This is a genomic window from Planctomyces sp. SH-PL62, assembly GCF_001610895.1.
GTDB lineage: Bacteria > Planctomycetota > Planctomycetia > Isosphaerales > Isosphaeraceae > Paludisphaera.
Genome location: NZ_CP011273.1, coordinates 2,017,635 through 2,075,305, shown reverse-complemented (window position 1 = coordinate 2,075,305; position 57,671 = coordinate 2,017,635). Strand labels below are relative to the sequence as shown.

Here is a 57,671-nt window from a genome sequence, read left to right as displayed (position 1 = left end):
TGAGCAGGTCGTGCTCGGGATGGTTCGGATCATCGGAGAGGTCTTGCAGGCGAACGTAGTGGTAAGGGTCCATCGTGTCCCAGTACAGGGCCTTGGGGATCGCGCCCCGGGGGACTTTCGCGGCGATGACGTAGGTGAGGTACGGGGCCTGCTTGGTGTGTATGGCGTAGCGATCGTTGATGGGCGAGTTGGTCGCCACAACGACGGCCGAGGCGCTGACGGTGTGGCCGTTCTGGGTCTGGACGTTGGCCGGCGAGCCCCCCTCGACCCCGTTGACGTGCGTGCCGTTGAAGATCCGACCGCCGTGCTTCTCGAAGGCTTTCGCCAACCCGTCCAGGTATTTCAGCGGGTGGAACTGGCCCTGGTCGGGGAACCGCAGGCAGGGTCCGGAATCGAACGGAGCGGAGGGGACGTCGGGGAGCCGCTCGACGCGCGTGAGACCGGCCCGGTGCGCCGCGGCCTCTTCACGGGCCAGCAAATCGCCGGGGTCGTCGGGGCCGAGCATCAGGTAGCCGTCGAGCCGCGCGAACTCGCAGTCGACGGCCTCGTCGCGGACGATCTCGGCGATCTTCTCGATGGCCGCGGTGTGGCTCTCGGCGGCCAGCCGGGCGCCCTCGACGCCGTGGATACGCTCGATCTCGATGTAGCGGTCGTCGAGGGCGTTGGAGAGGTGCGCCGTGGTCCGCTTGGTCTCCCCGCCGCCGATCGGGCCGTCGTCCAGCACGATGACGGACTTCCCCTCGCGAGCCAGCAGGTAGGCCGTCGACAGCCCCGCGATCCCCGCACCGACCACGCAGACGTCGATCACCAGATCCTCGCCCAGCGGCTTCCGATCGGCGATCGCCTCGTCGGCCGTCCAACTCGTCAGGTTCCGCCCCTCTTCGTCGCGCTTCATGGCCCGCCCCCTCCCCCTCCAATTCCGATTCCCAGACCGATTGAGCCCGGCTCGCCGCCAGCCGCACGCATTCCTACCATGCATCTCGCGGGCCGAACGCTTACGCGGTCCCTCCTGGCGCGGGGCGTGTTAGGATGGCGGGAGCCCGACGATCCGAGGGGCGAGCTTCCTGGAATGGGGAGGATGCGGAGCGATGGAGATCTACGTCAGCACGGACGTCGAGACCGACGGGCCGATCCCGGGGCCGCATTCGATGCTCTCGTTCGGGTCGGCGGCCTACACTGCGGACAAGCGGCTGATCGCCACGTTCGAGGCAAACCTGGAGACCCTGCCGGGCGCCGAGGCCCACCCCGAGACCCAACTCTGGTGGGACGCCCAACCCGAAGCCTGGGCCGAACACCGCCGCGACCCCCGACCCCCCGCCGAGGCGATGCCCGAATACGCCGCCTGGGTGAAGGCCCTGCCCGGCAAGCCGGTCTTCGTCGGCTATCCGGCGGGATTCGACTTCATGTTCATAACATGGTATCTGTATCGCTTCACAGGCGCGTCGCCGTTCTCGTTCGCGGCCCTGGACGTGAAGACGTTCGCCATGGCCACCCTGGGGACCGACTTCCGCGCCACCGCCAAGCGCACCATGCCGAAGTCCTGGTTCGACCCCCTGCCCCACACCCACAAGGCGCTTGACGACGCCGTCGAGCAGGGGGCGCTGTTCTGCAACATGCTGGCCGAAAACCGGGCGATCCCCCGCCCGTCCCCTCGCGATCGGCGGCCGTGACGACTTCCGCGCGCGAAGCGAGCCGGGGGAGAGAAGGCTCTCCTCCGGCTCGTTCGTCGATCAGGCTTCAGATCGAACGATCAGGATGTCAGTGTCAATAGCTGTCGGACGAGATGACCTCGCCGCCGTTGCCGGAGCCGAGACCCATCCAGGTCTGCTGATTGATGGAGTCCTTGATGAACCGGACGGAGCCGTCGGCCAGCAGGGCGTTGACGCCCCCCGAGTGGTTGCTGCTGTTGACGAACAGGTGGCCGAAGTCGGACCCGCAGCCGTTGCAGCTGTCCCACCGGCAGTACGAGAAGGTGTACTGGCTCGAGTTCGGGGTCAGGACGGTGTTGGTCAGGGTGAAGCCGGGGGCGCCCAGCGCCCACATCTCGCCCCGGTTGGGGGTCGAGGCGTTCGGGTTGCTCTTGTAGTTCTGCTGGCAGGTCTGCGCGCCGGTCATGACCAGCGGGAGGTTCTGCCGGACGTCGAAGAAGTTGCTCGTGGTGTCCAGGCCGCCGCCGGCGAAGCCGCCGCGGAACCGCGCGGCCCGCTGGTTCGAGTCGCCGACGAGCGACTCGACGTGCGAGATCGTGTTCGAGCTGCCGTCGACCAGATCGGCGATCGTGGTGCCGGCGCCCTGGGTGTTGAACACGCCGGGGCTGGTCGCGCCCCAGGGATTCGTGGTCGGGCCCATCGAGCCGTGGTAGCTGTTGATGTTGGCCCGGCCGGCGGTGCCGTCGGAGGGGCACAGCAGCACGTTGATCCGGGTCTGCGCGGCCGTGCTGTTGACGTCCTGACCGCCGCCCATCACCCAGACCGTCCAGTTGAAATTGCAGGCGTTGTACACGGCCGTCTGCTCCATGTACGGCAGAAGCAGCGCCAGGTGGCCGAAGGTGCCCCACGTATAAACGTCGGTCAGGTTGCCGTGGGCCTTGGAGTTGCCGATCGGGAACGAGCCGATCGCCTGGTGGTAGTTGTGCATGCCCAGCCCGATCTGCTTCAGGTTGTTCACGCACTGCGACCGCCGGGCGGCCTCGCGTGCGGCCTGAACCGCCGGGAGCAGAAGAGCGATCAGGACCGCGATGATGGCGATGACGACGAGAAGTTCGATCAGCGTGAAGCCGCGCTTCCGCGAATGAGTCATAGGATTACCTCGTCAAATGAGAATGAGGACGATCGACCGAACGTCGGCCTCGTCGGGAACGATCCCCGCGTCGGGGCGTCAGGACTTCTTCTTCTTGGCCGACTTGCTCTGCATGTATTCGATCGACTTGTTACGCGCCTCTTCCTGCTCCTTCTTGACCTCCGGAGCCGGGCCGGACCCCGCATCCTCGCAGCCGGAGACAGCCGCCGCCAGACCGCAGGCCGCCGCCGCCGCCAAGGCCGATCCGAAATTTCTGCGGTTGATCATGTCAGATCCTTTCGATGTTCGGGCCCGGGACGCCGCTCGCTGGGCCTCGCCTGGGGCGAACCCGTGCGGACGACGAAGGCCCGGCGCGACGAGGCCGCACGCGGCCCGAACTGCGATGACATTCGGGCGAAGTCCCGCTCCTCGACGCCGTCGCGTCATCGGGGCGAGAGGCCGTCACGCCCGGTTGGGGTGGGTTGATCGAGCCGTTTCGATCCGCACGACCGCCTCAGCCTCTCCGTCGGGGACCGAGGAGCAAGCGAGCATAAACTGACTCTCTACCTTTCTAACTTACTCCGAAGGCGCGCGGAGTCAAGCAATCGCCCCTAAGAAATACGGAGTTCTGCCTCCGCCGTTCGGCCGGTCAGCGATCGGCGGGGATGATCGAAATGTCGCCGTTGCGCTCGAGGATCGCGTACTTGACCTGGGCGAGCGACTCGAGTCCCTGCGAGCGTCGGGCCGCCTCCAGCACGTCTTCCAGGTCGACGCGCGCCCAGGCCAGGCGATCCTCCAGCGGCCTGCCCGATTCGATGAGGATCGTGGGGAGCCCGTCGACGACCCGATCGAGCGGCTTCCACCGCCGCTTCGCCGCCGCCAGGGAAAGGTCGAGTCCGAGGAGCGTCAGGATGACCAGCGCGGCGCTCGTCAGCGAGAAATCGTCGCCGATCATGGCATTCTGGGTCGCCTCGCTCATGATCAGGAGGAGCACGAAGTCGAACGTCCGCATTTCGCCGAGCGTGCGACGCCCCGCCGCGCGCACCACGAAGAGGAGGAACACATAGACCGCGACGGCGCGAAGAATCGAATTCATTTCATGGGTTCACATGAGAGACGGGAGTTCTCGGCCACTCAACGGTTTTCAGGGATAGACGAACTGCCGGAGCGAGAGCATCTGCCCCCCTTCGAGTCCGATCTCGATCCGCGCCGGGCCCGGAGACCTGGGGCGGACCTCCAGGGCGACGACGACCTCCCCGACGCCCGGCCTCGCCGGGATCGAGAAGGTCACCCCTTCGCCGTCGAAGACGGCCGCGGCGGAATACGATTCCAGTCCCTCCACCGCGAAGTCCTCCAGGAAGTGCGAGCCCAGGCGGAGCCCGAGCCGCCCGTCGGCGCCGGGCTCGACCCTGACTTCGACCGTGGTCGGCGAATCCAATCGGCCGAACCGCTCGTAGGAGACGCGGAGGCTCCGCGTCGCGTCGAAAGCCTCGGTGGAGGAGAGCGGGCCGTCGCCGAAGCCGCCGAGGGCCGCGAACGCGAGGACGGCCGCGATGGCCCCCCATGCCCGGCGCTGCCAGCTCCACATGCGCTGCTGAAACTCGATCTCCTCGTCGATCTGCAAACCGTCCGCCGCCATCCTCGCCGTCCCCCCGTCTTCGGGATCTCCCGGGCTCACCTTATCCACGCCTCCAACGGCCGTCCCGGCCCGACGACGACTTCGGACGGGAGCGTCAGGTCGATCATCCCCGGTGTCGCGGCCGGTCGCGCAACGACCCCCGCGATCGGTGCGACGCCGAGGCTCGCCTCGACGCGAACCGCATCCGCCGGTCGGGTCGACGCCAGGCCGAGGGTCGCCAGCGCGAGCCTTCCGTGACGGACGTCGACCGTTGCGACGAGCGCCTCGCCTTCGCGACGCTGCGCGAACGTCCCCCAGCCCTCGGCGGCGGTGAAGGCCGCTCGGAAGTCGTCCGGGGAGAGCCGGGGGGCGAAGGCGAGGCGACGACCCGGGCCGTGGTACTCGAACCCGCAGGCCGCCAGGTACACGCCGTAGCTCGCCATCGACCGCGCGTAGTGGTCGCCGCACTCCACCTCGTTCCACGGGTTGCGACGGCCGGCGTCGTAGCGGTCGTGCACCGCCCGCGCGACCGCCAGGCCCTGCTCGACCATCCCTTCCCAGATCATGTGGCCGGCGACCTGGTATTCAAACCCGTTCATGCACTCATTGAAATACATGGCCGACCATCCCCCCGAGGGGTCGTCGATCGGCGGCCGGGGGCTCTTCGGGAACGTGACCATCAGGAGCCCGGCCTCGCCCGGCATGGCGTACCAGCGGCCCGCCTTGTAGGCCTCGCGGTACGGGCCCACGTCGGGCGTGAAGTTGTAGGTCCAGAGCGAGCCGAGCGCCTTTTTCACCCGAGACTCGTCGAGGATGCGGCCCAGGCTGACCTGGAAGGCCCAGTGCTGGCCGAAGACCTGATCGATCTCGCAGCCGTCGTATGAGCCGACGGCCCTGGCGTGCGCCGGGTCGGGACGCTGGATGAAGTAGCCGAAGTCCTCGTGCCAGAGGAGCTTCGCGAGGTTCGCGGCCCCCTTCTCGGCGAGCCCGCGGCAGCGAGCCGCGAATTCGTCGTCGCCTCGCTCGCGGGCCATCGCCTCGCCCGCCTTGAGCGCGGCGAGGTAGAGCGACGAGAGCCAAGGCACCTCGCCGAACCACGAGGCGTCGAGCGTGTTGTGCTGACCGCCGTCGAGCAGGCCGTCACCGTCGGAATCGTGGCGGATCAGGAATTCGAGCGACGCCTTGACCCTGGGCCAGAGTCGGGCCAGGAACGCGCCGTCGGCCGAGGTCTGGTGCTCGCGATAGGTCCGCAGGATGCTCCCCGCCTGACCGTCGACGGCGGGGCCGACGGGTTCCTCGGCGCGGTGGCTGATCGCTCCGGTCGTGGGGTCGAAGCCGACGCCCTCGGCGTAGTCGACGCGCTCGCGGAGGATCCGCTCCAGCTCGGGGAAGAGTCGACTGACGGCCTGCGCGTAATGCCAGACGTGGGTGCAGGTCCCCGCGCAGCAGCCGACGCCTTCCCAGCCGTAGAAGCGGCCGTCGCCGAAGCGGTGACACGTGGAACTGGCCAGGATCGACGTGTTCGCGAACGTCCGATCGAGGAACCAGTAGGGGAGCGTCGAATCGTACCAGACGTCGCGCCAGAGCCTCGTCTCGCGGTCCAACCGCTCCCAGTCCGCCGCGACGTACCGCGCCACGGCGTGAGCATCCGAGAACCTGTTCGCATAATGCCGCCCCAGGTCTTTCGGCAGGTTGACGCCGGGGAGCGACAGATTGGGGAAGCGCCAGGCGACGACGAACGTGGCCGACCGCTCCTCGCCCGGCTGCAAGGTCATCGGTCGGATGATCGCCCCGACGAGCTTCGATCCGAACGGAGCGTGCGGCTCCGGCGGGGCGTCGAAGAGGCCGTCGGCGGGGCTGCCGGAGCGAGTCGCGGCCAGGGCCCGGTCCTCGTCCGTGGGGGCGAGCAGCGTCAGGGCCATGGTGCCGAAGTCGCGGCGGCGTTCGACCGGTCCCTGCCCGGCGCGAGGCTCATCCTCCTGGACGAACTGGTCGGCGTCGATATGTCCCCAGTCGCCGGAGTGGGCGTCGACGATCTCGATGCGGGCGGTCTCGCCGACGTGGCGGCGGACGTCGAACGACCGCCAGGTCATCGCATCCGAGCGTTCTCCGACGGCCGAATGCACGACGCGCCCGCTCACCGTCAGGTTGACGCAGGTTCGATCACGGTGGTCTCCGCCGCCGATCAGGAAGTTTACGTAATCGCGGTCGATCACGAATGGCGGAGAGGTCAGCCGGCCGGTCAGGGCGTCGGTCCCGGTCCAGGTGTTGACGAGGCCCTTCCCCTGATAGCCCCTGAGCGTCTGACCGGGCCCCTGCCCCGCGCTCGGACGATCGCCGAACGCTTCGCCCTCGGCGATCCAGCCGCCGTAGTCCTCGCCTTCGAAGTCGGCGATCGGGATCGGCGGGCGCGACGGCTTCGAAGTCTTCGGAGCGGGCTCGGCGCGGCAGGCGACGGCCAGCAGGCCGGGCTCGCGGACGGCCTCGTTGACGAGCGTCCCCTCGCCGGCTTCCCCGGTCACATGGCAGACGGCGTTCTGGAGCCACCCCCCCAACTCGATCTCGACGGCCGCGTCCGACGTGTTGCGGATCGTGTAGGTCAGTGTGGTCGCGGGCAAGCTGGAGGCGTCCACGTCCAGCGGGACGAACGGCGAGAAGGCTTCGAGCGTCACGCGCAAGGGGACGCCGGGATCTTCATAAGTGACGACGCCAATGGGATACTCGCCCCGGAAGCGGACCTCGGCGAACCCCTTGCGGTCCAGCGTGCGGACCTCGCCCGCCTCGCCCTTTTTCACGCGGATCGCGAAGCCCTGGTCCACCGGCGACGCCGGCCGCAAGGGGTTCGCATAGTGGGCCTCGTTGGTGCGGATCGTCTCGTTGAAGACGTCCCAGTGCCAGAGCGTACCGTCTCCCCCCAGGTAGAGCTGCCCCGCGCAGAGGCCGCCGATCGGCATGCCGATCAGGTCGAGATCCGACCCTTGATGAACGGTCGGCCGCCCGCGTTCGAAGAGCGAGCGGACCCAGGCGGGATCGAGCTTCTTGTCGGCGGGGACGAGTCGTTCGAAGTCCTTCGCGTCGAAGGGACCGGCCATCGCCCCGTTGGGTCGGCCCCCCGCGAGCACCGCCCCCGCGCCGAGGCCTATGACCTGGATGAACCGCCTGCGGTTCGGCCCGCAGCAGCCGGAATCCGGCGTGCACGACTCGTTCGACATGGCCTCGCCCCCGTTTCGACCCCGATCGACTCCGAAGCGCTCCGTTCGCACCTCGCCGAGCTTATCCCGACCGGCGACGGCCCGCCAGGCTGCGCCGGGCGGGCTAGGGGAACATCTTGACTCCGGTGGATATGTTCAGGTCGAGCATGTCCTGTCGCAGCTCGATCAGGGCGTTGCGATACTGCTGGACGACCTCGTCGAAGTCCTGCTGCTCTCCCAGGAAGTCGCCGGCTCGAGAGGGATCGGCCTGGAAGGCCCGGAACGCCGCGTCGCGGCTTTTGCGGGCGGCGGTGAGGCCGTCCCGCTCCAGTTCCTCGACGGAGGCCAGGGTGTCGCGGAGGTCCTGGGCCTGATCCTCGACCTCGCGGATGATCTCGTATTCGAGGGCCTGCGCCTCGGCCTGCGTCTGGGCGACGTTCGCCTCGGCGCGGCGGATGTTGCCCTGGTTGCGGTTGAACATCGGCAGTGCGATGTTGACGCCGAAGCCGTACGACCGCGCGCTCTTCACGCCCTGATACTGGCCGTCCTGGAAGGTGTAGGGCTGATAGACCGCGTAGACGTCCGAATAGCGGTTGGCGCGCGCGAGCCGGACGTCGGCCCCGGCGCGAAGGAGCCCCAGGCGATAGGCGGCCAGATCCGGCCGGTGCTCCAGGGCCGTGCGGACGAGGCTGGCGTCGTCGGGGATCGGGACATCCTCGCGGAGCCGCCCGCGGAGCCGGAGCGACCGGATCTCGTTGCCAGGCATGAAGAGGAGCTGCCCGATCGTTCGATGGGTCCGGGTCGACGCCCGCTCCGCCTGCTTGAGCTGGAACGCCGCCTGGCTGGCGCGGCTGCGCAACTCGGCGACGGCCTCGTCGAGGTCCTCGCGATCTTGGCCCTCGGCCTGGTCCCGGCGGCGTTCGGTGGCGTCCAGGATCGTGGTGATCCCGTCGCGGTAGGCCTGGCTGTAGCGGACCGTCTCACGCGCGGCGAGGGCGTTGACGTAGGCCGTATAGAGCTGCTCGGTCATCCTGCGCAGCTCGTCCAGCAGCTGGGCCTCGGTGACCTTCCTGGCCTTCGCGGCGACCTCCATCCTGGCCTTGCGCTTCCGGCTGACGTCCAGTGGTACGGAGATGTTCACGTCGTATTGCGGCAGTCCCCCGCCGCCGGGGCGTTCCTCGGTGTATCGCCCGTAGGGGGCTCCCTGCACGTCGGCGTAGAGGATGGGATTGCTCCGCAGGCCGGCGGTCAGCAGGTCGGCGTCGGCCTTGGGGATCTCATAGCGGAGGGCCACGATGTTGAGGTTGCATTGCAGCATCCGATCCAGGGCCGCATCAAGGGTCAGGCCCTCTGCGGGGCCTGGATCGTCGGGCGTCGAGGGGAGTTCGAGCCTCGGACGTTTGGCGAGAGTGCCCGCGTCGAAGTCCAGGGGCTCGACATCGGTCCGTTCCTTCTGGATCCGCCCTGCCAGCGGCGAGGCCCGGCCCTGTTGCGATCCGCCGCCGGGCCGGATGTTGGGGATCGCGGCACGGCCGAGGCGGCCCCCCAGCAGGCCCGGCCCAGAGGCACCCGGCGAGCCGTCGCCGAGATTCGCGCCCGACGATCCGATCGGCGGCGGGAGGAGCGACTCGTCCGGGTCGCCGGGGCTCCCTTGCGTCAGGCTCCGTCCCGACGATCCGGTCGTCCCCCCGGAGCGTCCCGCGCCCCCTTGCAGGCCGCCGAACCGCTCCGGGTCGCCCGGCTCGCCGCCGTCGAGCGGCCCGAGGGCCGACCCGCGTGCGCCCTCCTCGGCCTCTCCCGTCGAAGGCGTCCCACCCGAACTCATCCCCTGGGCGGCGGCGGAATCGACCAGGACGCAAAGGCCCAGCAGGACGACGATCGCCGCTCCCATGAGCCGTCGGACGGTCGTTCCGTCGATCCTCCGCTCAGGGGCCGTCCGTCCCGCCATCGCACATTGCCCCTCGGAAGACTGGGTGGTCCTCTCGGGTTATCGGTCGTCGGGGTCGGGCGGGTCGAGAGGATTTCCGGGGCGGTCGGATTCGTCGCCGGGGTAGGGCCGATTTACTCGGCGTCCGCGCTGATGATCTCGGAGCCCTTGCGCGAGAGGAAGGCTGAGAAGACCCTGAGGTCCATCGACTCTTTGAGGAACCGGACCGAGCCGTCGACCATCAGGAAGTTCGCCCCGCCGACGTGGTACGAATGGAACTCCTGACCGAAGTCGCAGCCGAGCTGGCCCTTTCGCTTGTCGGTGTTCATGACCTGGCACGATGCGAAGGTGCCGGTTGGGGACGAGCTGTAGCGGGCGTTGAGCGGCGCGCTCTGGTCGAAGAAGTTTTTGTGGCCCATCCAGAGGCCGTGCAAGGCGTTGGGGGCCTCGCCCAGGACGGCCGTATAGGTCGTGCCGTCGGGGATATCCATCAGGGTGATGTTGGGCTCGTCGCGATGCATGATGACTCCCCGACCCTCGCCGGCGGACGTCCCATAATTATTCTGGCAATTGGACGCGGGATAGCAGCGCAAGGCGCGCTCGCCCCAGTTGCCGCCGTAATCGTTGCGGCCCATCACCGGCGAGGTCGGGTCGTCGCCGTTGGGCTTGCCCACGTCTCCAGCCGGGTTCGACGGGCAAAGGAAGGTCGACAGCCGGGCCTGGCTGGCCGTCAGGTTCTCGTCCTGCACGTACCACCGGGTCTGGTTGATGGCGTTGTAGATCGGGGCCTGGTCCATGTACGGGAGCATGGCCGATCCCCAGCTCAGCACGCGAAGCTCGTGGCCGGCGGGCGAGGCGAGGACGCTGGGGGAGACGATGCCCCCGGGGCCTCCCTTGGGGAGCACGTTGTAAACGCTGAGATATTGATGCATCGCAAGCCCCAATTGCTTGAGGTTGTTGCGACACTGGATGCGCCGGGCGGCCTCGCGGGCGGATTGCACGGCGGGGAGCAGCAAGGCGATCAGGACGGCGATGATCGCGATGACCACCAGGAGTTCGATCAGCGTGAACCCCCGGCGCAAGGGGCGCGGGGCGGGGAAGGGAGGCATCGGGGAGGGCCTTTCGATTCGATCGAGCCGGGTCGGGCTGGGTGGGTCGGCGCGGGGGCCGCATCCGGCGGGCTCGATCGAGGCGGGCGTGGGCCTGCCGTCGGGGCTCGCGCGGACGCTCGCGGCCGGGGCGTCTCGACATCGATTCGACGGGCAGGTCTTCTGGCTCTCGGCTCGTAGCGGCTCTCGGACGACCTTCCCGCCTTTCGGCAGTGGTCGCAGCGTCCGAAGCCTGGCCGATTACAGCGGCGGCCCCGCGCCGGATTCCCACCGGCTTCCCTATTCTCCCCCCCGCGGCGCGAAGCCGGGGCGGGCACCCGTCGATTTTCTCCAATCTAACGAAATCCGGCCGATCAGACAACCCGCGCCGCGACGCCCGGCCGCTTCATGAGCCGAAAACGTTCACGCCGTACAAGGAGTAGTTTTTGGTCGCGTTATAGCGAGTCATGTAAATGCGGACATAACGTCCGCGCGCCTTGAGATTCGTCTGCTCGACGACGCCACCGGAGGTCGCGCCGACGACCGAGCGGACGGTCGTCCAGGAGTCGCCGTCGTCGCTCGTCTGGATCTCGTAATCGACGGCGAACGCGGCCTCCCAGGTCAGCCGGACGCGGTCGAAGTCGCGGATCGCGCCCAGGTCGATCACGAACCAGGCGACGGAGGAGGGGCGCATCCACTGGCCGCTCGACCATCGCGACGCGGCTGAGCCGTCGAGGGCCGCCGCCGCCGCGTGGCCGGGGCTCTCGTCGCTGGAAGAGGTCGCGGTCTTGCCCCGGGCCAGGTCGAAGGCGGGCGCGACGATCTCGATGCCGGAGACCTTGGCGTAATCGGGCTGGCCGTCGCCGTTGAAGGCCACGACGATGCTCCCCGCGGCGTCTGCCGTCGCCGTAAACTCGCGGACGATCGCCCGGTTCCCGGCCCCGGCCGCGGCCAGGATGTCGAACCGCTCCAGGACCTTCGTCCCGTTGAGGAAAACGTCGAACGTCCGCCGGCCGATCTCCGACCAGTAGATCTCCGCGAAATGCAGGCGTACCGTATAGATCCCGCCGGGCGTCAATCCCGGGATCGTATACGTGAAATTCCCGTATCGCTCGGCCTGGTATACCGATTGCGACGCGGGAGAAGCGACGCCGCTCACGTCGATCGCGTGCGTCGTGCTCGACGTCATCCCGCCGGTGAAGTAGGCGTCCGACCCGAACGGAGCCGTGGAGGGGGGCGGGGACGAGGACGTCGACCCTCCCGAGGCGACGGCGACGACCCGATGGGTCTGGAGAGTGATCTCGCCGATCTGGATGATCGGGTCGCCGTTGCTGACGATGGCGTCGAGCCGGTAGAAGTGGAACGCCGTTGAATTGGCGATCGTATAGGTCCGGCTGGTGAGGTTCGTGATGATCGCCTCATCATTGCGGACGTCGAGGGTCGTCCAGGTGACGCCGTCGTTGGAGCCCTTGAGGACCCAGCTTTTGGGGGCGCGGCCTGGGAAGGTCGCGGTGTCGTTGGCGCTGGTGATCGTGTATTGGGTGACGACCTGGGTGACGCCCCCGGCGAATTCGTATTGAATCCAGCTCGTGCGGGAGAAGTCCAGCCATTTCGTGCGGGGGTCGCCGTCGAAGGCGTGCATTCGAGACTCCCCCGCCGTCGCGTTGTCGCCCCTCGCGGTGATCGCGGCCGTCGCGGCCTTGTTCGAGACGTTCACCGGCATGGGCAGCTTGGCCGAGGCGTACAGGCTGTTCATCATCGCCCGGGAGGAAGTGCCGTCCGTATAGTAGATGTCAACGACGAGCGACCGGCCGGATTCGTCTTGATACGGTTGAATATATAGGTCGGCCTTCACGCCGTTGCGAACCAGGACCGCCCGATCGGTTCCCGGTGCGCCCTGGTATCGCCATTCGCCCCCGCCGGAGCCGGTGACGACGACCCTGGCGATCGTCTTCCCGGCCGGGAGTCCGGCCAGCACGATGTGGACGTCCTGGAAGCCGTCGGGGCCTGTCGAGTTCGGCCCCGAACCGATGAAGTCGCGCCCGTCCTGGCCGTGCGACGCGGCCGAGACGATCGAGGCGGTCGGCAGGCTCAACAGTCGGTCGTCGGCCGTCGCGCCGTCGAGGATCGCGGCCAGCACGCGCATCGTCGCCGGGGCGCCCGTCGCGGGGGCGCGTCCCCAGTTGCCGCGCGTGGTCAGGACGATCTCGACGGGCGTCATCCAGGGGTTGTTGGAGAGAGTGTAGGGAAGCTCGCCCCGGCCCGGATCGCCCATTGCGCCAATGGTCACGGCGGGCCGGGAAGGGTTAGACCAGAGGATGACGTTGTCCGAGAAATCGCCGGCGAGGTAGGTCCGCCCCGCGCTCGCCTTGCTCGCCCATCGGTCGTGGGAGACCCGGATCGTCGCGGCCGAGTCGACGAAGGTGTTCCCCTTGATTTTCAGCCCGAGCACCGGCAGCCGCGACCATCCCCAGGGTGCGGGGTGAGGGCCCTCGAAGGCCCCCTCGCTGGAGCCCGCCTCGATCCGCAGCGAGGAGCCGCCGAGGAACGTGTTGCCTTCAATACGCTGGTTCCAGTGGTTGCCGCTGATGACCACCGCCACGTTATTCGCGCTCATGCCCCGGAGGTCGATCGTATTATCGCGATACGTCTGGTCGACGAACCCCCGGCCGACGGCGATGACGAAATCGCCCTGGGGGAGCGGCTCGTCGAGCAGATACCTCGTGGGGCCGAGCGTCTGGGCGATCATCCGCCACTGGCCCGCGAAGGGACCGGTCAAGATCGAGACGACGTCGCCGGTTCGTGGAACCGGGCCGCGCAGGTGGGGGATCTGCACGATGAAGCCGTCCGGCGAGACGGCCGACGGGACGCCCTCGAACCTCGGCTGATAGGTCTCCGTGAGGATGATCTCGGGATTGTTCGTGTAGCCGTCCGGCGCGCCCGAGGCGGGGGTGCCGATGCCTCCGTCGATCGTGTTCCTTTCGATCAGGTTGCCAATCCCCTGCCCCGAGTCGGCGTTGCCCAGGACGAGGAAGCGCTGAGTGATACCCCTTGGCGCCATGACGTGGGCGTGATTGCCCCGGATCACCAGGTCGAAGCTCCGGTGCGCGTTCAGAAATGTGGGGGAGATGGTGTCGGCGAGGGCGCCGCGATAGTCGTTGTCGACGACCCGCCAGGGGGCCGCACCGAGCTGGATCCAGCCCCCTTGCAGGACGTTTTCGGCGATCAGGCCGGTGTCGCCGTCCTCGAAGTTCATGAGCGCCACGGCCTGCTCGTAAACCCCCGCGACGGCCGCCGCCGGAGCCGTGATATTCAGCCTCGTGAACGCCAGGTCGACGTCCACGGTCCCCATCCCGGCCTGGATCACGTTGCGGGCGGAGGATTTCCAGAGGGCCGTCGAGCCGAGGAATCGGATCGCGAAGCCGTCGAGCGCGACGTGGCTGGCGCGGATCTGGATCGCGCCCGTCGCCGAGGCCCAGGGGGAGCCCGCCGCGTCCGAGAGGACGAACTCCAGCACGGCCCCGGCCGCAGCCGTGATCCGGACGGGACGGTTGAAGTTCAGAGGTTGATGAAGCGCGTAGACGCCGGGTTGGAGGTGGATCGACGGGGCTCCGGCGTCGATCGCGGCGAGGAGCCCGGCGGCGTCGGCCACGATCCGGGTCGTCGCCCCGACGCGGGGGTCGACGGCCAGGCGGCCGAGGTCGGCGGTGGCGGCGGCGAACCGGGAGACGGCCTCGGAACCGTCGTCGAACGTCAGCCGAAGCGTGAGCGTCGATCCGCTCTCGTCGCGGACGGGGGGGAAGTCGAGGACTCCCGAGGCCGCGTCGAGCCGCATCGCCGTCGGGCTCGGGAAGCCGGTGTACGGGGCCGGTGCGCCCGGCTTGAGGAAGAGCCAGGCCGCGCCCCGGCGATCGCTCAGGACGGCCGATCGGATGGTGGCGAACGACTGCGGCGACGGCAGCGCGGCGAGGCTTGCGGCGTCGATCGCGGCGTGGGAGAATCCCGGATACTGGGCGTCCTGGGGACGGCTCGACGCGACGAACCCGGACAGGTTCGCCTCGGCGACCGCCGGCGTCGCCAGGCCGGGGGACGTCGCGCCGGCCGTGACGACGACGACGTCGCTCTTGCCGCTGCGATTGGTGTAAGATCGGTAGTCGGGATTCCAATGGTCGTAGAAGACCTGGATCGTCAACGGCACATTGGCGAGGTTTACGTCCGAGGAGAAGAAGAGGTCGGCCGTCGTCCCCAGCGTGGCGCTCGTCCCGGCCCGGTCGAGCATTTCGGCGTTCCAGCGGCCGTCGGGATTGACGCCGGCCTCCCAGGAACGCGGCGGGGTGGTCGCGGCGGTGATCCGGACGTAGCCCGCGGCGCCGGCCGAGAGGTTGGCGATGGCGACGTGGACGTCCTGATGGCCGTCCGGACCGACGGCGATCGAGGCCCCGGTCCAGTCCTGCCCGTCCTGGCCGAGAAAGCTCGCTTCGAGACCCTTGCCGGGCGTGCGGAGGTTGGGATCGACGGCCGTGGTGGAGCGCACGTCGGCCTGGGCGACGGAACCGTCGGCGTAGATCACCCGAACGGCCTGGTAGAGCGTCCCGGCCGGGTCGGCGAAGTAGGGCTCCAGATAGAGGTCGCCGAGGGTCGGATTCGAGGGGTCGGGCCGGAAGAAGGCATTTTTGCCCCCCAGGGGGCTCCAGCTCCAACCGCCGCCGCCGTAACGCTCGACCTCGACCCGCGCCACCGTTTCCCCGGTGAGGCCGGTCAGCCGGAAGTGGACGTCTTGATAGTCGTTGGGCGCCTGCTGGACGAGCGTCCCTTCGGTGCCGACGTAATCGCCGCCGTCCTGGCCCAGCCAGAGCGCGGAGAGGGTCAGGAGCCTTCGTTGTTCCAGAACGCCCGCCACGGGAATGAACGAGCGACGACGCCTTCGGATGCCCATCAAAACCGGACCCTCTTTCTGCTCTCGACGAGGCCAATCAGGAGGAACGCGATCGAGCCGCCCGCCCGATGATAAGTTTAGGACGCGATCCGCCATCAGGCCCAGGGACATCCTGGATCCGGGAGGGTCTGGTCGAGCGGATTTGACGTGCGGGATTGTGGCGGAAGGGGATCTGGCCGGTGGCGTGCGAGCGGAGACTGTGACAAAGTGGAAGGGAGCCCCGGCGCGGGGCCGCGGTGTTTCGGCGGGGGCCGTGAGTATGTCCGAGTGGATCGATCGCGAGGTTGAGGTGCTCGTGGTGGGTGCGGGGCCTTCGGGCCTGAGCCTCGCCTGCGAACTGCGGCGCCGGGGCGTCCCCTGTCTGCTCATCGACGAGGGGGACGGTCCATCCCCAGAGCGCGAATCCCGCGCCCTGGCGATCCACGCCGGCACGATGGAAGTTTTCCACCGGCTGGGGGTCGCCGACCGGATGCGCGCGGAGGGGCGGGCGGTCCACGGGATCAGCGTCTATCGCGGGACCAAGCGGATCGTGGACCTGCGCCTCACCCTCTCCCCGGACGAGACCCGGTTTCCTTACATCCTGATCCTCCCCCAGGCCCGCACCGAGCGGATCCTGCTGGAACGCCTGGAGGAACTGGGGGGCGAAGTCGAGTGGCGGACGCGCCTCTCCTCGTTCAAGGCCGACCTCGACGGCGCGACCGCGGTCCTGAAGGACGGAGCAAACCGGGAGACCCACGTCCGGGCCAAATGGCTGATCGGCTGCGACGGAGCCCGAAGCGCGGTCCGGCACGGCCTGGGGCTCTCGTTCGAGGGGGGCGAGTACCCCGAGCGGTTCCTGCTGGCCGACGTGGCGGTGGATTGGGGGATGTCGGCCGACGAGGTGGCGGTCGTGCTCACGAACGAGGGGCCGATGGTCGCCGTCCCACTCCCCCAGGATGGCCGTTGGCGACTGATCGACGGAACCGGCAAGGCCGACGTCGACGCCCCCGAGGCGATCGTGGCCCGACTCCGCGAACTGGCCGGGCCGATCTCCGGCCTCGGAGGCAAGGTGGGAGGGGCGTCCTGGACCTCCCCCTTCGTGATCCACCGCCGCGTAGTCGACCGCTACCGCGCCGGGCGATGCTTCGTCGTCGGCGACGCGGCCCACCTGCACAGCCCGGCCGGGGGCCAGGGGATGAACACGGGAGTCCAGGACGCGGCCAACCTCGCCTGGAAGCTCGCCATGACGATCCGGGGCCAAGGCCCGGAATCGCTCCTGGAATCCTACGACGCCGAACGCCGGCCGGTCGGCGAAGGAGTCTTGAAGGGGACCGACTGGGTGATGCGGCTGATCGCCGCGCGGAACCCCCTGACCCGCGCCCTGCGCGACGCGACGGTCGCCTCGCTGGGCCGGCTCGAGGCCGTCCGGCGTCGGCTCTCGCGTGAGCTTTCGGAGCTGGCCGTCTCCTACCGCCGGAGCCCGATCGTCGCCGAGGACCGGCCCGGCCGGCTCGTCGCGACCGTGGAGGAAGGGGCGACCGGCTATAACGCGAGCCGGGCGTTCCTCCAGGGCCCCCAGGCCGGCGACCGCCTGCCGGACGTCCTGCTGGCCCAGTCCGACCCGGTCACCGGGCTACCCCTGCGGCTCTCGGACCTCGTCTTCCGCAACACTGACGCGGAATCCCAGCCCGGGGCCGGTACCGACGACGCCGGCCGCCACGTCCTGCTCGTCTTCCAGGGGACCAAGCCCGAATCGGGAGCCTTCCGCGTGGACTTCCTTGTGGAAGAGTTCATCCCCCCCCACCTGGCGAACCGACTCCGCGCGATCCTCATCGAGCCGAAGTCCCCGATCGAGGCCTCCCCCGCCTGGCGTGGAGAACGCCTGGCCGACCCCGCCAACGCCCTCCACCGCCGGTTCGGCGCCGAGGGAGCGTGCCTCTACCTCGTCCGGCCCGACGCCTACATTGGGTTCCGCGCCCGACCGCTGGACCCCATGGCCTTCCGCGATTACGTCAAACGCATCTTCCTCTGAGTTCGAGTCGAACTATCAGGAGCCCAGACATGGCCGGAATCGGGAAATTCAAGCTCAGCGACGCCATCGGCAAGCCCGCCGGCTCGCCCTCGAAGTCGGTGAAAAAGGCCGCCAAGGGCCAGGCCCAGGCCACGGCCGCCGAGCAGGCCCGCGAGGCCCTCGAAGCCGCCCAGGCCAAGAACGCCGAGGCGTCCATCCGGGGCCACATGGTCGAGATCGGCCGGGGCAACCAGCAGGCGGGACGCCAGCAAGGGGGCGGCCGCCGAGGCAAGTGACCGCTCACCCGCCGACCCCAACCGATCGGGCTTGGAGTCGGCGAAGAAGAAACGAGGGCGGCGCCGCCGTCGGTGTCATTACCCAGCCGCTCCTGTCGCGGTCGAGTCCGTTGGGATCGAGGTCCAGCCGTCCAGGCGTGCCAGACCCTCTTCCTCCCGATACACCGGGCGGACGCCGCCGCCCGCCTCGTTGTGCTGTCGCAATTCGCTGCGCCGACTCAATCGGCGCAGCTTGCTGAACCTGCGTAGTTTGAAGTCAAGAGCCAAGATATCTCAGCGGAAGTCGCGGATCAAGACTCCGTGTCGTCGACTTTCAAATTTTGTTTGATATTTCGGCTTGCCGAGAGCCGTGTCAGGCCAGCCCTTCGATCCGGTGACGGAGCGCGGAGAGGAAGGGATGGAGCTTCCGAAGGCCGAGGCGATCGATCTCCCTTTCCAACTCGGCGACCTCGTCGCGGATGGATCGAAGCGTCTCCGGGGGCGTCGCGGCGTCTTTCAGGGCGTAATGGGCGCGAAGCGTGGATTGCCGCAGGGCATCGGCGATCTCCTCGGCCGACGGCGACGTCACGGACTCGAAGTCCACCGTGGGGGCTTCGCGACCAGTGGCCGGACCTTGGGCGACGACGTGATGCGGCCCGTGATCGGCGATCCGCTTCAAGCGTTTGGTCGGGACTGGCGTCAACATGAGGACGTCCTTGCGTTGAGAATGCGTGCTCGCGTTCGAAGTCGTTTTGGGGCGTCTTCGCAGGTAGCAGTCGTCGCAACGGGGGGGCCGGCGACTCCAAACCCTTCGTCGATCCCGATCCAGGACCCGTCGACCATCTCTCCTGGATCTATCTAGGCCACGAAATCCGATTCGTCCATCCGGGCGCGGTTCGATCCTGGCGACAAGACGCTCCCCGAGCGCCGAATGTTCACGCGGATATTCGCCGAACCGGTCGAATCCTTGTCGAAATCCAACGTCTCGGGTCGAAATCCCGCCGCACGTCCCCCCTTAAGGTCTGGAAACGGCGAGCATCGGTTCGGATGTACAGTCTATCGTCGCCTGTCGCGGTGTCCATGATAATTTGTACAGTTTGGTGGGTCGGGTAGTTTTCCGGGACGCGCGGATATGGTAAGTTCGGCGTTCGTCGCGTTCCCGAACGTGTCGGGACGTGGGATGGATGCCGCCTGGAAGGAGCGATTCGCTTGAAGACCGCCGACAAGTTGGCCCGGGTGTTGCTTTCCGCGGCGCTGGCCGGGTTCATGGCGCTGGGCTTCTCGGCCGCGGCGACGGCCCAGGACGAGAACAAGGCCGCCAAGGAGAAGAAGATGACGAAGACCGAGAGCGGGCTGGAATATCGCGACACCAAGGAAGGCGACGGCGCGACGCCCAAGAAGGGCCAGACCTGCGAGATGCACTACACCGGATGGCTCTGGCAGGATGGCAAGAAAGGCAAGAAGTTCGACAGCTCCGTCGACCGGGGCGAGTCGTTCGAGTTCACCCTCGGCGTCGGCCAGGTCATCAAGGGCTGGGACGAGGGGGTCTCGACGATGAAGGTCGGAGGCAAGCGCGAGCTGCTCATCCCCCCGGCGCTCGGCTATGGCGCCCGCGGCGCCGGCGGGGACATCCCCCCCAACGCCACGCTGCTGTTCGAGGTCGAGCTGCTCGGCGCCCGCTGAGTCGAGCCGCTCGGACCTCCACGCGAACCTTCGTCGCGCCCGCGTGGAGCGGGATGCGGCGAAGGCACGCGCCGCCGCCGCATCCGGATCAGCAGGGCTCGGGCGGTCGGGTGAGGCGGACGAGCGTCCCGTACCCGAGCGGGGCCGCGATCGAGAAGGCGCCCCGGTGCCGTCGCCAGATGCTCCGCGCCAGGGGGAGGCCCAGGCCGTAATGATCGGGCTTTCCGGAGACGAAGGGCTCCAGGGCCCGTTCGAGGATGCTGGCCTCCATACCTGGCCCGTCGTCGCGGACGTCGAGTTCGAGCCAGCCTCGGGGATCGAGCCGGGTCGAGACGGTGACCACGCCCCCCGTCCGGCGTCGTCCAGGGCCTCGAACGCGTTGTCGATCAGGCAGTCCAGCATCACGAGCAGCTTCGAGGCGTCGGCCGGAAAGACCGCGTGGGCCTTAAGGTCGGCGACGAGTTCGACCCCTTCCGGCGCGTCGTCGATTCGCTCGTCGACGTGGTCGGCGATCAGGGCGTCGAGGTCCAGGAGGCTCTGCGCCGAGACGTTCGTGCGTTGGCTGTATTCCGAGAGCCGGCGCGCCAGGGCCGCCCCGCCGAGGGCGGCGGTGAGGATCGAGTCGGCACGCCTCGCGACCTCCGACTGAGATCCCTTCTGGCTCTTGAGCATCTCCGCCTGGCTGACGATCGCGCTCAGGTAGTTGATGACGCTGTGCACGACGGACGAGGCCACGTCGGGCAGGATGTTGGGCGGCTCGGCCTGGTCGCGCCTCGGGCCGCGATGATCCTTGGGAGAGGGTTCAGCCATTCTGGAACGTGCTCGAATCTCGTCTTAATGGGCGGGTTCGGTCGACGGGAGGGCGTTCAAGGGCGGCGGAGGATGCGAGCCTCGGCCCAATCGGCCAGGTCGCGGACGTCTCCGCGCTCTCCGAACTCGGTCGCCAGGATCAGGAGCTTCGCCCCTTCCAGATCGACGTCGACCGCGACCGGAGCGTCGCGGTACGTCAACGAGGGGCTGGCGAATCGAACCTCGCCGTCGGTCAGGACGCGGAAGACCACGCTCCCCAGCGGGCCGGCGCGCTCATCGACGCCCACGATCGCCTGAAATTTTAAATCACCGGGCTGGATTTTATAAGCCAGTAGCGTCCGACTCTGAGTTCCCAGTCCCCGTTCATAGGTCCGCCCGCCCAGGAGCAGCGGTCGGCCTTCGGCGTTGGCGTCCGCCTGGAACGGCCGAACCAGGTCGAAATAGGGGACGTAGCTCTTGCCGTCGACCGGCCGCTCCGAGAGGTAGACGACGGCCGACGTCCGGGGGGTGATCCGCGTCACGTCGGACAGCGGCGCGTCGAACCGCGAGCCGAAGCGGGAGGCGCCCGAGACCCGGCCTCGTTCCAGCTTCACGTCGGCCAGGCCCAGGCGAGAGCCGTCGATCAGGCCGACTTCCAGGTAGGGGCCTTCCGGCTTCGGATAGGAGACCAGGGCGGGATCGAAGCCGAGGGCCAGGATCCCCTCGCGCGCCAGCTCGCGCGCGGCTCCGCCGACCGAGAGCTTGACGACGCGGTCGTCCATGCCCAGGAACGAGCCGGACAGCCGATCGCCATTGGCGAGCCAGACGACCTCGCTGGTCCGGGGCTCGGTCCGCACCCGGCGGACGAGCTGGTCGAAGGCGTCCGGGTCGGTGGGAGCGGAGAGGACCAGGCCGAGGATGGCGTCGAGCGGGACCGACGCCTTGCCGATCGCCGTCGCCTGAACCTCGACCGCCGCGTCGGTCGCCGCACCGATCAGGGCGCCGGTGATCCGGTCGCCGTCCGGGAGGACCACGTAAGCCCCCTCTCCGATCGTCGTCGCGGCCTCTCGCCAGACGCGGATCAGCTCGGACGTCGACCGCTCCGCGGCGGCCTCTCCGGCCGGCGTCACGGCGATTCGATCGACGCCGAGCGAACTGATCCGGCCGGTCGGGCCGGGGCCGGTCGTCGTGAGCGTCTCGAAGCTCGGCTCGTCGCCGTCGACCTCGGACGTGAAGCCGGCGGCGAGGGCGCGGGGGCCGGCGAGGGCCGCCAGCACGACGAGGATCGCGCCGAGGCGCCCGATCTGGGAATCGTGTCGATGCATGTTCATTTCCGTCCCGGTCGGCGTCGGCCCGCCCGCTAGCGCTGGAAGATCGGCAGGAAGTTGTTGGGCATCTGGAGGATGATGAGGGCCATGGCGGTGCCGTACTCGTTGCAGATGCTGTCGTTCCAGAAGCCGGCGGCCGACTGGCGGTGGACCAGCTCGTTGCGGATGGCGGGGAACCAGTCGTTCCAGTCGTCGCCGCCGCGGATCCACATGGCCTGGGCGGCGTAGTAGTGGCCGTAGAAATAATGGCTGTAGCGGCTGCCCAGCTTGATTTCGCGCATGAACTGCTTGAGATAGGCGATCCCCTCGGCGACCTCCTTGTCGTCGTAGACGCCGGCGCTTTGCAGCGCGACGACGCCGGCGGCCGATCTCGGGAAGGCGCTGGCGCCCCCCTGGAGCATGTACCGGAATCCGCCGTCGGGGTTCTGGGCCTGCTTCACGTACTTGATGCAGGCTTCGACGGTCTCCTTGGGGATGAACAGCCCGGCGTTCCTCGCGGCGCGGAGGGCGTTGATCTCGCAGATGGTGACGGAGACGTCGGCGTCGTTGCGGACCGGCTGATACCGCCAGCCCCCCTCGTGGTTCTGGGTGTCGATGATGAGGCGGACGGCCTTTTGGAGCTTCTCGCGGATCTCCGGGCGGCGGGTCATGCCGTAGGCTTCGGCCAGGAAGAGCGAGCCGAAGCCGTGGGAGTACATCGGGCCGTGGGTCGACGCTGCGGCGACGGCGATGAACCCGGCGGGCGAGGTGTTCTCCATCACGTATGCCAGCGCCTTGTCCACCTGTTCTCCGTAGGGACCTCGGCCGGGGCTCGACCCGCCGGCCATGAACGCCAGGCCCGCCAGGCTGGTCACGGCGATGTTGCCGCGATAGGTTCCGCTGCCGAATGAGCCGTCGGCCTGTTGCGAGCGGGCCAGCCACGCCAGTCCGTTCTGAATGGCGCGGTCGGCCTCGGGCGTGAGCATCTCGCTCGTCCCGTCGGGGACGTCGCCGCGCACGGCCTCGCCGAAGACGCCCACCGACTTGGCCTTCTCGGGCTTGGGGGCGTCAGACGGGGCGGCTTCGGCCTTGGGGGCCTCGGCCTTGGGAGGCTCCTGGCTGGCCAGGGCGGTCGCGGCGAGGGTCGAGGCGGTCGCGACGAGGCCCAGGATGCGGCGACGCTGGATCATCGGTTCAATCCCCCCGGTTGAGCTTGCCGCGCGAGACGGATAGGTAATAGCGGCGGATCAGCTCCTCACTGCTGGGGAGCGAGTCCTCCTTGGCGACGTTCTCCATCTCCTGCCGAAGCTCGGGCGGGAGGTGGCCCCAGGCGTCCTTGCCGCCGGCCAGCGAGCGCCGGTCGGTGGGGGTCTTGGGGCGTTGGTTGGGAGCGCCGCCGGGGTTGTTCCCGGCCTGATCTCCCGGCTGGTCGCCCGGTTTGCCCCCCTGCTGCTCGGTCTGTCGCTGCGTCATCCGAGATTGCTGTTGGCTTTCCTGGCGGATCTTCTCGATGAGCGTTTCGAGCCGCTTGACGAGCTGCTGTTGCTTGCCGCGGGTCTCCTCGCCGGTGTCGGGCTCGCCGAGCCGTTTCTCGACGTCGCGCATCTCCTTGATGAGTTCACCCATCGGGCCGGAGCCTTCCCCCTGGCCGTCGTCGCGGTTGCGCTTGCGACGCCGGCCGGAAAGCTCCTCCAGTTCCTCGTCGAGCGCCTTGTCCTTGTCGGTCAGCCGGGGCTGCCGGTCGCGGCCTTCGCCGGGATCTTGCTTCCGGTCCTTGTCGTCCTCGCCCGGTCCCTGGCCCTCGTCCTTGTCCTGGTCCTCGCCGCCAGGGCCGCCGGGGGGCTTGCGTTCGTCGCGGGCGGCGGGCTCGTCCCGGGTCTCGCCGAGCGATTCGAGGAGGGCGTCCAGGTCCTTGTCCTTGCCGGAAAGCTCGTCGGGCTTGGGCTGACCCTGGGGCTTGGCGGCGGGCTGGTCGTCGGCCTTCGGCTTTTCGACCTCGCCGGGCTTGGGCTTGGGTGAGTCGCTCGGTCGGGGTTCGGGACGGGGGGCGTCTTCCTTACCGGCGTCATCGACCTCCTTGATCAGGGCGTCGAGCGCGGCGTCGTCGGCGGCGTCCTGGGCACGCGCGAGCGGCGGGGCGAGGGCGATCAGCGCGAGCGTGAGCGCGGCGGCGAGCGGGGGGAGGCCTAGCGGGACTCGATGGAAGAATAGGAGCTGGCGCATGGATCATTCCTCTCCGTCGTCGCGGCGGGGTCGGGTCATGTCGCGGACGATGTCGGCCAGGGCGCCCTGGTCGGCGGCGAGTCGGTCGGCCTCGGCGGTCTGGTCGGGGGTGAGTTCCTTGCGGCGGCGCTTCAGCTCGTCGAGGGCCTCGGTGCGTTCGTTGATCTCTTCCTGGAGGGCCTTGATCATCTTGACCTGGGCCGCGGGGGGGATGCCGTCGCCTCCCCCGCCGCCGCCTCCTCCGCCTCCCTCGCCGCCCCCTGCCCACCGTTCTTGCCGTCGTCGCGTTTCAGGGCGTCCATGAGCTGCTCGAACCGTTTGGCGGCGGCGCGGGCGGCGTCGAGGGTCTCCTGGTCGGTCTTGATGGCGGCGAGGCCGGCGGCGGCGGAATCCATGTCGTCGGAGGCGCGGCGGAGGGTGAGGGCGAAGACGGGGGCGCCGTCGAGGCGTTTGACGAGGTCGCCGGTCTCTTCCTTGAGGCCCGACTGGATCTGGCCGAGGTTGCGGACGCCCACGCGCTGGCCGCGGGTGAGGTCGCCGGCGTCATGGCGGATCTTGTCGAACCCCTCGGCGTCGCCGACGAGCTTGGTCTGGCGTTCGGAGAGCGACTTGAGCTGGTCCCCCATGCGGGCGAGCTGCTCGTCGGCGAGCTTCTCCTCGGCGTCGCGGCGGGTCTGCTCCAGCTCGTCCTGGGCGTCGTTGAGGTCGGCGAGGGCCTCTTCCTCCTCGCCGCCGGCCTGTTCGGCGTCGTCGGCGTCCATCTGTTCCTGGGCCTTGCTCATGCGCGAGGAGGCCCGGCCGCCGGCCTTGGCGGCGGCGTCGGCGTTGAGCTTGGCGAGCTTCTGGAGCTGCTTCTTGAGCTCCTCCTGGATCTGCGCCTGCTCCTTGCCGAGCTTTTGCAGTTCGTCCTTGCGCTTCTGGGCGTCGGCGATGTTCTTGGCTTCGCGGGTGGCCTTGAGGTTCTCGGCCTGTCGGGCGCGAAGCGCGCGGAGGTCGGTCTCGGCCTTCTTCAACTCCTTGACGAGCCGGGCCAGCTCGCGCTCGCGGCGGTTCTGGACGAGGTCGACCAACTCCTTGAGGTCTTGCTTGGCGGCCTCCTGCCCGGCCCTGGCCTGGCCCATCTGGTTCTTCTCGACCCCTCGGGCGGCCTCTTCCATCTTGGCGGCGGTCTGGGCGTCTCGGCTGGCCTGGGCCGCTTCTCGCAGGGCCGAGGCGGCCAGCGGGTCGGTCTGGTCCAGTCGGGCGGCCATCTGGTCCATCTTCTCCTGGAGGTCTTGCAAGCCCCCGGCCAGCTCCTGCTGGCGGGTGGCCTGGTTCGCCAGGTCGGCCTTCTGCTCCGGCGTGAGCTCGGCCTGGTCCTTGCCGGCGAGCTCGGGCCTGGCGGCGGCGTCGGCCGACTGCTTGATCGCCTGCTCCTGCTTCTTCAGGAGGTCCTGGGCGTCCTTGACCACCCCTCGGTAGGTCTCGAACTCGCCGAGTTCGTCGAGCATCTTCTGCAACTCGTCGGCGACCGCCCCCTGGTTCTCTCGGGCTTGCGCGAGGGCCTCCTTCGCCGCCTCCTTGGCCCCTCGGTCGGCCGCCTGCTGATCCTCGCCCGCCTCGCCCGGCTGGGCCTTGGCGGCTTCGGCGTCGGCCTGGCCCGCCGGCTGATTTTCGCCCGGCTGGTCCGCGACCGCCTCATTCGGCTGGGCGGGTTGGTTTTGGGGCCCGGCCGGGGCCTGGTCGCGGGCGGCGTCGAGGTTCTTGCGGGCGCGGTTGAGGGCCTGTTCGGCGGCGCCGAGGTTCTTCTCGCGCATCTGGACGATTTGCGCGAGCATGTGTTCCATCTGTTCCTTGGCGGGGGCGTTGTCGAGCTTGAAGTTCTGGAGGTCGTCGAGCAGGCGGCGGAGGTTGCGTTCGAGGCCGTCCTCGCGGTCGTCGAGGCGGCCGGCGACCTGGCGCTGGACGAGGCCCGCGTTGTCCAGGTCGTCGCGCTGGGGCTTGGTGAGGGCCTCGGCCTGGTCGAGCGCGCGGGCGGCGTCGGCGACGGGGGCGGCGGCCTGCTTCTGCATGGCCAGGGTCCGGGCGATTTCCTCGCGGAGGGCGCGACGGGCCTCGTCGAACTGCCGCGCGGCTTCTTCCTTGGCGACGATCCGCAGGCGTAGTTCGCGGCTCTTGCCGCGGTTGGGGCCGGAGATCGCGTCGAAGTCGCGGGCGTCGGCGTGGAAGGTGACGATCGCGCCCGGCGGCAGGGCCAGGGGGCCGAGGTCCCAGTCGTGGCGGATCGACTGATGCTTGATCAGCGCGGCGGCGGAGGGGGCGGCCGTCCCGGCCGAGCCGGGGCCGACGCTCGCTTCGGCCGCCTCGGGCGGGGGGGCGGACCAGAGCGGCAGGGCCACGGCGTCGTGGGGCTCGGAGTCGCCGCTGGCGATCTGATAGAGCATCCGGGCCGAGTGGATACCGTAGTCGTCGTCCACGTCGATCGCCACCGGCACTAGGGCGTCGGGGGGGACGTCGCGATCGGTCTTGGGCTCGACGATCGCCACCCGGGGGGCCTCGTCCTTGACCAGACGGACGTCGTAGCGGACGGCTTCGCGGCTGGTGAAGCCCTCGGCGTCGGCGAGCGCGAACCAGAAGGTCAGGTCGGCTTCCGGTGTGAACGACGTGGAGAACCCGGTGGCGACGGCGTCGAGCCGGGCGGGCGTCGGCTCGACGCCGTCGCTGCGGTGGACGGTCGCCGAGGAGAGGGGCTTGTCGGCCGCGGCCTCGACCTCGACGCGGGTCCCCTTCAGCACCTTGAATGAGGTCAGGCCCGAGGCCAGCACCTGCGCGGGCTGGCCGGTGTACGTCGGGGGCGTCAGCCGCACGGTGGTCCGGGTGAGGGCCGGCGGCGGGACGACGCGGACGGCCACGTCGCGGATCGAGGAGGAGTCGTCGCCGCCGGAGACGGAAAACGTGAACGGTCGGTCGACGGTCTCGATGCGGCCCCGGAACTCGCCCCCCTCGACGACCGCCAGCGGCTCGGCGGCGGTCTCGCCGTCTTCATAGCGGTAGACGGCCCGGACCGAATCGGGGACGCGGTCTCCTTCGCGGACGCGGACGACGAGGCTGAAGGCGTCCCCCTTGGCGAGCTTGAGCGTGGTCCCGGCCGGGTCCAGGGCCAGGTGGGTGCGCTGGGGCCAGCGGTCGCCGCCGAACGGGACGAACAGGCGACGGGCGGCGATCCCGGCCGAGGCCGGGTCGAGGACGACGGCCGACGCCGCCAGCAGGGCGGCCGCGGCGGCGAGGGTCGCCGCGCGGACCATCGGCCGGGCGTCGACGACCTCGCGGAAGTCGAGCGATTCGACCTCTTCCTCCGCCTTCCGGATCGTCGCCTCTCGCAAGGCGGGGGAGCCGAACGACGGGTCGTCGGCCGGCGTCCGGAGGAACTGCACGGTGCTCGCCAGCCGGTCTTCCAGGCCCGGCCAGCGCTTTTCGATCCGCATGGCGGCGTCGAGGTCCTGGAACGGGACCAGGGCCGGTCGGACGACCCGCAGCCAGGCCGACCAGCCGACCGCCGCGACGATCGCCACGAGCGCCGCCAGCCGGACCAGCGGATCCAGGTGGAACGCCCAGTCGGCCAGGCAGGCCGCCAGGATGAGGGGGATCGCCGCCGCCGCGACCCGGCTCGCCCCGTACGCCAGCAAGAGCCGACGGATGCGGTTGCGGAACGAGGCCAGGCGCGTTTCCAGTCGTGTGCGGGGCCGGCTCATCGAGACCCTCCCGAGGACGGGCCGACGCAGCAGCGACGGCTGAGACCGGGCTCTGTAATCAGGCGAGGTGACCTGATAATCATCATACCATCCGCGCCCTTTTTCGGAGAATCCATTCCGAGGCCAGCAGCAGTAGGAACAGCGCCAGGATGGGCCAGGAGTTCCACAGGGGGATGGGCGGGTCGGTGTCGAGCGGGACCTTGGAGGGCTTGGGGAGGCCGTCCAGGAGGCCCGAGGCGGCGACGGCGGGGAGGTAGGCGCCGGGGGAGACGGCCGAGGCCCGCCGCAGCTCGGATTCGTTCATCTGCACCTTCTCGAACTCGCCGGCGGGGGCCTCGACGCGGAAGGCCGCGGTGGGGATCGGCCCTTCGAGGACCGGCGGCGGCAGGAGCCTCGCGGTGTATTCGCCTTCGGTCGCCTGCGCCAGTACTCCCTCGAAAACGTTGCGCGCGCCGGGCGACCGCTGGAGCTTGAGCGTCCGCGACGCGCCCCCCTGGCGCTCGATCTGCACCGAGGCCGAGTCGTCGATCGGCGTCAGGCCCGGGTTGGGGAATCGGACGCGGACCTGCACGGGTTGGCCTCGTTCGTAGGCGCGTCGGTCGGTCTGGATCTCGGCCTGGCGCTTGCCGGCCAGCCGAGATCGCGCCAGGAAGCGGATCGTCTGGACCCAGAACCGGCCGAAGTACCGATCGCCGGCGCGGAACCGCCAGCGCCAGGTGTCGTCGAAGGCGTGGAACATGGTCCGGCCGGAGCCGGCGAACTGGTAGAGGATCAGCGGGAGCTTGCCGTCGCCGCCGGTGGCCGTGGGATGATCGACCAGCACCAGGGCGGCGGGCTTCTTGCGGGGCGCCTCGAAGTACCAGAAAGACTCGGGGAGGTCTCGCCAGATGCGGGCGCTCTCGGCCTCGTCGCCGCCGAAGCGGAAGATCGGGCTGGCGCGGCCTTCCAGCGTCAGCTCGGGGTGGAACGGGAGGACCGACGCGCCCACGGCGGCCGGGTCGCGGGCGTCGGACAGCTCGATCGGCAGGAGCGCTTCCAGGGGGGTCCCCCTGTAGGCCAGCGGGTTGAAAAGCTGGCCGGCGACGAACAGGACGCCCCCCCCCTTCTCGGTCGCGAACTCGGCGAGGTTCCGCATCTGCGCCTGGCTGAGATAGCCCGGGTCGACGTCGCCGAAGAGGACCACGTCGAAGCCGAACAGGTCCTCCTTCGACGCCGGGAAGACGGGGATGGCCGAGCGGTCCTGCTCGCTGTATTCGGGGTCGGAGGAGAGCAGGACGACCGATAGGTCGATGGTCTCCTCGCGCTCCAGGTAGTTCTTGAGGTAGCGGAATTCGTAGCGCGGCTCGCTCTCGACGAGGAGGACCTTGAGCTTCTCCTTGCGGACGGAGACGGTGCGTTCGATCCGGTTGTTGTCGACTTGCAGCTCGCGGGGTCGGGGGTCGACCTCCAGCACGAACGTCTTCTCCCCGGTCTCTTTCGGCTCGTGGACGATCTCCACCCGCGCGGGCTTGCCGTCGGGGGGGGCGTCGACTTCGATCGACTTGATCTCGACGCCGGGCTCGTCGGCCTTCGCGCCGGGGGGCCGCTCGCGGAGCCGGAGCGTGACCTTGCGGCCCTCGAAGCCGCGCGCGGCGAGCTTGGCCTGGAACCGGACGGCGTCGTCGACGAACACCACGTCGTCGACGAGCAGGTCGGTCAGCTCCAGGTCCCGCGCCGGCTCGGCGCTGCCGACGCCCACGGTGAACAGGGGGACTCCCTTGCGCGCGGCAAGCTCGGCGGCCTTGGTCAGCGGCTCGCCTTCGGTGGTCTGGCCGTCGCTCAGGAGGATCAGGGCCGACGGCGGCGCCCCTCGCAGTTCGGTGAGGACCTGGCGGACGCCGTCGCCCAGGCGGGTCTGGGGGCCGACCGGCTCGACGGCGCGAAGCTTGGCGACGGCCGGCTCCACGTCCTCGGGCCGGTCGATCTCGGCGAGCAGCCGGGTGGCGTTCGAGACCAGATAGAGTCGGACTCGGTGCTGCTTCTGGAGGGCCCGGAGCATCGCGGCGTCGTCCTTCAGGAGCAGCCCCTTGGCGACGGCCAGGCGGGTCGCCTCCTCGCCGTTCGCCCCGGGCGCGGACGTCTCGCCGGAACCCTTGCCGGCCTCCGTCGCGGCCTTCGCCGAGTCGGAGGCCAGGGCGGCGGCCTGGGCCTGGACCTCGGGCTTCTCGTACTGGTCGGCGATCTGCGCGGACGCCGAATCGTCGACCAGCACGGCGAGGTAGGGGAGCCCGGTCCGGTCGACCGAGAGGGCGGCCTCGGAGAGCAGGAAGACGGTCAGCAGGACGAGGCTGATGCGGAGCCCCGCGAGGACCGCCTTGACCCCGGCCGGCGCGCGGGGCTCGCGGCGGTAGAGCCAGACGACGAACGCCGAGCCTCCCAGCACGACGGCCAGGAGCGCCCATTGCGGCCACGGCTGTTCGAACCGGATGTGCGGCGAGACGGCCTCCCCGGCGCGGGGAGGTTCGACGCCCAGTCGGTCGGCCAGGTACTGGAGCAGCGATTCGATCAACGCAGGCGGTCCTTGCTCGGGCGGTCGCGGGTCGGGTTGATTTCGGGGGGGCTCGGCGTCATCGCGAGCCGACCCGGCCGAACCGCCAGGCGGCGAACGACTCGATCATCAAGAGGGCCAGCACGCCGTACAGGAGCGGCCGGTGCAGCTCCCCCCGGCGGCCGACGGCGGCGGCGTTACGGGCCAGCTCGCGGCCGTCGGCCAGGAGCACGAACTTCCAGCCCGGCAGCCGTTCCGCCAGGCCCGCCCGTTCGAGCCTCGCCGGGTCGCTCTCGGCAGGGTCGGGGTTGGCGGCGAACGCCAGGTCGGTCGCGGCCGGCGGTCCCAGCTTCACCTGGTAGGCCCCGGCGGCGTCCGTCTGTTCGAAGTGGAGCCGTGCCAGGCCCCCTTCGGCCTTGAGCTTCACGGCCGTCGCCACGCCTTTCGGCGTCGTCACGGTCGCTGGAGCGCCGGCCGAGGCGGCGGGGAACGTCTGATCGAACGCCTGACCGACCTGGATCGTCCGCTCGGCCTGTCGTCCCGAGGCCGCCTCCATGATCAGGGCGTGCATGACCGGCGGGTAGCTCCGGTGCGCGGGCCAGTTCGACCAGTCGGCGTCGGCCGGGATCGCCGACAGGAACAACCGTCCCCGCCGTCTCGACGCCTCGACCACGGCCGGGTCGCCGTCGTCGAACGCCAGCGCGACGCGGGCCGCCGAGTCCTTCGGCACGGCCAGTTTCAGGTAGCTCCAGATTTGGGTCTGGGTCAGGCCGGCGATCACCGGATCGGCCTGGTTGCGGAAGTCGGCCAGGATCGGGTGGCGGAAGCCCAGCGGGTCGAACCGGAAGGCCGACTCCTTCTTGGCCGCGTCCCCCACGACCTCGCCGACCGCGGCCGGCAGGATCCCCCGGCCGTCGGCGAACAGGAGCCGATTGTAGTTGTCCGCCGAGACCTGATCTCCGCCGAAGACGACGACGCCCCCCCCCTGCTCCAGGAAGCCTTCCAGGGCCTCGACCTCCACCGGGCTGAACTGGGCCACGTTGCAGAGGGCCACCACGTCGTAGACCGCCAGGTCGCGACGGGCGAGCCGACTCTCGGGGACGACCTCCACGCGGATCGGATCGGTCTCTCCCTCGGCCGATTCGCCGGGGGCCAGCGCCTGGGCGAGGAAGTCGGTCTCGGCCAGGAACGCCTCCGACTTGTAGTCGCCGTCGACCAGCAGGACGTTCACGGCCTCGCGCACCGTCGCGACCAGCAGGCGGCGGTCGTCCGGCGGGAGCGCATCCTCGTCGAGGGTCGCCTCCAAAACGTGGTCCCCCGGCGCGGTGAACTGCTGGTTGAAGACGACCGGGACGACCTCGCCGACGGGGAGGTCGACGACCTGTTCGGGCCCGAGGCGGCCGTCGGTCGTGAGCCGGACCCGGACCCCCTCGGCGGGCGTCGGGCCGAAATTCTTCACGAGCGCCGTGATCGCCACGGTCGTCGCCGGCGTGATCACCGGCCGATCCGCCGCCAGCTCCACCACGGCGCGGTTGCCGCCGCCCGCCTTCCCCAGGTCGATGACCACCGAGCGGGGCCGGCGGGCCTCGATCCGGTCGATCGAGCGTTTCAGCCCCTCGTCGCCGCTCGACTCTCCTTTTTCAACTCCGTCTCCTTTTTCGCCTCCGTCGCCGTTCCCGATCCGGGGCCGCCAGCTCGCGGCCTGCAGGTCGGAGAGGAACACCAACTCCTTCTGGGCGATCGAGGAGGCTTCCAATACGCGGTCGACGGCCTCGAAGGTCGCTTCCAGGTCGACGCCCCCTTCCCCCTGGGTGAGTTCGCCGATCTCCTTGCGGATCGCGTCGAGGTTGGGCGAGGGCTCGCCGACGACGACGCGGGGCGGGTCGCTCATCAGCACCAGGCTCGCGGCGTCGCCGCGGCGCGAGTCCTTGATCAACTGGGACGCGACGGCCTTGGCCTGGTCGAACCGGGTCGACCCGCCGGACTTCGCCGCCATGCTCATCGAGGCGTCCATCACGATCACCCGATGGGTCCGTCCCCCCGGGATGACGTTGCCGAACGACTCCAGAAACGGCTTCGCCATCGCCCCGACCACCAACGCCACCAGCAGGCAGCGCAGCGCGAGCAAGAGCCACTGCTCGATGCGGATCCGCCGCTGGTTCTTGGCCAGCGCCGCGGCGAGAAACCGCATGGCCGCCCACCGGACTTCCCGGCGCTTGCGGCGGTTCAGCAGATGGATCAGGATCGGGATCGACGCCGCCGCGAGCCCATAGAGGAGCCCCGCGTTGGCGAACCCGACGGCCAGGATCGGTGCGAGGAATAATGACGCGGCCATCAAGGGGTCGGCACCTCAAGTCACGATGAAGCGGGCGCGAATCATCTCTCCCCTCGTGGGAGAAGGATGTTCCCGGGATTATCGCTTCCGCGCCGCCCGCGAGGCGAGGTAGGCGGAGAGGGCGACGTCGAGCGGTTGGTCGGTGCGCAGCGGGACGTAATCGATGTCGATCATCCGGCAGCCTTTTTTCAGGGCGTCGAGGTAGTCGGCCACCTCCTTGCGGTAGGCGGCGCCCAGGACGGCGGGGTCGGCGGCGACGTCGGGGAGGCCCTCCATCCCCAGGAACAGGGTCGGGTCGCGGAATGGGAAGTCGACCTCGTCGGGGTCGAGCACGTGGAAGACGACGACCTCGTGGCGACGGTGGCGAAAGTGTTTCAGCCCGGCCAGCACCTTCGTCGGGTCGTCGAGAAGGTCCGAGAAGATCGCGACCACGCCTCGCTTTCGGAACCGTTCGGACAGGTCGTGGAGGACGGCCCCCAGGTCCGACTTGTCCCGCGCCGGGGTGACGTCCAGGAGGTGGATCAGCTCTTTCAGGTGCGACGGCTGCCCCGCCGGCTTGAGGTAGCGCCTCACCGAGTCGTCGAACAGGGCCAGGCCGACCGAGTCCTGCTGCTGGAGGATCAGGTACGCCAGCGCCGCGACGACGAACTGCGCGTACTTGAACTTCGAGACCCGGCCCTCGGAGGCGTAGGACATCGACTCGCTGGTGTCCAGGAGCAGGTACAGGAGGAGGTTGGTCTCCTCCTCATACTGCTTGAGGTAGAGCTTGTCGGTCTTGGACCAGACTTTCCAGTCGACGTGGCGGACGTCGTCGCCGGGGACGTATTCGCGGTGCTCGGCGAACTCGACCGAGAAGCCGTGGTACGGACTCGGGTGCATGCCGGCGACGTAGCCTTCGACCAGCAGCCGGGCCTGGAGGTCCAGGCCCTCGACGCTAGCCAACGTCTGCGGATCTAAATAGCTTTGGTAGTTTTCCACTCTGATCGGCCTCGCGTTCGTCGACCGGGATGGTCTTGATCAGGCGCTCCACCACGTCGTCGGGCTTGAGGCCCTCGGCCTCGGCGTTGAAGTTGGTGATGATCCGGTGGCGGAGGACCGGCTGGGCGACCGCGCGGATGTCCTCGATCGAGACGTGGAACCGTCCGTGGAGCACGGCCCGCGCCTTGGCGGCCAGCACGAGGTACTGGCTGGCGCGGGGGCCGGCGCCCCAGCTCACGTAGTCGCGGACGAAGGTCGGCGCCTCCTCGCGGTCGCGACGCGTCGCCCGGGTCAGCCGCACGGCGTACTTGACCGCGTGGTCGGCCGCCGGCACCCGCCGGACGATCTCCTGAAGCGCCAGGATCTCGTTGGCCGACAGGACCTTGGAGACGCCCGGCCGCGCGATGCTCGTCGTCTTGCGGACGATGTCGACCTCTTCCTCCTCGTCCGGGTAGTCCACCAGGACGTTGAACATGAAGCGGTCGAGCTGGGCCTCGGGGAGCGGGTATGTCCCTTCCTGTTCGATCGGGTTCTGGGTCGCCAGGACGAAGAACGGGTCCGGGAGGCGGTGCCGCTCTCCCCCCACGGTCACCTGCCGCTCCTGCATGGCCTCCAGGAGCGCGGCCTGGGTCTTGGGGGGGGTCCGGTTGATCTCGTCGGCCAGCACGATGTTGGCGAAGACCGGCCCGCGGAGGAACTTGAAGTGGCGGACGCCGGTGGCCTTGTCCTCCTGGATCACCTCGGTCCCGGTGATGTCCGAGGGCATCAGGTCGGGGGTGAACTGGATCCGGTTGTAGGTGAGGTTCAGGGCGTCGGACAGGGTGTGGATCATCAGCGTCTTGGCCAGGCCGGGGACACCGATCAGCAGGCAGTGGCCGCGGGCGAAGATCGAGACCAGCAGCTCCTCGACCACCCTGTTCTGGCCGACGATGACCTTGCTCATCTCGGCGCGGAGGGTGTCGTAGGCGGCCTTGAGGCGTTCGACGGCCGCGATGTCGTCCGGGGCGGCCGGAACCGGCTCGTCGGTCGTCGTCGGGCCGGCGGGCTCGTTGGGGTCGGCGTCGCTCACGCGGGGTCCTCCCTTCGTTGGTCGTCTTCGGCGACCGATCCGGTCGTCGGATCGGTAGTCTATCGCGGTTCGCGGCGGGATGTCAGGGGCGTCCGTCCGGGGGGCGGTCGCCCAGGGCCCAGAGGCCGCCGGGGGTGGAGACCACGGCACCGCGGGGGTCCAGGCGGAGGGCCACGGCCTCGATGGCGGTCGGCAGCATGAACCGCTGCACCAGCGCCCCGTCGAGCTGGCGGCGGACGACCACGGGGAGCGGACCCGACGGGTCGTCGGCCAGGACCGCGGCCTCGGGGTAGGCGAGGACCGCGTGGTCGCTCAGGGCGATCGACCAGCGGGCCGGCGACGGCCCCGCCAGCGGGCGGCCCCACAACGAGGCGCCGTCCTCGAGCGAGAGGGCCCGGAGCCGGGCCCCGCTGGTCCAGTAGAACCGCCGTTCGTCCATCGCCGAGGCGTCGGGACGCTCGCCCAGGTCGTCCACCCCCAGCAGCGCCGACCACCGCCGCGCCCCGTTCGCCGGGTCGAGCCGGATCAGGGTCCGGCCGTCGTGGATGACCAGCAGACGCTCGGCGTCGACCAGGGGGCGGGGCGCGCCGTAGGTCGGCAGCTCCGCGCTCTCGCGGTACTCCCAGTCGAAGCGGCCCCGGGCCAGGTCGAGCTTCTTGACGGTCCGACGGTCGGTCACGACGATCGCGTGGTCCTCGTCGAGCGCCGCGGGGACTCGTTGGAGCGACTCCCCCTCGGCGAGCGGGACCCGCGCGACGCCCCGGCCGGTCTCCGCCTCAAGCACGACGATCTCCGACGGCTTCCCGGTCTGGAGGACCAGGCGTTCGGGGCCGAAGCCGACCAGCGGATTGAGGCCGCCTCCGCGAGCCGAGAACGACCAGTCGATCAGCCCGGAGTCGCCGTCGAGGGCGAGCAGCTCGTCGTCGCCGCGAAGCGCGAAGAGCCGGCCGCCGACCGCCTGGAAGCCGTGCAGCAGGGCGACGGGGGCGGGGGCGGGGGCGGGGGCGGGGACGGGGGCGTCGTCGTCGGCGGGCGCGTCGGCCTTGGGCGTCCCTTCGCGGGCGAACGGGTCGAGCTTCGGCTCGGCCGCGGGCTCGGCGTCGGGGCCGAACCGCCAGCGGACCGCGCCGGTGCGGGCGTCCAGGCCCACGACCCGACGAGGCGTGGCGGCGACGAGCTTGTCCGCGAGATAGCCCACCCACACGGCGCGGCCCCCCAGGTCGGCGGTCCAGCGTCCCTCGCCCCCCGCCGGGTCCAGGGCCGTGAGGGCGGTCGCGCCGGCGAGGAAGGTCCGGCCCGATTCGAGCGCCGGGGGGACGCCGGCGGCGGTCAGCGGCCGGGCGTCGGCGAGCGTCTCCACTTCCCGACGCCAGCGGCGAACCATCGGCGACGGGGACGCGGGACGCGCGCGGTCGGCGGCGATCCCGGCGAGGGGCTCCCGCGCCAACTCGGCCGAGGCCAGCTCGGCGGCGTCCGCCTCCTTCGGTTCCGCTCCCGTTCCCGCCCCGCCGGCGATCCGGACGCCTGCGAATCGAGACTGGAGCCGCAGGTAAGCGTCGCGGGCCGAGATGAGGAATCCCTGCGCCTCGTAGGATCGGGCGAGCCGCCAGAGGGCCCGCGCGCGGGCCTCGTCGTCGGCCGCCGGGAGGGTCAGGAGCCGCTTGTAGGCCGACGCCGCCTCGGCCGATCGGGCTTCGGCCTCGAGCGTCTCGCCCAGGGCCAGGAGCGCATCGGGGACGACCTCGGCGGCGGGGAAGGCTCGTGCGGCTTCGGCCAGGAGTCGGGCGTCGCGGTCGCGCCGGCCTTTCTCATAAATCTCCCGCGCCCTACGGTCGTATTCGGCGTAGGCCGCCCTCCCCCCTTCGCGGACGACGTCGGCCAGGCGGTCGTCGACGAAGAGGTCGGCGCGCACGGCCCGGCGGCCGTCGTCCGAGGCCACCGTGAGCGTCCCCAGCCGATCGTCGTCGCGGAGCCGTTGCAGGACGCCGATCGCCTCGGCGGGGCGTCGCAGGTCAGAGAAGGCGTCGGCCAGGGTGAGCCGGGCCCGGAGCCGGTCTTGCGGCGAACGGGCCACCCGGGCCGCCGATTCGAGCCGTTCGAGGGCCGCCTCGGGCTTCTTGTCGCGCCTCAGGTCGGCGGCGATCCGCAGCAGCAGTCGGAACTCGTGGTCCCGCGCCGCCTCGATCAGGGGGGCGTCGTCGACCGTTGCGGAGGGCCGGGCGAGGCGTGCGGCCGTGTCGTACGACGCCAGGGCCAGCTCGGCGTCGCCTCCGGCCTCGGCGGCGCGCGCCAGGCGGTAGTGGGACTCGGCGTCGTCGGGGCGGTTCGCGATCCGCTCGCGGTAGCGCTCGATCAGGCGGCTGTTCTGGCAGAAGACCATCAGGGCGTCGTTCTGGGCGACGATCAGGTAGCCGTCCCCGGCGACGAGGTTGCCGCCGGTCGTGCGGTAGGTCTCCGCCAGCCGGATCGGCGGCGCGGCGATTGTGGCGGTCGCCTGGTCCAGAACGTGGATCTCGGTCCGGGTCGGCCAGTAGATCCGGCCCCCGGCGAGCAGGCCGCGGCCGAACCCTTCGCGGCCCCCGGCGTCGGGCCAGGCGTGCAGCAGGCGGCCGTCGCGCACGTCGAACAGGAGCACGCGGTCCCCGGTCGCCACCAGTCGGCCCTTGGCGACCCCCAGCAAGTGGCTGATCTTGACGTCTTCGGGGATCGAGTCGGTCTTCCAGCGCAGGCGGCCGGATTGGGCGTCGAAGGCGAAGATCGCCGAGGCGTCGCTGGGGGCGACGAACACCAGGCCGTCGTGGACCACCGCCGGGTTCAGGTCGCGCTCGCCGCCGCCGGGGCCCCGGACGGCGTTGTTCCGGGGATAGGTGGCGACCCAGAGGATCGCGCCGGTCTCGGCGTCGAGCGACGCCACGGCTCCCAGGTTCGTCTGGTAGTAGAGCGTCGGGCCGTCGAGCGAGAGAAGCCGACTCCCTGAATCGCCCCCTCCCGCCCCCATCAGGCCCATGAAGGCGTCGTTCTCGGACGAGGCGGCCCCCAGGTAGCGAATCCAGCGCGGCGAGCCGTCGGCCGCGTCGTAGCAGGCGACGTAGGTGGCGGTCTGCTCGCGGCGGTCGGTGACGGCCACGTACACGTTCCGCGAGTCGGCGACGGGGGAGCCCTCGAAGGAGACGGTCCGGCCCCCTTCCTCGCCCGGTCGGCCGGGGAGGGCCAGCTCGCCGGAGCGTCGCACCCAGAGCTTCTTGTCGCCGGGCCGGTCGAGGTCGAGCGCCAGGATGGAGTTCCCCACGTCGGCCCCTCCGCCCCCCTCCCGCATCGCCAGCCTCGGCATGTTGGGGAAGCCGGGGGCGGTCGGACCCATCCGGGCGTAGACCCGGCGGCCGACGGCCGTCAGCGTGTAGCGGGGGATGGTCCAGATCGGCATCCGCGATTGGGGCAGCGATTCGGGGCCCTCGGCGTTATACGTCCAGGCGGGCTCGACGGTCGTCCCCTCCCCATCGGTCATGGTCTCGGGGCGGTCGCCCAGGTTGTACGCCGTCACCTTCGAGCCGCTGGCGACGAGGACCTGATCTCCCAGGACGATCGGGTGGTAGCCCAGCAGGCGGTCGGGGGGGAACGTGGTCCCCTGGCCCGGGCCCCGGAATCCGGGATAGCCGCCCCGGCTCGGGGTGATCTTGTCCACAGCCGCACGCCATTGCAGCGAGCCGACGTCCACGGCCTCGGCGAGCACCTTGTCTCGGGTCGGCGCGCCGCCGAACGTCGGCCAGCGGGCGTCGCCCTGCGCCGGGGGGGCCAGGGCGTCGGCGGCGATCGCCGCTTTGAGGCTCTCGGCGAGCGGGCCCTTGCGTCCGGCCAACGCACCGGCCGCCCCGCCCCGCCGCTCGGCGAACGAGGCGGCCTCTCGGGCGACGGTCTCGGCGTCTCCCATCGCCGCGCGGGCGAGGATCTTCTTGGCCTCCACCCTCGGCAGGTCGACGGAAGGGTCGGGGTGGGGGAAGTCCGGCTGCCTGTCGGGATCGTCCGGCACGAGCCGACGGTACATCGCGACCGCCTCCGCGAACCGACCGTCCTGGAACGCCAGGTCTCCCAGGAGTTCCAGCGCGTCGTCGCCCCAGGAGGTGCAGAACGCCTCGTCGACGATCCGCCGCAGCGGCGCCGCGTCCCGATTCTCCTTCCCCTCGTCGTACCACCGCTCGGCCTGGGCGTCGCGACGCGCCCGATAGGCCGCCAGGGCCGCCGGGGGGAGGCTCGCCAGCGTGCGTTGGCAGTAGGCGCGAAGGTCGACGTAGAGGGTGAAGTCGTCGTCGGCCGCCCGCCCCGGAGCGGCGAGATCGCGAGGGAGCCGGGCGACCTTGTCTCCGAACTGGTCGATGACCCGCTGGTAGATGGCCACGGCCTCGGGCCACTGCTCCGTGCGGGCGTGGTTGGCCGCGTTGCGCAGGAGCGATTCGGCCGCCTCGCTGGAGTCCGGGTAGAACTTGGAGGCGCTTCGCCCCGGCCCCTGGCCTCGGGCCGAGGTCGCGACTCCGGCCAGCATCGCGGCCAGCGCGCAGGCCAGGAAGACTCCGACGGTACGGGACGGAGTCGCGGCGCGGTCGCGCCGGTGGAGCCGGAACCAGGTCATCCTCGCTCCCCTCTTCCCGATCCTCGTGATCGGTTTCGGATCGGCACCTCAGTCAGTCGTTCGCATCCCGCTCGTCGATCGGACGACGTCCGACGTCATTCGCCTCGTTATTGTACGCCGATCAAGCGCGGGCTTGGCAACCCCCAACGGCAAATCCGATACCAGACCCTCGAACTCCCCGGTTCCGTGCTCCTCGGGGTGTTTTCTTTCGGTCCCTCTCTCAACGAGAGCGACGTTTTTCGGCGGGACGGCCGCGGATTGCCACATCTTTGGGCCTCGTCCCCCGGACTCACCCAGGAGTCGAGACGTTCGTCGATCAGGACGGACCCTGGATCAGACGTCCCAGATAGAAGCCGACCATGCCCGTGCCCGAGATCAGCAGCGAGCCTCGAAGCCCCACCGCGCCGTTCAGTTCGGAGGCGATCCCGAAGGGGACGAGGATGAGCCCAAGCAACTGGAGGGACCGGCCGACGCGTCGGCGTGACATCGGGCTTGCTCGCGGGGAAAAGGCCCAGGGAAGGACCGCAGGACAGGTGAGGTGGGGAGCGTGGGAGGCAGGAAGCGGAAGGCGAGAAACACGCGGGGGGGCGAAGCGAGGCTCGCCCCCCCGTCTGGGTCACTTGACCTGATTCGGCTGGAGCTTGATCTCCCCGACGTCGGTCGCGGCGCCGGCCTTGACGGTGACCGGGGCGCCCTTGGCCTTCCCCTCGTTGATCCATCCGGCCTTTTCCTGCCAGACCACGAGGTTCTGGGCACCGGCGGGCACGCCCTTGAGTTCGAACGAGCCGTCCTCGCCGGTTACGGCGAAGTACGGGTGGTCGAAGACGGCGATGTAGGCCTTCATCCAGGGGTGGATGTCGCAGGCGACCATTAGGGGACGGCGCTCGGCCTCGAGCTTGACTTCCATCGAGCCGCCGACGCCCAGCATCTGGTTCATCGAGGCGTTGCTGAAGCCGTTGTAGCGGACGTTGTGGTTGACCGGGTCGCTCGACTTGATGACCAGGGGCTGATCCTTGTAGATCCCCTGGATGTACGGGATGAACTCGCAATTCTTCTGGTCGAGCACGGCCTTGGGGTGGGCCTTCATGAGGGCCTCGACGGCGGCGGGGTTGGAGCCGGTCGGCTTGACGAGGTACACCAGGGCCCCGGCGACGCCCTTGGTCTCGGGGTCGATCTGGAGTTCCTGCGAGACGATCGGGCCGTCGACGCCGCAGACCTCCAGGTCCTTGGTCGCCTTGCCCTTCTCGACGAGCACCTTCGGGGTCGGGACGGTGCTGCCGGCCCACACCACGCGGCCCTTGATCGTGCCGGGTTCGTCGGCGGCGGCAGGGGCGATGGTCAGGCCCGCCGTCGCGGCGGCGAGGGCCAGGGTCTTGAGGAGATGCGCTCCACGGGACATGAGGGATCCTCCATCTTCGCTGTTAGAAGCCTGCTTTGATCCGCGGGTGGGATATCGGGGGAGAGCGACCGGGCCGGGGGGACGCCTCGGCCCGACCGGGGGACGCTTGGGTCGCGGTCGGAGGTCGCGGTATCTTCACGATACCAGGGCGGTCGGCTTATGTTGAGCCTCCACCCCGGAATGGCGGACGAATCCGACGATCGCGTCAATCGGCCTTCGGGGTGTCGGTCGGGGCCGTCCGGGGGGGATCGCCGGGGGCGACCGACGGGTCGACGACGTCGGCGGGGGTTTCCGCCGGCTTCTCAGCTTTGGCGGCCGGGGCCTCCTGGCCCGGGGGGACGACGACGGCGTCGCCGACCTCGGGCGAGCCGCCGCATCCCACGGCGCCGATGCTGATCGCGGCGATCGCCGCCGGGACGAGGAGCTTACGGGTGCGCATCATGTCGTCTCCTGGTTGTCGCTAAGGTGTGATGTTCGGGGGAGGGAGGCGGCTTCGGGGCGTGAGGGCTCGTCCCCCCGCTTCCGACGCTCGCGTTCGACGCGTCGGGACTGGTCGAGGCGGCGGTCGAACAGGATCATGAGGGCCGAAATCGGCAGCATGAGCGCCAGTTCGGCCGTCAAGAGGCGGGGACCGTTGCGGTCAAGCCAGATTGCGGCCCGTCGTGAGCCTTCGGCCTGGGGGACGGGACGGGCGGGGTCCAATGCGAACCCGCAGGCCAGGTAGGCCAGGGCCGTGAGCACGAAAAGCGCGCTCACGGCCAGTAAAGCCAGGTGGAACGGGTTCGCCAGGACGTCGCCCTTGCGGGGGGGCTGGGTCATGCGGACGCCTTTCGGCTCGGCGCGACTCAGGCGCCGTCGAAGACCCACTGGGAGCCGGCGATCGCGTAGTCGACGACCTCTTCGGGCTTGAACCAGAGGGCGATCTCGCGGGCGGCCGACTCGGGGCTGTCGCTGCCGTGGATCAAGTTGTTCTGCTTGCTGATGGAGTAGTCGCCCCGGATGGTGCCGGGGGCGGCGGCCGTGCCGTTGGTCGCGCCGAGCATGGTGCGGACGACGGTGACGGCCTCGTTCCCTTCCAGCACGCCGACGACGACCGGGCCACCGGTGATGAAACCGATCAGGCCGTCGAAGAAGGGCCGGCCGGCGTGTTCGGCGTAGTGCTTCTCGCCCAGGGCGCGGTCGACCTGGAGGAGCTTGAGGGCGGCGACCCGCAGCCCCTTGGCCTCGAACCGGGCGAGGATCTCGCCCACCAGCCGACGCTGTACGCTGTCCGGCTTGAAGATGATCAGGGTCTTCTGCATGAGAGGCAACTCGCGGCGCGTCGCGCGCCGCTCCATAAAGGGGAGACAAAGGGGGGGCGTCGATCGGAAACGGATTTTCCGCGACCTAGTCTATTCGCCGCCCGGCGGGTCGTGCAACGCCGGCTCATCCACGGCGACCCACGGCAGTTCCCGGTAATCGTCGCGGTCGAGCCGCCAGACGCGGACCTCGGGGGGGGCGTTCAGGAGGGAGACGATGATTCGGGGGACGGCCCCGTAATGGTTCTCTTCCAGGTCGGTCCGGCTGGGGACGGCCTCCCAGCGCGGGTGGGAGTGGTAGATGGCCAGGATCTCGGCGTCGCGGCGGCGGAGGTCCACCACGGCGTCGATGAGGTCGCGGGGGTCGGCGTCGTACCGGGTCTCGGCCGTCGCCGCGGCGTTGCGCAGCGGGTGGAATGACGAGACCCGGGGGGGGACGCCCCCCAGCAGGCCGCAGCATTCGCGGGGCGACTCCCGCAGGCAGTGCGCGATCATGTCCGCGACGACGCCCGAGGGGATCTCCAGGGGGCCGTTGAAGCCCTCGGGGTCGAACGGCGGTCGGCGCACGGGCTCAGGCCTCGGGGAACAGGGGCGTCGAGAGGTAGCGTTCGCCGAGGTCCGGGAGCAGAACCACGATCAGCTTGCCCGCGTACTCCGGCCGCTTCGCCAGCGCGACCGCCGCGGACGCCGCCGCGCCGCAGGAGATGCCGCAGAGCATCCCTTCCTCGCGGGCGAGCCGGCGGGTGGTCTCGAACGCGTCCTCGTCGCGCACCGTCAGCACCTCGTCGAGCACCTCGACGTCGAGCACGTCGGGGATGAACCCCGCGCCGAGGCCCTGGATCTTGTGCTGGCCGGGCCGCAGCGGATCATGGTGGCGGTGCTGGCTGATGACGGCCGAATTGGCCGGCTCGACCCCCACGATCTTGACCGACGGCTTCAACTTCTTGAGCGCGTGGCCGACTCCCGTGATCGTGCCGCCGGTCCCCACCCCCGCGACGAAGACGTCGACCGCGCCTTCGGTGTCCCGCCAGATCTCCTGGGCGGTCGTCGCGCGGTGGATCTCCGGGTTCGCCGGGTTCTTGAACTGCTGAGGCATGAAGGCGTCGGGGAAGGTCTTGAGCAGTTCCTCAGCCTTGCGCACGGCTCCCGGCATCCCTTCCGAGGCCGGGGTGAGCACGATCTCTGCCCCGAACGCCTTGATCAGCCGCCGCCGTTCCAGGCTCATGCTCTCGGGCATCGTGACGATCAGGCGATAGCCCCGGGCCGCGCAGGTGAAGGCCAGCGCGATGCCGGTGTTGCCGCTGGTCGGCTCGACGATCACCGTGCTCGGGGTGATCTTCCCCGCGGCCTCGGCCGCGTCGATCATCGCCACGCCGATTCGGTCCTTGACCGACCACAGCGGGTTGAAGCTCTCCAGCTTCGCGGCGACCGTCGCCTGCGCGCCGTCGGTGATCCGACGCAGACGCACCAGCGGCGTGCCCCCGATGGTCTGCGTGATGTCGTCGTAAATCCGACCGTGCGCCCGAACCTGCTCCTCGACTCTCATAACCTTCCCCCCCGACCTTCCCTCGCCATTCCGCGTCCTACTGAAGATCGGCTGCGACTCGCCGCTCGATTCACAAGACCTCGCCCGAATTTCCGATCGGACCAGTATCGCCAAGGCGCCCTGGCGTTTCAAGCGTCAGGCTTTGACGCCGTTTCGTCGGGGGGACTTGCGTCGACGTCGGAAAGTCGGGAGCCGTTCGGGCTCCCGGAGACTCGGCGATTTCTTCGACGCCGGCGCCGGGGGGCCGGGCCTCGGCCGCGAGCACCCAGCCCCTCTCGGGGCGGCCCCCTTTCGGATCAGGCCCGATAGATCGCGGCGAGGCCCGATCGGGTCGGCATCCGATCGGATGGGACGACGAGGACCTGGCCGCCGTATTTCAGGACCAACTCGCCGAGGTCGTCGAGCAGGTCGTCGACGGTCGGGTCCGCCAGATCGTGGAACTCGATGGCCCCCGTCGCGGGATCGACCCGGCCGGGGACCTTGCGATCCGCCTCGATGAGCAACGTCGCGACCCGTCCGGCCACCGCGGCTCGCATGACCTGCGCCAGATCGGCGCCGCCGAGGTCCCTCGATTGAGCCAGCCCGAAGAGGTCGACCAACCGGGCGAGGCGGGCGAGGTAATAGGGCTCGACGGCCTTCCATGCGCGATCGCGGAGTTCCTCGATCGAGAGCGCGTCGGAATTGATCTCGATCCCCTGGTCGATCAGGAGGGGGTTGCGGCTGATCCGCCGGAACAGCGCCTGGTTCTCCGGCAGGGCGACGAGCAGCAAGGGGAGGCCGGACGGTCGCGTCTCGTTCTCCAGGATCGCGCGGTCGACGGCCCGGAAGATCCGTTCCGCGTCCTGGTCCGCCACGTCGGCCGCCGAGGCGTGGCCGTGGCGCACCCCGGCCGGGCCGGGGCCCGCGCCGAAGGTCCAGACCTGGACGTGCGGCTCCTTCTTGTCCGTACTCACCGCCTCGGAGATCCCCCGCTCGGCGTCCGGCGAAAGTTGGACGGGGTCGAGGGCGTCGCGGTTCCCCTCGAAAAGCTGGACCCCCTGCCGACTCAGCCCCAGGACGTGGTAGCGGTCCGCCGACTGGAGGATGCGGAGCAGCGGCTTGATGTGGAAGCTCTCGGCTACGACTGCCAGCTCCCGGACCGGCCGCTGGAGCCGGTAGACCCGGAACAGGCCGGGCGCCCCCAGCGCGACGAGCCCCTCGTTGGTGCGATTCCAGAAGTCGGCGTCTTCGGCAAGCTTCCGGAACGGGTTCAGGAGCGCCTGGACGTCTTTCGCCGCGGGCTCCCGCTTGAGCGAATCCTCCAGCGACCTGAGGAGATTCCGGAACCGGATCGGGTCCTGCTGGTTGTCTGGATGGCTTCGGTGGGTCGGCTGATAGAGCGAGAGGCAGGGCGCTTCCTGGGTGTCGAGGAAGACCCCAGCGGTGTAGTCGTTGTCGAGTGAATCCATGACGATCAATCCCCTCTGCAACTGCGCTTCAGTTCGATCACATGGTCAAGCTCCACGATTCGCGACCGATCCCGGCGATGCACAAGCCCGGCACCGACGATATTCGATCCATTTTCTCGATTGTAGCAAAAATCGACCCGTTCGGTCGATTTCGGGACGCGGACCGCCCGAGGTGGGGGACTCGGGCGATGGCGGCGGGTTCCGGCCCGATGCGCCGGAAAGGGCGTGTCGGCGGCGGGGTCGGGGCGTATGATGGGGCCGAGGCGGGGACCAGCCGGGACTTACGGAGCTGGGTGTCATGCGACGACCAGGACGCCGCGACGCCGTTCGATGCGGGGCGCTGGCCCTCGCGGTTTTCCAGGCCGCCGCGGCGGTCTGGGCCGGCGACGATTCGGGCCGCGACTTCTTCGAGGCCCGGGTCCGTCCGGTCCTGATCGAGAATTGCTACCCCTGCCACTCGGCCCAGGCGGCGAAGTCGAAGGGGGGCCTGCGGCTCGACGACCGCGAGGCGACCCGCGCCGGGGGGGACTCGGGACCGGCCGTGACGCCCGGGCGCCCCGACGAGAGCCTCTTGATCCAGGCTGTCGAGCACGCCGACGACGGCGAGGTCGCGCCGATGCCCCCCAAGGGGAAACTCCCCGACGAGGCGATCGCCGACCTTCGACGCTGGATCGAGCAAGGGGCCGTCGACCCGAGGGATGCGTCCGAGGCGTCTCGCGAGGAATCCTCGGCCGATCGCTGGGCGCTCCGGCCGATCGAGCGGCCGGCCGTGCCCACCCTCGACGACGAGGCCCGGCGGGGGAGCCTCGGGCCGGTCGACGCCTTCATCCGGGACCGCCTCCGCCGCGAAGGGCTCGGCCCCTCCCCCGAGGCCGATCGCCGGACCTTGATCCGAAGGCTGAGCTTCGACCTGATCGGACTCCCGCCGACGCCGGAAGAAGTCCGGGCGTTCGTCGCCGACCCGGCGTCCGACGCTTACGAGCGGCTGGTCGACCGCCTGCTAGCCAGCCCGCACTACGGCGAACGATGGGCCCGGCGCTGGATGGACCTGGCCCACTTTGCGGAGACCCACGGCCATGATCAGGACCGCATCCGGCCCAACGCCTGGCCTTATCGCGACTACCTCGTCGAGTCGTTCAACCGCGACAAGCCGTACGCCCGGTTCGTCCGGGAGCAGGTGGCGGCCGACGCCCTGTATCCCGACGAGCCGGGGCTGGTCGCGGCCCTGGGGTTCCTCGCGGCCGGCCCCTGGGACGAAAGCTCGCTGCGGGACATCCGCGAGGACAGCCAGGACCGGCAGGTCGGCTACTATCTCGACCGCGACGACATGGTGGCCACGGTCATGTCGACGTTCGTCAGCAGCACGGTCCATTGCGCCCGGTGCCACGATCACAAGTTCGACCCGATCAGCCAGGCCGAATACTACGGGCTCCAGGCCGTGTTCGCCGGCGTCGGCCGGGCCGACCGCGCGTACGACACCGATCCCGCCGTCGCCCGCCTGCGTCGCGAGTCGACGGCCCGGCGCAAGGCCCTTGCCGAGCGTGACCCGGAACTCCTCGACACCCTTCAGGGAGACGCGATCCAGGCCGAAGTCGAGGCTTGGGGGGCGCGGTGGTCGGGGCCGAGGATCCCCTGGACGCCGCTCGACCCCTCGGCCATGAAGACCGAGGCGGGGACGATCCTTGAGGCGCAGGCCGACCGATCGATCCTCGCCGGGGGACCGACGCCCGCCGAGGAGACGTACACGATCACGGCGACGACCGAGGTGGTCGGGATCACTGCATTTCGGTTGGAGTTGCTGCCCGACGACCGGCTGCCGTCCGGCGGCCCCGGCCGCAACGCCAACGGCAACCTCCACCTAACCGAGATCGCCGTCTTCGAGGCGTCGTCCGACGCGCCCGACGGCTGGCGGCCTGCGCCGATCGCGACGGCGACGTCGGACTTCGACCAGGCCGGTTGGGGGATCGCCGCCGCGATCGACGGCGACCCGAAGACCGCCTGGGGGATTCATCCCGAGGTCGGCAAGCCGCACGAGGGAGTTTTCGAGTTCCGCGACGAGGTCGGCCGCGCAGGGGGCGAGACGACGCTTCGGTTCGTCCTCCGGCAGACCTTCCCGGCCGGGCATCCGATCGGCCGCTTCCGGCTTTCCGTCGTCGCCGCCCCCCGCCCTGTCCGGGTGGGCTCGCTCCCCGGCTCGCTCGCCGCCTCGCTGGCGACGCCCCCGGATCGCCGGACGCCCGAGCAGCGGCGGGAGCTTGGAGAGGCGTACCTGGCCGAGACCCTGGACCGTCAGATCGCCGCGCTTCCCCCGGCCCGCCTGGTCTACGCCGCGGCGGGCGACTTCGTCCCCGACGGCAGCCACAAGCCGGTCCCCTCCCCCCGCCCGGTCTTCGTCCTGAAGCGAGGCGACATCCGCCAGCCTGGCGAGCCGGCCGTCCCCGGGGCGCTCGGGTGCGTGGCGGGGCTCGAAGCGCGGTTCGACCGGCCGGGCGAGGCCGACCGCCGCGCCGAGCTGGCCCGCTGGCTGTCCGATCCCGGCAACCCGTTGACCTGGCGGTCGATCGTCAATCGGGCCTGGCAGGCGCACTTCGGCCGGGGGCTGGTCGACACCCCCAGCGACTTCGGCCGCATGGGCGCCGCGCCGAGCCACCCCGAGCTGCTCGACTGGCTGGCCTGGACGTTCCGCGAGGACGGCGGCTCGCTCAAGCGGCTCGATCGCCTGATCGTCACCTCGGCGACGTATCGGCAGGCGTCCGGGTCCGACCCGGCCCATTCGGCCGTCGACGCCGACAATCGGCTGCTCTGGCGCATGAACCGATCCCGGCTCGACGCCGAGGCGGTTCGCGACGCGGTCCTGGCCGTCTCGGGAAAGCTCGACCGGACGATGGGGGGGCCGTCGATCCGTCATTTCGAGCTGGGAGCGGCCGTCCACGTCACCCCCACGGTCGACTACACGGCGTATGATTGGGACGCCCCCGGCTCGGGGAGGCGGGGCGTCTATCGCTTCCTGTTCCGCACGCTTCCCGACCCGTTCATGGACGTGTTCGACGCCGCCGACGCCTCGCAGTTGACTCCCACGCGCAACGCCTCGGTCACGCCGCTCCAGGCGCTGGCGATGCTCAACGACCCGTTCGTGATCCGCCAGTCCGAGCATTTCGCCCATCGGCTGGAGAGTCTCGCGGACGACCCCGAGAGCCGCGTCCGCGCCGCGTTCACGCTGGCGTTGGGCCGCGAGCCCGACCCGGACGAGGTCCGCGAGTGGGCCGAGTACGCCTCCCACCGGGGGACGGCGAACTTCTGTCGGATGCTCCTGAACACCAGCGAGTTCCTGTTCGTCGATTGACCGCGAATCACAAGGGGCCGGGCATGGATCGACGGAACTCGCGACGGGAATGGCTCTGGGGGCTGGGCGGCGGGTTCGGCGGCCTGGCGCTGGCGGACCTGCTGGGCCGGGCCGAGGCGGCGTCGGGGCCGGATCGCCCCCGTCCCGAGTTCGAAGGGGGGCTGCATCACCGGGCGAAGGCCCGCCGGGTCTTGCAGATCTTCCTCAACGGCGGCGTGAGCCAGATGGACACGTTCGACCGCAAGCCGGAGCTGGATCGGCTCCACGACCGGCCGTTCGACCCCGGCGAGCACGTCGAAGGGGTCACCAGCACGCCGGGCAAGTTGATGAAGTCGCCGTTCGCCTTCCGCCAGTACGGCGAATCGGGCCGATGGGTCAGCGAGGTCTTCCCCCACCTGGCGACGCGGGTCGACGACCTGGCGTTCGTAATGGCGTTGACCTCACGGACCAACGTCCACGGGCCGGCCAGCTATCTCATGAACACGGGCTTCCTCACCCCCGGCTTCCCCTGCCTCGGGGCGTGGGTCTCCTACGGGCTGGGAGCGCTCGGCGACGACCTGCCGACGTTCGTCGTCCTCCCCGACCCCAGGGGGCTCCCCTACAACGCCAAGGGGAACTTCTCGGCGGGGTTCCTGCCGATGGCCCATCAGGGGACGACCATCAACGCGGCCTCGCCCGAGCCGATCCCCGACCTGTTCCCCCCCGGCTCCGCCCGCTGGCCCTCCGCCGAGGCCGAGCGCGACGGGCTCCAGCGCCTCGCCGCGATGAACCGTCGGTACGCCGACCGGAACGCGGAAGACTCGCGGCTCGAATCCCGGATCGCGTCTTACGAGCTGGCCGCTCGGATGCAGCTCAGCGCCCCCGAGGCCCTCGAACTGGCGGGCGAGTCGGACGCCACGCGACGACTTTACGGCCTCGACGAGCCGGCGACCGCCGACTTCGGCCGTCGCTGCCTGCTGGCCCGTCGGCTGCTGGAACGCGGGGTCCGCTTCGTCCAGGTCTGGAGCGGCGCGGGGGGCCCCAAGGACAACTGGGACAACCACACCGACATCCCCAACGAACTCCCGGCGATCGCCCGGTCGGTCGACCGTCCCACCGCCGGGCTCCTGGTCGACCTCAAGGCGAGGGGGCTGCTGGACGACACCCTGGTCGTCTGGTCCACCGAGTTCGGCCGGATGCCCTTCACGCAGGGGGCGACCGGCCGCGACCACAACGGTGGTACGTCGGTCGCCTGGCTGGCCGGCGCCGGGGTCAAGGCGGGCGCGGCCCACGGCGAGAGCGACCCCTGGTCGTGGCGGGCCGCCTCCGGGGCGAGCACCGGCTACGACCTTCACGCCACCATCCTCCACCTGCTCGGCATCGACCACGAACGGCTGACCGTCCGCCACGACGGCATCGACCGCCGCCTGACCGACGTCCACGGCCATGTGATCCGCGAGGTCCTGGCCTGAGCCATCGCCCGGTTCGTCGCCGTCCCGGTCGGTCGGCCTGGGCGACCGACCGGGACCGTGAATCGCGGGTCAATCCCCCTGGCGAACCCAGGCTTCGGGGAAGGTCGCGTGCATGATCGTGCTCTTCTTCGCCGTGCCGGCGCCGAGGCCCAGCGAGTGGGTGTAGCTCAGGTGGATGGCGCCGTCGCGGGCCTGCGTCATCGAGGGGTAGTGGAACGAGGAGCCGGGCTCGTCCAGCTCGACGTGGCGGGTGATCGGCCAGGTCGCCCCTTCATCGTCGGACAGGGAGACGGCCAGCGAGTGTCGGCCTCGCGGGAGGTCGTTGTAGACCATCGCCCAGGCCCCGCTCTCCAGGCGGATCGCCTCGATCCCCGCGCCCGGGTTCGGCAAGGGGGTGTCGACCACGTCGGTCCACGACTTCCCCTCGTCGGGCGAGGTCGCCATGCGGATCTTGTTGTGGGGGCCGTTGTCGCGGAAGTAGGCGACGAGGCCGCCGTCGTTCTTGCGGACGATGGTGGGTTGGATCGCACCGAAGCCGACCGTCAGGTCGCTGGCGGTCCAGGTCTTCCCCTGGTCGTCGCTGATCCCCATCAGTGAGAGTGAGAAGGTGTCGCAGTAGAGCGGCAGGATCCAGCGTCCCGAGGGGAGGACGATCCCCCGGACCCGGGGCATCCAGCCAAGTCGCTGATAGAGCAAATCGGTCGACCGGGCGGTGAAGGGCTCCAGCTCCTTGGCGTACTTCGTCCGTTCCTCGTCGGTCAGCTGGGCGACCGACGCGGCGATCGCCTTCTCGAACTGTCCGCTCTCGGGCGTGATGTGCAGGACGTTCGAAGACTCCCAGCGGATCGGCCCCGGAGGGCCCTGCGAGGGGTCGGCGACGGAGTATTTGAGCAGCGCGCTTTCCCAGCGGTGGTCGAGGATGGTGGGCCAGAACATCCAGACCCGGCCGTCCGGGGCCGTGAGCAGCGCCGGGTTGCAGTCGGGATAGCCGGGGGTGTCGGCGGTCTGGAATCGGGGGCTCCAGGAGTCGGCGCCCTTGGCCATCCAGGCCGCCTGGATCACGACGTCGTCCGCCTTGCGTTCGCCGGTCCCCGAATACCAGACGGCCAGCAGGTCGCCCCGGGGCGTCTCGGAGATGCAGGAGGCGTGGTTGTGCTTGGCCTCGGCCTCGAAGATCGGCCGCTTGACCAGTTCCGGCGGCGCGGCCGCGGCCGTCATCGTCGTCGCGCCGATCGCCCCCGCGAGCCAGAGCCAGCCGACAGCCTTCGTCGTCGTTCGCGTCATCGTCGTGTCGTCCTCGTTCGTGTGGCCGAGAGAGAGGCGGAGTGGCAACGGCCCACGAGTCTAGCGCGTCCGGAAGGGGCGGGCAAGACGCCGGAGCGGCGCGCGTCCGCCCCATCCGACAGCCCTCAGCGACCCCCGCCCTTGGTCGCGCCGGGGGCGGGCCGGGTCTCGGCGCGGGGGAGTTCCGAGTTCTTGTCGCGGGTCGGCTGGCTGTTGAGTTCGGCCGCGCGGACGACCAGGGACGGGCCGGGTCGACGGCCGGAGGGGGCGTCGAGCGCGTTGCGGGCGGCCGCCACCCTCAACTCGCGGGGGTCGCGCGAGTGGGGCTCGCCCACGACCACGCCGAGCAGCGGGCGGTCGCCCGACTTGCCGGCGGCGCGCGCGGCGGCCGTCTTCCGCAGGAAGGGGTCGGTCCAGCGGATCACGTTGTCCTCGACGGTCGCCGACATGTACACGCGACCTGAGCTGAATCGGATGTGCTTGGGGTCGTGGGCTACGCTCACCCGCAGGCCCTCCCGCACGTCCTCGAACGTGTTCCCCCGGACGACCACCCCCATCGCCGGGCACCGCGACCACCCCCAGTGGATCGGCGACTCCGAGGCGCAGGCCGTCGCGGTCAGCCCTTCGGCGCCGCCGAGGAAATGGTTGTTCTCGACGACCGTGCCGAACTGGTTCCCCGGCAGGATCAGGCCGTACGAGGTCGAACTCCCCCGGATATCGACGGTGTTGCCCGCGTAGCGTAGCCCGCTCATGCCGTCGACGATCGAGACGGCCGTCGTCTCCTTGGGGATGGGGGCGTCCAGCAGGATCGTGGTCTGGTCGATCGGCTGCGAGAGCCTGCGGAACGTCCCCGCGGCCGGGCCGGTCAAGATCGCCGCGACCTGGCCCGCGCGGATCGGCTCTCCCTGGCGCTCGCCGATGCGGATCAAAAGGCCGTCGGGGGAGACCGCCCGCACCGCCCCTTCGTAGCCGATCCGGTAGCACTCGGTGAGCATGATCTCCGGGGCGTTGACGCGGGGGACTCCGTCGTCGTCCATCTCGCCGACCCCTTCCACGACGTTGTCCTCGACGGTCGCGTTCCAGGCCATGTGCGTCAGCGCCAGGAACCGCCAGACTTTGCCCAGGGGCTCCGCCTTGACCCGGTTCCCCCGGACGACGACGTCGTTGACGAAGTGCCCCGCGATGGACGAGTTCGACCGGGTCTTCGCCGGGACGCCCCGGAACGTGTTGTCGACGAACGACCAGGGGCCGTTGAAGAACTCGATCGGCCCGCCCAGGAGCCGATTCCCCTCGACGCGGCCCCCGTTGGCGTTGGTGAACCGCATCACCCGCACGGCGTCGGTCCAGCGGCTCGGGTCGTCCGACGCCGGCCCTTCGATGTCAAGCCTGGCGATCACGATCCCCGTCTTCCGCTCCCAGGGGTTCGAGTCGCGGTCGTCGCTGGTGCCGATGATCGCCGGGCCGTAGCCGACCTGCTGGTCCCAGCGGATCGCGCCTTCGAAGCGGATCGCAAAGCCTTCGAGGGTCGTCCTCCCCTTGTGGATTTTGATGGCCGCCGTCCAGGGCGGCTCGCCGGCAGGATGCGAGAAGACCAGGGTCGCGCCGGGGGCCGCCGTCAGGACGACCGGCTTGTTGAGGGTCAGGGGTCGGGTCAGCCGATAAGTCCCCGGGGCGAGGCTCACCGTCCCCCCCTGATCGACGAGCTTCTGGAGGTCGTCGCCGGGCTTCGCCGCACGTCGGGAGGCGTCGGGCGCGGGGAGTCGTTTGTCCGGGTCGCACCGTCCGCCGGGGAAGCGCGCGAACGTCGAGCGGCCGTCGCGAGCGATCATCCGGAGGGTGAACGTGGCGTCGGACTCGTCGCGATACGGGGGGAAGTAGAGGTCGAACGACCCGGAGGTCGCGCCCGGCCGCACGGCGAGCGCCTCGGCGCCCCCCCACTCGGTGGAGGACTTCAACTGGTCGTTCCCCGGGGCCTGGAAGACCCACGAGCCCCGCGAGGAGTCGGTGAGCACGGCGCCGGCGAGGTCGCGGGGGGCGTCGAGGCCCGAGATCGCGACGTGGACGTCGCCCGGCCCGACGACGTCGGCGCCGTCCTGACCCAGCCATTTCGCCCTGGCTTCCGCCATGCGGACCGACGCCGCCGGGAGGTCGGGCATGCGGCGTTTGGGGTCGATCCGGCGAGAAGCGACGGTCGCGCGGTCGCCGGTGTCGTTGGCGTAGAGGAATCGGATCGCGATCGACTTCCCGCCCAGGTCGCGGGTCGGCTGGAAGAACAGGTCGCCTTCGCCGGGCTTGGCGGGGTCCATTCGGAACTCGCAGGCGGGGAGCATCTCGGGGTTGATGTGGCTCTCCCACTTCGCGCCTTCGGGGCCGTCGATGCGGATGGCCTTGATCGGGACCGCCTTGGAGACGCCGGTCAGCCGGATGTGGACGTCCTGGAGTCCGTCGGGACCGACCGACGCGCCGGGGCCGACGGCGTCGCGGCCGTCCTGGCCCGCCCAGGTCGCCTTCATCTCCGCGCCGGGCATGCGCAGGCCGGGGTCCACCTTGCGGCCCTGGATCGTGAGCTTGTGCTCGCGGCCGTCGTCGTAACGGATGGTCATCTCATGCTTGCGAGGGGCCGTGAAGGTCGACGGCTCGATATACAGGTCGGCGCGTGGCGAGCCCTTCTCGCGCACGAGGGCGGCCTTCCACGAGAAGGAATCGGCGTTGTACTGCCACTGGCTGGGGTCGCCGCCGACCGCCAGGAGGTCGACGAACGTGACCTCGCGGCGGGGGTCGAGCCCGGCGATGGCGATGTGGACGTCCTGCACGTCGCTCGGTTCGACCCGGTTGTGCGGCCCGACGAAGTCCTTGCCGTCCTGCCCGATCCAGCGGACCACCGGCGTCCCCCGCCCCGCTCCGCCTTGCCCGAACGCCTCGCCGACGATCAGCGATCCGAGGCCCAGGACGATCCCCATTCCCGCCGCGCGCAGTCCGTCCATGCGTCGACCTCCCTGCATCCCGAACGTCCGTCCACCCTCGCAACGACCTTCTCGGGAGCTTACCAGGCCCGCCGACGCGCGGGAACCCTCGTCGAAGGTCGGGCGCGACTTCAATCGACGTCGGCGACATCGCCGCCGTTGCGAGTCCCCAGCGCTCGCCAGACCGGCAAGGCGACCGCATCCTTCACGAAGGTGACGCGGCCGTCGACCATCAAGGTGTTGACGCCTCCCCCGTGGAGGCCGCCGGCCGTCCATGCGCTTTTCTGGACCAGACCGCCGTTGCTGCAACTCCGTCGATTCGGCCCGTTGCCGTGATTGTACAGCGTGGCCTTCAGGTCGCCGTGCATCCAGGTCAAACCCTTGCCGGCGTCGGAGAACGGGATCACCTGAACCTCGGGCGAATCGCACTCGCTCATGAAGCGGCCGAAGTCCGCGGGCTCTTGATGGATGCTCGTCAGATAGGTCGATCGATTCGTCTCGCCCGCCAGCCTCGTCGGGGCGCCGATCAGCCACTCGCTGAACGCGGCGGTCTGGCTCAGGCCGTCGCGGATCGCGGCCGGGCCGATGCCGGGGCTCGGGGTCGAAGTGGCGAGGCTCGCGGTCGGGTGGACGAACAGCCCATTATCCAACGCGCCCGCGAGGTCATAGCCGACCCCACGATTCCCCGCGGAGTTCATGGCGCCCTGATCGGGGCGAGCCGGGTCGGCGGGACAGAGGTAGACGGACAGCCTCATGTGCCACGCCGTGGCGATCGCCGGCGACGAGTCGCCCCCCAGGCGGAGGTCCGGTCCCGTGAGCGTCACGAAATTGATGGAATCGTAGAGGGCCTTCTGCTCCAGATGGGGGAGGAGGACGACGTGGGGAGAGTACCCGGGGCCGTTATTAGGTGCGCGAGTAGACGCCGTGGTCGGCGACGTACGCGTTCAAGGCGATCCCGATCTGGCGGAGATTGTTCAGGCACTTGGTCCTTCGCGCGGCCCCCCGCGCGAGCTGGACCGCCGGTATGAGGATCGCCGCCAGAAGGGCGATGATCGAGACGACGACCAGAACCTCGATCAAAGTCAGACCGCGCCGCGACTCGGATCGACGAACGCCACCCTCCGGGCGCCGGCTCGTCACGCGCTTCATCGCTCCACCTCGATGTTCACCCCCGCCTCGGCCGCGATGCGACGGGGCGTTCCATCGACCGGCTTCGGGACGGATGCGGCGGATCGCGAGCGGGCCACGACCTCGACGCGATACTTCCCGTGTGCTGCGGGGCCCCGCTCGAACACGGCACTATGGAGCGGGCCGGACTCCGCCGAGTCGTCGGGGTTTTGACTCGCCGGCGTCTCCATGAGAATCGTATCGCCTTGCTTGATGCGCGCCATGACGATTTGGCGGGGGGGGCTCCCCTCCAGGCGGAAGGCCACCTCAATCCGCGACTTGGGGGCGTATCGGCGACCCTCGGTCGGCTCGATGAAGTGGATCGTCGGCGCTCCCCGATCCGGCTCATCGTCGACCCGGCCCCCCGAACATCCGACGACCAGGAACGCCGCGATCAGGAGAGCGAGAGGCGGCTTGAGGGATTCCCCGCTGGTGCGGCTGACGAAACGTTTCATGTCGTAGTCCCTCCTGGATCCGGCCAGAGTCGGCCGAGCAAGGGCCGCCGTGAGCAGCCTTGCTCGGCCCGTCGAATCGTTCACGATCCCGTGTTCGTCGCTTTGACGGTGAGCGAGACGGAATCGGTGGCGACGACGCTGGAGCCGTTGGCAATGAGCCCGGCTTGAATGTGGAATGCCCGGGTGCCGCTCGGCGTACCGAGCGGGGCGACCGCGGTCCCTAGCCAATCACCCGTACTTGAACTGAAGGACGAGGCGAAGTAGTCGTTGGGGACCACCGAGCCGTCGTGCGAACAAACCCTGATGCGGACGGTGGAAGGGGTGGAGTCGAACCAACTGGTCCAATTTGACTCGCCACCCACCGCGATGGTGGCCAGGCTGGCGTACAGCTCGTCATTTTGAGGTGTGTTGATCTGGATCGAATAGGCGGCGATTGCGACCGATGGCGCCCCGCTCCAAAAGGCCGCGAGCAAGATGCAGAACAGAGGACGTTTTCGCATCGTCGACTCCTTGATCAGCTTGCGCGTGTCGTCTTGGTTCCGTCGAAAGATCCCTCGTGCGTCTCATGAACTTCTTTTGAGTCGTCCATATCGAGATGTTTGGATCGGGCCGCCTCCAGCGCGGCGAATTCAAAACTTACTGACTCCAGCGTAGTCAAAGGAACACTCGGACGGCTTCCGTCGTAGTGAGGGCATGAGACCCGTTGGAACCGCGCAGGAACTGGAACGTCGCCGTCGCCATGCCGTGGAACTGATGCGGCGGGGGGAGTCGCCCACCGTCGTCGCCCGCATCCTGGGCGTCGGCCGCACCTCGCTGTATCGCTGGCTGGCCTTGGCCGGAAAGTCCCCCGAGGCCCTGGCCGCCAGGCCTCATCCGGGCCCTCGGGCGCGGCTGAGCGACGAGCAGGTCGGGGAGCTGGAGCGCCTGCTGCTGGAAGGCGCCCGGTCGCACGGCTGGCCCAACGACCTGTGGAGCGCCGCCCGGGTCGCCGAGCTCGTCCGTCGTCGCTTCGGCGTCGAGTACCACGTCGAGCACGTCCGCAAGATCCTCAGGCGGCGGCTGCGTTGGAGCAGCCAGCGGCCGCAGAAGAAGGCCCGGCAACGCGATCAGGAGCGGATCGACCACTGAAGGGCCGAGGAGCTTCCTCGGATCCTCGAGGAGGCTCGCGAGCGGGAGGCCCACCTCGTCTTCCTGGACGAATCGGGCTTCCAGCTCACGCCGGTGGTCCGTCGCACGTACGCCCCGAGGGGCCGGACGCCGATCGTCGAGGCGTGGCATCGCAAGGGTCGGATCTCGGCGATCAGCGCCGTGACCGTCAGCCCGAAGCGACGCAGGCCCAACCTCTACTTCCGCCTCCTGCCCGACGACGCCGACGCCCGGGGCGAGGACTCCGTCGCCTTCCTGAAGGGCCTGCGGGCCCATCTGGGCGGGCCGATGACGGTCCTCTGGGACCGGAGCCGGATCCACGGCCGATCGGGTTTGGTGAAGGCCTACCTGGCGAGGCATCCGGAGATCGTCGCCGAGGACTTCCCCGGCTACGCCCCGGAGGCCAACCCGGACGAGGGGGTGTGGGGGTGGGCCAAGTACCATCGGCTGCCGAACTACGCCCCGGAGGATACGGCCGAGCTGCGATTCCGGCTCTGCAGAGAGCTGTCGGCCCTGCGTCGACACCCGGACCTCCTGGCCTCGTTCATCCGCCACGCCGAGATCCCGCTCCGCTTGTGACCGGTGTAACTTTGGCCGGGCTGGAGTCAGTAAGAAGGGGTAATCCTAATGTCAAGGATATTGATGACCGTTCAGAATAATTGATATCGCCTGGGTCCGGCGGCCAAACTTGCTGAAGATGGCGTTTCCGAAGTTGGCGAGGGACGAGGATCCAGTTCGGACCGATCGCGACCGAGGCGCGTTGGTTCGTCCGATGTGGGGAACGGCGGGACCTCGCCGCGACGGCATGGTAAAATAATGGACGGTTGGACAGAGACGACGGGCGGACGCGGGGGAAGGGCGGGATCTGATGCGACGCGAATCGACGGGCTCCCTGTTCGGGGGGGCGGATGAACCGGAGTGGCGGGACGAGGCGGACTCGTCGGCGGGGGCCGACGCCCCACTGGCCGAGCGGATGCGGCCGCGGTCGCTGGAGGAGTACGTCGGGCAGGAGCACCTCGTCGGCGAGGGCCGTCTGATCCGTCGGCTCGTCGAGGGGGGCGGGCCGCTGCCGTCCCTGATCTTCTGGGGAGGCCCCGGCGCG

The 57,671-nt window shown here is 69.8% G+C and carries 42 protein-coding genes, 1 pseudogene and 1 riboswitch (2 of these 44 cut by a window edge); of the genes and pseudogenes, 9 read left to right on the top strand and 34 right to left on the bottom strand.

Annotated features, from left to right (window positions below; genetic code table 11):
• Positions 1-895, bottom strand: the 5' portion of a protein-coding gene (locus VT85_RS07895; protein ID WP_068412988.1) for an FAD-dependent oxidoreductase. It extends 647 nt beyond the left edge of the window; the window shows 895 of its 1,542 coding nt (coding positions 1-895); the start codon lies at positions 893-895; its stop codon lies beyond the left edge, outside the window.
• A gap of 193 nt (positions 896-1,088) precedes the next feature.
• Between VT85_RS07895 and VT85_RS07890 the strand changes: the two genes are divergently transcribed.
• The gene (locus VT85_RS07890; RefSeq protein WP_068412985.1) at positions 1,089-1,670 is read left to right on the top strand and encodes a 3'-5' exoribonuclease domain-containing protein; all 582 of its coding nucleotides are present in this window, start codon (positions 1,089-1,091) and stop codon (positions 1,668-1,670) included.
• A gap of 94 nt (positions 1,671-1,764) precedes the next feature.
• Here VT85_RS07890 and VT85_RS07885 read toward each other — a convergent pair whose 3' ends face one another.
• The 8 genes from VT85_RS07885 to VT85_RS07850 all read right to left on the bottom strand — a co-directional run bounded on the left by VT85_RS07885 (position 1,765) and on the right by VT85_RS07850 (position 15,538).
• On the bottom strand, positions 1,765-2,799 hold the full coding sequence (locus VT85_RS07885; RefSeq protein WP_068412982.1) for a DUF1559 domain-containing protein: 1,035 nt from the start codon (positions 2,797-2,799) through the stop codon (positions 1,765-1,767).
• Between the two features lie 78 nt (positions 2,800-2,877).
• Positions 2,878-3,066: a hypothetical protein gene (locus tag VT85_RS07880; protein ID WP_068412979.1), complete on the bottom strand. Its 189-nt coding sequence runs from the start codon at positions 3,064-3,066 to the stop codon at positions 2,878-2,880.
• 361 nt (positions 3,067-3,427) lie between these two features.
• A complete protein-coding gene (locus tag VT85_RS07875; protein WP_068412976.1) occupies positions 3,428-3,874 on the bottom strand; it encodes a DUF421 domain-containing protein in 447 nt (148 codons plus the stop codon).
• 48 nt (positions 3,875-3,922) lie between these two features.
• Positions 3,923-4,417, bottom strand: a complete 495-nt coding sequence (locus tag VT85_RS07870; RefSeq protein ID WP_156512736.1) for a hypothetical protein — start codon at positions 4,415-4,417, stop codon at positions 3,923-3,925.
• 35 nt (positions 4,418-4,452) lie between these two features.
• Positions 4,453-7,608 carry a GH116 family glycosyl-hydrolase gene (locus tag VT85_RS07865; protein WP_068412970.1) on the bottom strand — a complete coding sequence of 1,052 codons (3,156 nt, stop codon included), beginning with the start codon at positions 7,606-7,608 and terminating at the stop codon, positions 4,453-4,455.
• 103 nt (positions 7,609-7,711) lie between these two features.
• The gene (locus VT85_RS07860) at positions 7,712-9,535 is read right to left on the bottom strand and encodes a TolC family protein (RefSeq protein WP_068412967.1); all 1,824 of its coding nucleotides are present in this window, start codon (positions 9,533-9,535) and stop codon (positions 7,712-7,714) included.
• Between the two features lie 113 nt (positions 9,536-9,648).
• Positions 9,649-10,623 carry a DUF1559 domain-containing protein gene (locus tag VT85_RS07855; protein WP_068412963.1) on the bottom strand — a complete coding sequence of 325 codons (975 nt, stop codon included), beginning with the start codon at positions 10,621-10,623 and terminating at the stop codon, positions 9,649-9,651.
• Positions 10,624-10,757: 134 nt separating this feature from the next.
• Positions 10,758-10,959, bottom strand: a riboswitch (cobalamin riboswitch).
• Between the two features lie 49 nt (positions 10,960-11,008).
• Positions 11,009-15,538: a discoidin domain-containing protein gene (locus VT85_RS07850; protein ID WP_068412960.1), complete on the bottom strand. Its 4,530-nt coding sequence runs from the start codon at positions 15,536-15,538 to the stop codon at positions 11,009-11,011.
• A 259-nt stretch (positions 15,539-15,797) separates the two neighbouring features.
• Between VT85_RS07850 and VT85_RS26590 the strand changes: the two genes are divergently transcribed.
• Together VT85_RS26590 and VT85_RS07840 are read left to right on the top strand one after the other, a co-directional pair.
• On the top strand, positions 15,798-17,549 hold the full coding sequence (locus VT85_RS26590) for an FAD-dependent monooxygenase (protein WP_068412957.1): 1,752 nt from the start codon (positions 15,798-15,800) through the stop codon (positions 17,547-17,549).
• A 29-nt stretch (positions 17,550-17,578) separates the two neighbouring features.
• Complete coding sequence (locus VT85_RS07840) at positions 17,579-17,824, top strand: hypothetical protein (RefSeq protein WP_068412954.1); 246 nt, start codon at positions 17,579-17,581, stop codon at positions 17,822-17,824.
• A 352-nt stretch (positions 17,825-18,176) separates the two neighbouring features.
• Here VT85_RS07840 and VT85_RS07835 read toward each other — a convergent pair whose 3' ends face one another.
• The gene (locus tag VT85_RS07835; RefSeq protein WP_068412952.1) at positions 18,177-18,509 is read right to left on the bottom strand and encodes a hypothetical protein; all 333 of its coding nucleotides are present in this window, start codon (positions 18,507-18,509) and stop codon (positions 18,177-18,179) included.
• A 560-nt stretch (positions 18,510-19,069) separates the two neighbouring features.
• Between VT85_RS07835 and VT85_RS07830 the strand changes: the two genes are divergently transcribed.
• Positions 19,070-19,486 carry an FKBP-type peptidyl-prolyl cis-trans isomerase gene (locus VT85_RS07830; RefSeq protein WP_409999943.1) on the top strand — a complete coding sequence of 139 codons (417 nt, stop codon included), beginning with the start codon at positions 19,070-19,072 and terminating at the stop codon, positions 19,484-19,486.
• Positions 19,487-19,574: 88 nt separating this feature from the next.
• Here VT85_RS07830 and VT85_RS07825 read toward each other — a convergent pair whose 3' ends face one another.
• The 19 genes from VT85_RS07825 to VT85_RS07740 all read right to left on the bottom strand — a co-directional run bounded on the left by VT85_RS07825 (position 19,575) and on the right by VT85_RS07740 (position 44,760).
• Positions 19,575-19,829, bottom strand: coding sequence for an ATP-binding protein (locus VT85_RS07825; protein WP_068412947.1), 255 nt, complete (start codon positions 19,827-19,829; stop codon positions 19,575-19,577).
• Between the two features lie 523 nt (positions 19,830-20,352).
• Positions 20,353-21,600, bottom strand: coding sequence for an NPCBM/NEW2 domain-containing protein (locus tag VT85_RS07815; RefSeq protein ID WP_156512734.1), 1,248 nt, complete (start codon positions 21,598-21,600; stop codon positions 20,353-20,355).
• A 35-nt stretch (positions 21,601-21,635) separates the two neighbouring features.
• On the bottom strand, positions 21,636-22,772 hold the full coding sequence (locus tag VT85_RS07810; RefSeq protein ID WP_068412938.1) for a prenyltransferase/squalene oxidase repeat-containing protein: 1,137 nt from the start codon (positions 22,770-22,772) through the stop codon (positions 21,636-21,638).
• Between the two features lie 4 nt (positions 22,773-22,776).
• Positions 22,777-23,805, bottom strand: a complete 1,029-nt coding sequence (locus VT85_RS07805; protein ID WP_068412935.1) for a hypothetical protein — start codon at positions 23,803-23,805, stop codon at positions 22,777-22,779.
• A gap of 3 nt (positions 23,806-23,808) precedes the next feature.
• Positions 23,809-23,994 (bottom strand): hypothetical protein, encoded by a 186-nt coding sequence (locus VT85_RS28315; protein ID WP_197491161.1) that lies wholly within the window; start codon positions 23,992-23,994, stop codon positions 23,809-23,811.
• Positions 23,991-27,536, bottom strand: a complete 3,546-nt coding sequence (locus tag VT85_RS07800; RefSeq protein WP_197491160.1) for a DUF4175 family protein — start codon at positions 27,534-27,536, stop codon at positions 23,991-23,993. Before VT85_RS07800 ends, VT85_RS28315 begins: the two co-directional genes overlap by 4 nt.
• 82 nt (positions 27,537-27,618) lie before the next feature.
• On the bottom strand, positions 27,619-30,084 hold the full coding sequence (locus tag VT85_RS07795; RefSeq protein WP_197491159.1) for a VWA domain-containing protein: 2,466 nt from the start codon (positions 30,082-30,084) through the stop codon (positions 27,619-27,621).
• Positions 30,085-30,142: 58 nt separating this feature from the next.
• Complete coding sequence (locus VT85_RS07790; protein ID WP_068412932.1) at positions 30,143-32,398, bottom strand: BatA domain-containing protein; 2,256 nt, start codon at positions 32,396-32,398, stop codon at positions 30,143-30,145.
• Positions 32,399-32,476: 78 nt separating this feature from the next.
• Complete coding sequence (locus tag VT85_RS07785; RefSeq protein ID WP_068412929.1) at positions 32,477-33,376, bottom strand: DUF58 domain-containing protein; 900 nt, start codon at positions 33,374-33,376, stop codon at positions 32,477-32,479.
• The gene (locus VT85_RS07780; protein WP_068421631.1) at positions 33,333-34,370 is read right to left on the bottom strand and encodes an AAA family ATPase; all 1,038 of its coding nucleotides are present in this window, start codon (positions 34,368-34,370) and stop codon (positions 33,333-33,335) included. The genes VT85_RS07785 and VT85_RS07780 overlap by 44 nt, the downstream gene beginning before the upstream one ends.
• A gap of 157 nt (positions 34,371-34,527) precedes the next feature.
• The gene (locus VT85_RS07775) at positions 34,528-39,069 is read right to left on the bottom strand and encodes a PQQ-binding-like beta-propeller repeat protein (protein ID WP_068412925.1); all 4,542 of its coding nucleotides are present in this window, start codon (positions 39,067-39,069) and stop codon (positions 34,528-34,530) included.
• Positions 39,070-39,385: 316 nt separating this feature from the next.
• Positions 39,386-39,556 (bottom strand): hypothetical protein, encoded by a 171-nt coding sequence (locus VT85_RS27450; protein ID WP_156512733.1) that lies wholly within the window; start codon positions 39,554-39,556, stop codon positions 39,386-39,388.
• A gap of 129 nt (positions 39,557-39,685) precedes the next feature.
• A complete protein-coding gene (locus tag VT85_RS07770) occupies positions 39,686-40,468 on the bottom strand; it encodes a hypothetical protein (RefSeq protein ID WP_068412922.1) in 783 nt (260 codons plus the stop codon).
• 205 nt (positions 40,469-40,673) lie between these two features.
• Complete coding sequence (locus tag VT85_RS07765) at positions 40,674-40,910, bottom strand: hypothetical protein (protein WP_156512732.1); 237 nt, start codon at positions 40,908-40,910, stop codon at positions 40,674-40,676.
• On the bottom strand, positions 40,907-41,287 hold the full coding sequence (locus VT85_RS07760; RefSeq protein ID WP_068412916.1) for a hypothetical protein: 381 nt from the start codon (positions 41,285-41,287) through the stop codon (positions 40,907-40,909). The genes VT85_RS07765 and VT85_RS07760 overlap by 4 nt, the downstream gene beginning before the upstream one ends.
• 26 nt (positions 41,288-41,313) lie before the next feature.
• Positions 41,314-41,769 (bottom strand): nucleoside-diphosphate kinase, encoded by a 456-nt coding sequence (gene ndk, locus VT85_RS07755; protein ID WP_068412912.1) that lies wholly within the window; start codon positions 41,767-41,769, stop codon positions 41,314-41,316.
• A gap of 90 nt (positions 41,770-41,859) precedes the next feature.
• Entirely contained in the window at positions 41,860-42,333 is a 474-nt protein-coding gene (locus tag VT85_RS07750) for a Mov34/MPN/PAD-1 family protein (RefSeq protein WP_197491158.1), read from the bottom strand.
• A 4-nt stretch (positions 42,334-42,337) separates the two neighbouring features.
• On the bottom strand, positions 42,338-43,312 hold the full coding sequence (gene cysK, locus VT85_RS07745; protein ID WP_068412909.1) for a cysteine synthase A: 975 nt from the start codon (positions 43,310-43,312) through the stop codon (positions 42,338-42,340).
• A 296-nt stretch (positions 43,313-43,608) separates the two neighbouring features.
• Positions 43,609-44,760 (bottom strand): hypothetical protein, encoded by a 1,152-nt coding sequence (locus tag VT85_RS07740; protein ID WP_068421622.1) that lies wholly within the window; start codon positions 44,758-44,760, stop codon positions 43,609-43,611.
• A 298-nt stretch (positions 44,761-45,058) separates the two neighbouring features.
• On the opposite strand from VT85_RS07740, the gene VT85_RS07735 reads away from it, so the two are divergent.
• Entirely contained in the window at positions 45,059-48,103 is a 3,045-nt protein-coding gene (locus VT85_RS07735; protein ID WP_068412903.1) for a PSD1 and planctomycete cytochrome C domain-containing protein, read from the top strand.
• Between the two features lie 23 nt (positions 48,104-48,126).
• Positions 48,127-49,554 (top strand): DUF1501 domain-containing protein, encoded by a 1,428-nt coding sequence (locus tag VT85_RS07730; RefSeq protein WP_068412898.1) that lies wholly within the window; start codon positions 48,127-48,129, stop codon positions 49,552-49,554.
• A gap of 69 nt (positions 49,555-49,623) precedes the next feature.
• Here VT85_RS07730 and VT85_RS07725 read toward each other — a convergent pair whose 3' ends face one another.
• The 5 genes and pseudogenes from VT85_RS07725 to VT85_RS07700 form a co-directional block, all read right to left on the bottom strand.
• Complete coding sequence (locus VT85_RS07725; protein WP_068412893.1) at positions 49,624-50,838, bottom strand: sialidase family protein; 1,215 nt, start codon at positions 50,836-50,838, stop codon at positions 49,624-49,626.
• Positions 50,839-50,963: 125 nt separating this feature from the next.
• Positions 50,964-53,822 carry a hypothetical protein gene (locus VT85_RS07720; protein ID WP_068412890.1) on the bottom strand — a complete coding sequence of 953 codons (2,859 nt, stop codon included), beginning with the start codon at positions 53,820-53,822 and terminating at the stop codon, positions 50,964-50,966.
• A gap of 110 nt (positions 53,823-53,932) precedes the next feature.
• Positions 53,933-54,950, bottom strand: a pseudogene (locus VT85_RS07715) (DUF1559 domain-containing protein).
• Positions 54,947-55,423 carry a hypothetical protein gene (locus VT85_RS07705; protein WP_068412882.1) on the bottom strand — a complete coding sequence of 159 codons (477 nt, stop codon included), beginning with the start codon at positions 55,421-55,423 and terminating at the stop codon, positions 54,947-54,949. The pseudogene VT85_RS07715 and the gene VT85_RS07705 overlap by 4 nt, the downstream one beginning before the upstream one ends.
• Before the next feature lie 80 nt (positions 55,424-55,503).
• Entirely contained in the window at positions 55,504-55,923 is a 420-nt protein-coding gene (locus VT85_RS07700) for a hypothetical protein (protein WP_068412879.1), read from the bottom strand.
• Between the two features lie 193 nt (positions 55,924-56,116).
• Here VT85_RS07700 and VT85_RS07695 point away from each other — a divergent pair, with 193 nt between their 5' ends.
• From VT85_RS07695 to VT85_RS07685, 3 genes are all read left to right on the top strand, one after another.
• Positions 56,117-56,551: a winged helix-turn-helix domain-containing protein gene (locus tag VT85_RS07695; RefSeq protein WP_082858432.1), complete on the top strand. Its 435-nt coding sequence runs from the start codon at positions 56,117-56,119 to the stop codon at positions 56,549-56,551.
• A 21-nt stretch (positions 56,552-56,572) separates the two neighbouring features.
• Positions 56,573-57,148 carry a transposase gene (locus VT85_RS07690; protein ID WP_082858431.1) on the top strand — a complete coding sequence of 192 codons (576 nt, stop codon included), beginning with the start codon at positions 56,573-56,575 and terminating at the stop codon, positions 57,146-57,148.
• A gap of 289 nt (positions 57,149-57,437) precedes the next feature.
• Positions 57,438-57,671, top strand: partial view of a replication-associated recombination protein A gene (locus tag VT85_RS07685; RefSeq protein WP_082858430.1) — the start only. Its footprint extends 1,101 nt past the window's final position; the window shows 234 of its 1,335 coding nt (coding positions 1-234); it begins with the start codon at positions 57,438-57,440; its stop codon lies beyond the right edge, outside the window.

Coding starts and splice junctions, on each gene's coding strand:
- VT85_RS07890 (WP_068412985.1), top strand. CDS start 1,089: ATGGAGATCTACGTCAGCACGGACGTCGAGACCGACGGGCCGATCCCG.
- VT85_RS07885 (WP_068412982.1), bottom strand. CDS start 2,799: ATGACTCATTCGCGGAAGCGCGGCTTCACGCTGATCGAACTTCTCGTC.
- VT85_RS07880 (WP_068412979.1), bottom strand. CDS start 3,066: ATGATCAACCGCAGAAATTTCGGATCGGCCTTGGCGGCGGCGGCGGCC.
- VT85_RS07875 (WP_068412976.1), bottom strand. CDS start 3,874: ATGAATTCGATTCTTCGCGCCGTCGCGGTCTATGTGTTCCTCCTCTTC.
- VT85_RS07870 (WP_156512736.1), bottom strand. CDS start 4,417: ATGGCGGCGGACGGTTTGCAGATCGACGAGGAGATCGAGTTTCAGCAG.
- VT85_RS07865 (WP_068412970.1), bottom strand. CDS start 7,608: ATGTCGAACGAGTCGTGCACGCCGGATTCCGGCTGCTGCGGGCCGAAC.
- VT85_RS07860 (WP_068412967.1), bottom strand. CDS start 9,535: ATGGCGGGACGGACGGCCCCTGAGCGGAGGATCGACGGAACGACCGTC.
- VT85_RS07855 (WP_068412963.1), bottom strand. CDS start 10,623: ATGCCTCCCTTCCCCGCCCCGCGCCCCTTGCGCCGGGGGTTCACGCTG.
- VT85_RS07850 (WP_068412960.1), bottom strand. CDS start 15,538: ATGGGCATCCGAAGGCGTCGTCGCTCGTTCATTCCCGTGGCGGGCGTT.
- VT85_RS26590 (WP_068412957.1), top strand. CDS start 15,798: ATGTCCGAGTGGATCGATCGCGAGGTTGAGGTGCTCGTGGTGGGTGCG.
- VT85_RS07840 (WP_068412954.1), top strand. CDS start 17,579: ATGGCCGGAATCGGGAAATTCAAGCTCAGCGACGCCATCGGCAAGCCC.
- VT85_RS07835 (WP_068412952.1), bottom strand. CDS start 18,509: ATGTTGACGCCAGTCCCGACCAAACGCTTGAAGCGGATCGCCGATCAC.
- VT85_RS07830 (WP_409999943.1), top strand. CDS start 19,070: ATGGCGCTGGGCTTCTCGGCCGCGGCGACGGCCCAGGACGAGAACAAG.
- VT85_RS07815 (WP_156512734.1), bottom strand. CDS start 21,600: ATGCATCGACACGATTCCCAGATCGGGCGCCTCGGCGCGATCCTCGTC.
- VT85_RS07810 (WP_068412938.1), bottom strand. CDS start 22,772: ATGATCCAGCGTCGCCGCATCCTGGGCCTCGTCGCGACCGCCTCGACC.
- VT85_RS07805 (WP_068412935.1), bottom strand. CDS start 23,805: ATGCGCCAGCTCCTATTCTTCCATCGAGTCCCGCTAGGCCTCCCCCCG.
- VT85_RS28315 (WP_197491161.1), bottom strand. CDS start 23,994: ATGATCAAGGCCCTCCAGGAAGAGATCAACGAACGCACCGAGGCCCTC.
- VT85_RS07800 (WP_197491160.1), bottom strand. CDS start 27,536: ATGAGCCGGCCCCGCACACGACTGGAAACGCGCCTGGCCTCGTTCCGC.
- VT85_RS07790 (WP_068412932.1), bottom strand. CDS start 32,398: ATGGCCGCGTCATTATTCCTCGCACCGATCCTGGCCGTCGGGTTCGCC.
- VT85_RS07775 (WP_068412925.1), bottom strand. CDS start 39,069: ATGACCTGGTTCCGGCTCCACCGGCGCGACCGCGCCGCGACTCCGTCC.
- VT85_RS27450 (WP_156512733.1), bottom strand. CDS start 39,556: ATGTCACGCCGACGCGTCGGCCGGTCCCTCCAGTTGCTTGGGCTCATC.
- VT85_RS07770 (WP_068412922.1), bottom strand. CDS start 40,468: ATGTCCCGTGGAGCGCATCTCCTCAAGACCCTGGCCCTCGCCGCCGCG.
- VT85_RS07765 (WP_156512732.1), bottom strand. CDS start 40,910: ATGATGCGCACCCGTAAGCTCCTCGTCCCGGCGGCGATCGCCGCGATC.
- VT85_RS07760 (WP_068412916.1), bottom strand. CDS start 41,287: ATGACCCAGCCCCCCCGCAAGGGCGACGTCCTGGCGAACCCGTTCCAC.
- ndk (WP_068412912.1), bottom strand. CDS start 41,769: ATGCAGAAGACCCTGATCATCTTCAAGCCGGACAGCGTACAGCGTCGG.
- cysK (WP_068412909.1), bottom strand. CDS start 43,312: ATGAGAGTCGAGGAGCAGGTTCGGGCGCACGGTCGGATTTACGACGAC.
- VT85_RS07740 (WP_068421622.1), bottom strand. CDS start 44,760: ATGGATTCACTCGACAACGACTACACCGCTGGGGTCTTCCTCGACACC.
- VT85_RS07735 (WP_068412903.1), top strand. CDS start 45,059: ATGCGACGACCAGGACGCCGCGACGCCGTTCGATGCGGGGCGCTGGCC.
- VT85_RS07730 (WP_068412898.1), top strand. CDS start 48,127: ATGGATCGACGGAACTCGCGACGGGAATGGCTCTGGGGGCTGGGCGGC.
- VT85_RS07725 (WP_068412893.1), bottom strand. CDS start 50,838: ATGACGCGAACGACGACGAAGGCTGTCGGCTGGCTCTGGCTCGCGGGG.
- VT85_RS07720 (WP_068412890.1), bottom strand. CDS start 53,822: ATGGACGGACTGCGCGCGGCGGGAATGGGGATCGTCCTGGGCCTCGGA.
- VT85_RS07705 (WP_068412882.1), bottom strand. CDS start 55,423: ATGAAACGTTTCGTCAGCCGCACCAGCGGGGAATCCCTCAAGCCGCCT.
- VT85_RS07700 (WP_068412879.1), bottom strand. CDS start 55,923: ATGCGAAAACGTCCTCTGTTCTGCATCTTGCTCGCGGCCTTTTGGAGC.
- VT85_RS07695 (WP_082858432.1), top strand. CDS start 56,117: ATGAGACCCGTTGGAACCGCGCAGGAACTGGAACGTCGCCGTCGCCAT.